The organism is Streptomyces sp. NPDC006643, from assembly GCF_042870175.1.
In the GTDB taxonomy this organism is placed as follows: Bacteria; Actinomycetota; Actinomycetes; order Streptomycetales; family Streptomycetaceae; genus Streptomyces.
In genome coordinates, this window is the sequence record NZ_JBIAHA010000014.1 from 84,465 (window position 1) to 142,135 (window position 57,671).

General features: G+C 70.6%; 48 protein-coding genes, 1 tRNA gene and 1 pseudogene (2 of these 50 cut by a window edge). 31 read left to right on the forward strand and 19 right to left on the reverse strand.

Annotated elements, in window-relative coordinates:
• Positions 1-696, forward strand: partial view of an L-rhamnose isomerase gene (gene rhaI, locus ACFYNU_RS19925; protein WP_356591427.1) — the 3' portion only. It extends 477 nt beyond the left edge of the window; 696 of the gene's 1,173 nt are visible here — the last part of the coding sequence; its start codon lies beyond the left edge, outside the window; its stop codon occupies positions 694-696.
• Between the two features lie 9 nt (positions 697-705).
• Here rhaI and ACFYNU_RS19930 read toward each other — a convergent pair whose 3' ends face one another.
• Together ACFYNU_RS19930 and ACFYNU_RS19935 are read right to left on the reverse strand one after the other, a co-directional pair.
• Positions 706-1,047 carry a trypco2 family protein gene (locus ACFYNU_RS19930; protein ID WP_356591425.1) on the reverse strand — a complete coding sequence of 114 codons (342 nt, stop codon included), beginning with the start codon at positions 1,045-1,047 and terminating at the stop codon, positions 706-708.
• Positions 1,044-4,121: an NACHT domain-containing protein gene (locus tag ACFYNU_RS19935; RefSeq protein WP_388766939.1), complete on the reverse strand. Its 3,078-nt coding sequence runs from the start codon at positions 4,119-4,121 to the stop codon at positions 1,044-1,046. The genes ACFYNU_RS19930 and ACFYNU_RS19935 overlap by 4 nt, the downstream gene beginning before the upstream one ends.
• A 112-nt stretch (positions 4,122-4,233) precedes the next feature.
• Between ACFYNU_RS19935 and ACFYNU_RS19940 the strand changes: the two genes are divergently transcribed.
• Entirely contained in the window at positions 4,234-4,935 is a 702-nt protein-coding gene (locus ACFYNU_RS19940) for a DUF5984 family protein (protein WP_356591424.1), read from the forward strand.
• A gap of 10 nt (positions 4,936-4,945) precedes the next feature.
• Positions 4,946-5,749 (forward strand): cobalt-precorrin-6A reductase, encoded by an 804-nt coding sequence (locus tag ACFYNU_RS19945; RefSeq protein WP_356591423.1) that lies wholly within the window; start codon positions 4,946-4,948, stop codon positions 5,747-5,749.
• On the opposite strand, the gene cobF is transcribed toward ACFYNU_RS19945, so the two are convergent.
• The gene (gene cobF / locus ACFYNU_RS19950; protein WP_356591421.1) at positions 5,706-6,482 is read right to left on the reverse strand and encodes a precorrin-6A synthase (deacetylating); all 777 of its coding nucleotides are present in this window, start codon (positions 6,480-6,482) and stop codon (positions 5,706-5,708) included. The genes ACFYNU_RS19945 and cobF overlap by 44 nt on opposite strands.
• Positions 6,483-6,600: 118 nt before the next feature.
• Between cobF and ACFYNU_RS19955 the strand changes: the two genes are divergently transcribed.
• Genes ACFYNU_RS19955 through ACFYNU_RS19965 form a run of 3 tightly spaced genes read left to right on the forward strand, consistent with a single transcriptional unit; the run spans position 6,601 to position 9,400 of the window.
• The gene (locus ACFYNU_RS19955) at positions 6,601-7,320 is read left to right on the forward strand and encodes a (Fe-S)-binding protein (protein ID WP_356591419.1); all 720 of its coding nucleotides are present in this window, start codon (positions 6,601-6,603) and stop codon (positions 7,318-7,320) included.
• Positions 7,317-8,759 carry a LutB/LldF family L-lactate oxidation iron-sulfur protein gene (locus ACFYNU_RS19960; RefSeq protein ID WP_356591417.1) on the forward strand — a complete coding sequence of 481 codons (1,443 nt, stop codon included), beginning with the start codon at positions 7,317-7,319 and terminating at the stop codon, positions 8,757-8,759. Before ACFYNU_RS19955 ends, ACFYNU_RS19960 begins: the two co-directional genes overlap by 4 nt.
• Entirely contained in the window at positions 8,756-9,400 is a 645-nt protein-coding gene (locus tag ACFYNU_RS19965; protein WP_356591415.1) for a lactate utilization protein C, read from the forward strand. The genes ACFYNU_RS19960 and ACFYNU_RS19965 overlap by 4 nt, the downstream gene beginning before the upstream one ends.
• 26 nt (positions 9,401-9,426) lie before the next feature.
• Here the strand turns inward: ACFYNU_RS19965 and ACFYNU_RS19970 are convergent, their stop codons facing one another.
• The gene (locus ACFYNU_RS19970; RefSeq protein WP_356591413.1) at positions 9,427-10,971 is read right to left on the reverse strand and encodes a carotenoid oxygenase family protein; all 1,545 of its coding nucleotides are present in this window, start codon (positions 10,969-10,971) and stop codon (positions 9,427-9,429) included.
• A gap of 143 nt (positions 10,972-11,114) precedes the next feature.
• Entirely contained in the window at positions 11,115-11,606 is a 492-nt protein-coding gene (locus ACFYNU_RS19975) for a DUF309 domain-containing protein (protein ID WP_356591411.1), read from the reverse strand.
• A gap of 111 nt (positions 11,607-11,717) precedes the next feature.
• Between ACFYNU_RS19975 and ACFYNU_RS19980 the strand changes: the two genes are divergently transcribed.
• Together ACFYNU_RS19980 and ACFYNU_RS19985 are read left to right on the forward strand one after the other, a co-directional pair.
• Positions 11,718-11,791 (forward strand) — tRNA-Pro (locus ACFYNU_RS19980).
• A 589-nt stretch (positions 11,792-12,380) separates the two neighbouring features.
• A complete protein-coding gene (locus ACFYNU_RS19985) occupies positions 12,381-12,836 on the forward strand; it encodes a response regulator transcription factor (RefSeq protein ID WP_356591409.1) in 456 nt (151 codons plus the stop codon).
• 33 nt (positions 12,837-12,869) lie between these two features.
• Here the strand turns inward: ACFYNU_RS19985 and ACFYNU_RS19990 are convergent, their stop codons facing one another.
• The 5 genes from ACFYNU_RS19990 to ACFYNU_RS20010 all read right to left on the reverse strand — a co-directional run bounded on the left by ACFYNU_RS19990 (position 12,870) and on the right by ACFYNU_RS20010 (position 21,252).
• The gene (locus tag ACFYNU_RS19990) at positions 12,870-14,750 is read right to left on the reverse strand and encodes an ATP-binding cassette domain-containing protein (protein ID WP_388766884.1); all 1,881 of its coding nucleotides are present in this window, start codon (positions 14,748-14,750) and stop codon (positions 12,870-12,872) included.
• Entirely contained in the window at positions 14,747-16,696 is a 1,950-nt protein-coding gene (locus ACFYNU_RS19995) for an ABC transporter ATP-binding protein (RefSeq protein ID WP_356591407.1), read from the reverse strand. The genes ACFYNU_RS19990 and ACFYNU_RS19995 overlap by 4 nt, the downstream gene beginning before the upstream one ends.
• Positions 16,697-16,848: 152 nt before the next feature.
• Complete coding sequence (locus tag ACFYNU_RS20000) at positions 16,849-16,977, reverse strand: SapB/AmfS family lanthipeptide (RefSeq protein WP_023536623.1); 129 nt, start codon at positions 16,975-16,977, stop codon at positions 16,849-16,851.
• A 36-nt stretch (positions 16,978-17,013) separates the two neighbouring features.
• Positions 17,014-19,797: a class III lanthionine synthetase LanKC gene (lanKC, locus tag ACFYNU_RS20005; protein ID WP_356591405.1), complete on the reverse strand. Its 2,784-nt coding sequence runs from the start codon at positions 19,795-19,797 to the stop codon at positions 17,014-17,016.
• 165 nt (positions 19,798-19,962) lie between these two features.
• Positions 19,963-21,252: a hypothetical protein gene (locus ACFYNU_RS20010; RefSeq protein WP_356591403.1), complete on the reverse strand. Its 1,290-nt coding sequence runs from the start codon at positions 21,250-21,252 to the stop codon at positions 19,963-19,965.
• Between the two features lie 297 nt (positions 21,253-21,549).
• Here ACFYNU_RS20010 and ACFYNU_RS20015 point away from each other — a divergent pair, with 297 nt between their 5' ends.
• Positions 21,550-21,693 (forward strand): hypothetical protein, encoded by a 144-nt coding sequence (locus ACFYNU_RS20015; protein ID WP_356591401.1) that lies wholly within the window; start codon positions 21,550-21,552, stop codon positions 21,691-21,693.
• Positions 21,690-22,421: a restriction endonuclease gene (locus ACFYNU_RS20020; RefSeq protein ID WP_356591399.1), complete on the forward strand. Its 732-nt coding sequence runs from the start codon at positions 21,690-21,692 to the stop codon at positions 22,419-22,421. The genes ACFYNU_RS20015 and ACFYNU_RS20020 overlap by 4 nt, the downstream gene beginning before the upstream one ends.
• 179 nt (positions 22,422-22,600) lie before the next feature.
• Here ACFYNU_RS20020 and ACFYNU_RS20025 read toward each other — a convergent pair whose 3' ends face one another.
• Positions 22,601-23,038, reverse strand: coding sequence for a peptidase inhibitor family I36 protein (locus tag ACFYNU_RS20025; RefSeq protein WP_356591397.1), 438 nt, complete (start codon positions 23,036-23,038; stop codon positions 22,601-22,603).
• Positions 23,039-23,211: 173 nt separating this feature from the next.
• On the opposite strand from ACFYNU_RS20025, the gene ACFYNU_RS20030 reads away from it, so the two are divergent.
• Positions 23,212-24,105: a helix-turn-helix transcriptional regulator gene (locus tag ACFYNU_RS20030; protein ID WP_356591395.1), complete on the forward strand. Its 894-nt coding sequence runs from the start codon at positions 23,212-23,214 to the stop codon at positions 24,103-24,105.
• A gap of 147 nt (positions 24,106-24,252) precedes the next feature.
• Here the strand turns inward: ACFYNU_RS20030 and ACFYNU_RS20035 are convergent, their stop codons facing one another.
• A complete protein-coding gene (locus tag ACFYNU_RS20035) occupies positions 24,253-24,978 on the reverse strand; it encodes a dienelactone hydrolase family protein (RefSeq protein ID WP_356591393.1) in 726 nt (241 codons plus the stop codon).
• Between the two features lie 117 nt (positions 24,979-25,095).
• Complete coding sequence (locus ACFYNU_RS20040) at positions 25,096-25,683, reverse strand: chorismate pyruvate-lyase family protein (protein ID WP_388766892.1); 588 nt, start codon at positions 25,681-25,683, stop codon at positions 25,096-25,098.
• A 342-nt stretch (positions 25,684-26,025) separates the two neighbouring features.
• Between ACFYNU_RS20040 and ACFYNU_RS20045 the strand changes: the two genes are divergently transcribed.
• The 3 genes from ACFYNU_RS20045 (at position 26,026) to ACFYNU_RS20055 (ending at position 31,681) form a co-directional block, all read left to right on the forward strand.
• Positions 26,026-26,865, forward strand: coding sequence for a methyltransferase domain-containing protein (locus tag ACFYNU_RS20045; protein ID WP_356591391.1), 840 nt, complete (start codon positions 26,026-26,028; stop codon positions 26,863-26,865).
• A 313-nt stretch (positions 26,866-27,178) separates the two neighbouring features.
• Positions 27,179-30,346: a discoidin domain-containing protein gene (locus ACFYNU_RS20050; RefSeq protein WP_356591389.1), complete on the forward strand. Its 3,168-nt coding sequence runs from the start codon at positions 27,179-27,181 to the stop codon at positions 30,344-30,346.
• Positions 30,347-30,469: 123 nt separating this feature from the next.
• Positions 30,470-31,681: a hypothetical protein gene (locus ACFYNU_RS20055; RefSeq protein WP_356591387.1), complete on the forward strand. Its 1,212-nt coding sequence runs from the start codon at positions 30,470-30,472 to the stop codon at positions 31,679-31,681.
• A gap of 10 nt (positions 31,682-31,691) precedes the next feature.
• On the opposite strand, the gene ACFYNU_RS20060 is transcribed toward ACFYNU_RS20055, so the two are convergent.
• Positions 31,692-32,699, reverse strand: a complete 1,008-nt coding sequence (locus tag ACFYNU_RS20060) for a hypothetical protein (protein WP_356591385.1) — start codon at positions 32,697-32,699, stop codon at positions 31,692-31,694.
• Positions 32,700-32,939: 240 nt separating this feature from the next.
• On the reverse strand, positions 32,940-34,166 hold the full coding sequence (locus tag ACFYNU_RS20065; RefSeq protein ID WP_356591383.1) for an MFS transporter: 1,227 nt from the start codon (positions 34,164-34,166) through the stop codon (positions 32,940-32,942).
• A gap of 160 nt (positions 34,167-34,326) precedes the next feature.
• On the opposite strand from ACFYNU_RS20065, the gene ACFYNU_RS20070 reads away from it, so the two are divergent.
• The 14 genes and pseudogenes from ACFYNU_RS20070 to ACFYNU_RS20135 all read left to right on the forward strand — a co-directional run.
• The gene (locus ACFYNU_RS20070) at positions 34,327-35,256 is read left to right on the forward strand and encodes a LysR family transcriptional regulator (protein WP_356591381.1); all 930 of its coding nucleotides are present in this window, start codon (positions 34,327-34,329) and stop codon (positions 35,254-35,256) included.
• Between the two features lie 461 nt (positions 35,257-35,717).
• Complete coding sequence (asnB, locus tag ACFYNU_RS20075) at positions 35,718-37,577, forward strand: asparagine synthase (glutamine-hydrolyzing) (RefSeq protein ID WP_356591379.1); 1,860 nt, start codon at positions 35,718-35,720, stop codon at positions 37,575-37,577.
• A gap of 102 nt (positions 37,578-37,679) precedes the next feature.
• Entirely contained in the window at positions 37,680-39,050 is a 1,371-nt protein-coding gene (locus tag ACFYNU_RS20080; RefSeq protein ID WP_356591377.1) for an aspartate aminotransferase family protein, read from the forward strand.
• Positions 39,051-39,053: 3 nt separating this feature from the next.
• Positions 39,054-40,079: an ABC transporter permease gene (locus tag ACFYNU_RS20085; RefSeq protein ID WP_356591375.1), complete on the forward strand. Its 1,026-nt coding sequence runs from the start codon at positions 39,054-39,056 to the stop codon at positions 40,077-40,079.
• Positions 40,080-40,246: 167 nt separating this feature from the next.
• Positions 40,247-40,972: an ABC transporter permease gene (locus ACFYNU_RS20090; protein ID WP_356591373.1), complete on the forward strand. Its 726-nt coding sequence runs from the start codon at positions 40,247-40,249 to the stop codon at positions 40,970-40,972.
• Entirely contained in the window at positions 40,969-42,780 is a 1,812-nt protein-coding gene (locus ACFYNU_RS20095; RefSeq protein WP_356591371.1) for an ABC transporter ATP-binding protein, read from the forward strand. The genes ACFYNU_RS20090 and ACFYNU_RS20095 overlap by 4 nt, the downstream gene beginning before the upstream one ends.
• Positions 42,777-44,375, forward strand: coding sequence for an ABC transporter substrate-binding protein (locus ACFYNU_RS20100; RefSeq protein WP_356591369.1), 1,599 nt, complete (start codon positions 42,777-42,779; stop codon positions 44,373-44,375). The genes ACFYNU_RS20095 and ACFYNU_RS20100 overlap by 4 nt, the downstream gene beginning before the upstream one ends.
• 59 nt (positions 44,376-44,434) lie before the next feature.
• The gene (locus ACFYNU_RS20105) at positions 44,435-45,769 is read left to right on the forward strand and encodes an LLM class flavin-dependent oxidoreductase (RefSeq protein WP_356591367.1); all 1,335 of its coding nucleotides are present in this window, start codon (positions 44,435-44,437) and stop codon (positions 45,767-45,769) included.
• Positions 45,770-45,825: 56 nt separating this feature from the next.
• On the forward strand, positions 45,826-46,521 hold the full coding sequence (locus ACFYNU_RS20110) for a hypothetical protein (RefSeq protein WP_356591365.1): 696 nt from the start codon (positions 45,826-45,828) through the stop codon (positions 46,519-46,521).
• Positions 46,522-46,526: 5 nt separating this feature from the next.
• Complete coding sequence (locus ACFYNU_RS20115; RefSeq protein ID WP_356591363.1) at positions 46,527-47,744, forward strand: 3-deoxy-7-phosphoheptulonate synthase; 1,218 nt, start codon at positions 46,527-46,529, stop codon at positions 47,742-47,744.
• Positions 47,745-47,776: 32 nt separating this feature from the next.
• Positions 47,777-48,901 carry an AMP-binding protein gene (locus ACFYNU_RS20120; protein WP_356591361.1) on the forward strand — a complete coding sequence of 375 codons (1,125 nt, stop codon included), beginning with the start codon at positions 47,777-47,779 and terminating at the stop codon, positions 48,899-48,901.
• Positions 48,901-50,340, forward strand: a complete 1,440-nt coding sequence (locus ACFYNU_RS20125) for an aldehyde dehydrogenase family protein (RefSeq protein ID WP_356591359.1) — start codon at positions 48,901-48,903, stop codon at positions 50,338-50,340. Before ACFYNU_RS20120 ends, ACFYNU_RS20125 begins: the two co-directional genes overlap by 1 nt.
• Positions 50,341-50,493: 153 nt before the next feature.
• Positions 50,494-51,753 carry an MFS transporter gene (locus ACFYNU_RS20130; protein WP_356591357.1) on the forward strand — a complete coding sequence of 420 codons (1,260 nt, stop codon included), beginning with the start codon at positions 50,494-50,496 and terminating at the stop codon, positions 51,751-51,753.
• A gap of 148 nt (positions 51,754-51,901) precedes the next feature.
• A pseudogene (locus tag ACFYNU_RS20135) lies at positions 51,902-52,267 on the forward strand (dihydrofolate reductase); the annotation flags it as partial.
• On the opposite strand, the gene ACFYNU_RS20140 reads toward ACFYNU_RS20135, so the two are convergent.
• Positions 52,198-52,977: a hypothetical protein gene (locus ACFYNU_RS20140; RefSeq protein WP_356591529.1), complete on the reverse strand. Its 780-nt coding sequence runs from the start codon at positions 52,975-52,977 to the stop codon at positions 52,198-52,200. The pseudogene ACFYNU_RS20135 and the gene ACFYNU_RS20140 overlap by 70 nt on opposite strands.
• A gap of 101 nt (positions 52,978-53,078) precedes the next feature.
• On the reverse strand, positions 53,079-53,570 hold the full coding sequence (locus ACFYNU_RS20145) for a CGNR zinc finger domain-containing protein (protein WP_356591355.1): 492 nt from the start codon (positions 53,568-53,570) through the stop codon (positions 53,079-53,081).
• Between the two features lie 64 nt (positions 53,571-53,634).
• On the opposite strand from ACFYNU_RS20145, the gene ACFYNU_RS20150 reads away from it, so the two are divergent.
• Positions 53,635-54,315 carry a hypothetical protein gene (locus tag ACFYNU_RS20150; protein WP_356591353.1) on the forward strand — a complete coding sequence of 227 codons (681 nt, stop codon included), beginning with the start codon at positions 53,635-53,637 and terminating at the stop codon, positions 54,313-54,315.
• Positions 54,316-54,413: 98 nt separating this feature from the next.
• On the opposite strand, the gene ACFYNU_RS20155 is transcribed toward ACFYNU_RS20150, so the two are convergent.
• Positions 54,414-54,782 (reverse strand): low affinity iron permease family protein, encoded by a 369-nt coding sequence (locus tag ACFYNU_RS20155; RefSeq protein ID WP_356591351.1) that lies wholly within the window; start codon positions 54,780-54,782, stop codon positions 54,414-54,416.
• 156 nt (positions 54,783-54,938) lie between these two features.
• Here ACFYNU_RS20155 and ACFYNU_RS20160 point away from each other — a divergent pair, with 156 nt between their 5' ends.
• A complete protein-coding gene (locus ACFYNU_RS20160) occupies positions 54,939-56,618 on the forward strand; it encodes a protein kinase (protein WP_356591349.1) in 1,680 nt (559 codons plus the stop codon).
• 87 nt (positions 56,619-56,705) lie between these two features.
• Positions 56,706-57,506, forward strand: coding sequence for an SAM-dependent methyltransferase (locus ACFYNU_RS20165; protein ID WP_356591347.1), 801 nt, complete (start codon positions 56,706-56,708; stop codon positions 57,504-57,506).
• 121 nt (positions 57,507-57,627) lie between these two features.
• Here the strand turns inward: ACFYNU_RS20165 and ACFYNU_RS20170 are convergent, their stop codons facing one another.
• A protein-coding gene (locus ACFYNU_RS20170) for an aminoglycoside phosphotransferase family protein (RefSeq protein ID WP_356591345.1) crosses the window boundary here: on the reverse strand, positions 57,628-57,671 show its 3' end. 787 nt of this gene lie beyond the right edge of the window; only the last 44 of its 831 coding nucleotides appear in the window; the start codon falls outside the window, past its right edge — the gene reads right to left on this strand; the stop codon is at positions 57,628-57,630.

Sequence of the window (57,671 nt, forward strand, 5' to 3'; positions counted from 1 at the left end):
CAGGACCGTCTCTCGGAGGCGCTGGACGCCGTGTACGCCCGGCTCGGCGACGACCAGCGGATGCTGGTGGAGTACAAGCTCTTCGAGCCCGCCTTCTACACCACCGACGTACCGGACTGGGGCACGGCCTACGCCCACTGCCTGCGCCTCGGCGACAAGGCGCAGGTCGTGGTCGACACGGGCCACCACGCGCCCGGCACGAACATCGAGTTCATCGTGGCGATCCTGCTGCGGGAGGGAAAGCTCGGCGGCTTCGACTTCAACTCCCGCTTTTACGCGGACGACGACCTGATGGCCGGCGCGGCCGATCCGTTCCAGCTGTTCCGGATCATGTACGAGGTGATCCGGGGCGGCGGGCTCACGTCGGACATCGCCTTCATGCTCGACCAGTGCCACAACATCGAGGAGAAGGTCCCCGCGGTCATCCGCTCGGTGATGAACGTCCAGGAAGCGACGGCGAAGGCGCTGCTCGTCGACGCCGATGCCCTGGCCGCCGCCCAACGGGACGGCGACGTCCTGGCGGCGAACGCGGCACTGATGGACGCCTACAACACCGACGTACGCCCGCTGGTGGCCGAGGTCCGCGCCGAACTGGGCGCGGACGCGGACCCGGTGGCGGCGTACCACGCGTCCGGCTACGGCAAGAAGATCGTGGCGGAGCGGGTGGGCGGAGAGCAGGCGGGCTGGGGCGCGTAGTCGCCCTCTCTACCCGCCGGTGCCGAACGCGGAGATGTCGGCCTCCGGCCCGTCGTCGCCGATCTCCCAATCCCCGCCGGTACGGGCGTCCTTGGGCTTGAGCGTGAAGGCGACCTTGTGGGTGTGGGAGGTCCCGCTGCTCCTCTCGGCGTCGGCGGAGACCACCCAGGCTTTGACACCACCCTTGACGCCGGCGTCGTGCCGCAGCTCGACGGCGAACTCCATCTGGATCTCGCCGACATCGAAGCGGAGTTCCTGGCCGACGCCGGTCGCGGCGGCGGCCATGAGCTGGTCGCGGACGGCCTGGACGGCCTGGGTGAGGTCGATGCGGGGGAGGGGGGCGGGGGTCATAGTGGGGCCTCTTCGCGTGAGGGATAGCGGATGACGGAAAGGGACTTGCCGCCCTTGAGCCGTACGCTTTCGCCGATGAGCGTGACTTCGACCGACGGAATCCATTTGAGTGCGGCGAGGTCCACGGTGACGGATTCGGTGGACGCAAGACGCAGGATCAGTTGACGCAGATTCGGAAAGCGCTCCTGGAGTCGTCTCGCGTGTACGTTCCTGTCGATCTTCAGAGCGACATCGAGCCAGGTGACGGACGGGAGAGCAGGTAAGCCGGCCGGCAGGTCGAGGATGCCGGGATCCCTTGAGGGGCTGCCCATTCTGACCGATTGGGCCTGGGCGGCCGGGGAGTTGAGTCCGGACGGCGATCCCGGTCTCATGGGGTCGCGCAGCGAGAGCTGCCGGAGGCCGAGGTCTGCGATGGCGCTGTAGTCGTTCACCTGAGGGCAATGGGTCAGTTCCAGCGACGTGATCGGCCCGACTCTTTCAGCGAATGCCGAAAGATTCCTCAGCCGGTGATTGTCGAGAATGATGATCCTCTCTGCTCGCACCGTATCGGCGGCATTCGCCATCCCCTCGGGGCTCAGATTCCCGCGGAAAGCGACATGGGGGACGATGCCCAGAAGGTGCACGGAGGCAAGTTGTTCCGCGGACTGCACGGGGACGGCGACATCAACGATGGCAGTGCGGGCAAGGATGCGTTCGACGTAGGTGATCACGTCGAAACTTGTCCAGCCGAGGGCAAGCTGGAGCCGCACCAAGGGGGCCGGATGATCTGTGTACTCCTGTAGCAGCAATAGGGCGTGGTCCCCGCCTATCAGCCGGGCAGTCGTCACGACAGCCACTGCTTCCTCGTCTGTCAGCCCTGCTGGTCCGGGCAGCAGGTTCAACACCAGAGGTCCGGCATCGGCCAACTGCTTGGCCTCGTCCCTGGTTCTGGGCGGGATCAGCGCGCCGGCTCGCTGCTCCACCTCCGACCGGACATCGGGATCGAGACTTGTCGCGTGCTCCAGACTCGCCGCGGCCAGCAGGTGAATCCGCGCCTTGATGTTGTGCGAGGTCTCGGAAACGGCATCCCCCAACGCCACGAGCTTGGTGAGTAATGCCGCCCGTTCACCGTCCCGCGCGTGGCCCACAGCCATCCGGACGATGTCCTCCCACTGCGGCTCATGGGCGTGCGAGGCGATCATGTTGATGTCCTGCGCCTCGATGGCCGCCCGCGCCCCCAGATAGTCCAGAAACGTCCGATGAATGAAGTCCACCGTGCTCGTCGTCGGCGCCCGCAGGACGCCGCTCCGGTGCAGCAGGAAGCGGAAGACCCGTGGGGCGTCCTCGGGTGTCGCCACCTGAGGCATGGCCGGCAGAAGCCGGGAGATCAGCCCGATCACGTCATCCTGCTCCGCCTCCGCGATCTCGTTGCGGACCATCCAGTAAGCGATCTCCTGAAGGATTTTCTGCTGCGCATCCTCGGAGAGCGTCAGCCCCTCCGGCGCCACGATCGCCCGTTCGTGGTCGCGCCGGACCAGGAGCATCGTCAGCGCCGCGCCGTACAGCTTCATCCTGCTGTCCGGCAGGAACCCCCTTCGATCCCGGTGCAGGGCACAGATCATCGCGCACATGAGGGGATTGGTGGCGAGCCGGGCCAAGTCCTGCTTCCTTGGCAGTGTGGTGAGCAACTGCGCCTCGTACGCGTCGAGTTCGGCGCGCTCGGGCAGGCCCGGGGTGATCGAGCGCGCCGCGTTGTGCCAGCGCCGTACGAACGCGGCGACGTCCCGGTGGTTCATCGGCAGCAACTGGAACTCGGCGAAGTCCTTCCGGCTGAGCCACCCGTCGTCCACCGCCGTCGGCCGGGTGGTCACCACCACGGCCGTACGCGGATAGGCGGTGAGCAGCTTCAGCAGCCACTCCTTCGTCCGGGCGCGGTCCGTCTCCGGCATCTCGTCCACACCGTCCACGAGAAGCAGCCCCCGCCCCTCCGTGAGCACCCCGTCCATCCACCCTTCGGGAGGGTTCAGCGGATGCCCCGCCGCGCTGAGGAAATCGGCGGGAGTCGGCAGCGCCGCACCGCGCACCAGGGTGCGCAGCGGCAGGACGACGGGGACGCGTCCGCCGAGGTGGGCGAGTTGGTCGGGAAACGAGTCACGAGCGGCGTTCACCGCCAGCCACTGCACGAGCGTGGTCTTGCCGGAGCCGGCCGCGCCGCGCAACAGCACGCGCCGTCTGTCCCGCAGGACCGAATCGACCCGGCCGCGTTCGGGGGCCGCGCCTTCCCCGTCGTCGCCGTGGACGAGTTCGAGACTGAGATAGGCGGAGTCGAGCGGCCACTCCGCGTGTTCGGACCGGCTGAAGTCGAGGCCGAAGATACGCAGTTCGCCGAACATGTCCGCGATGTAGGCGCGGTACCGGTCCTCGAACTCGGCCGAGTTGTCAGGGGTTTGGCGCAGGGTGGTAAAGCGCATGGGGCTGCCGAGGTTGACGTGGTACACGTTGGTGAAGCCGGTGATGTCGGCCAGTCTGTGCACGGACACCGCGTTGAGCCGGCCGTGCTGCCAGCCCGCCGCGTCCCTGGTCACCACACCGATGAGGTGCCTGCCGGAGAAGACCGGCGCGCCGGACATCCCGGCCCACGGTGACGCGCCGTCCTCGCGTGCGGCCGGGGGTGTGCCTGTCCCCTCCACGACGTACTCGCCGCGCACGCTGCCGGACCCCGGCTTGATCGTGCCGAGGAACTGCTCGATGTCCAGTTTCTGGCCGGCGTAGCGCTGTACGTGGGGAAACCCGAGGGCGTGGCAGTCCAGCAGCGGGGTGAGCCCGTCGACGCGTCCGAATCGGTTGGGCTGGAACGCCTCGGCGGTCCCGGGAGGCACCAGGTCCTCGTCCGCGAGCAGCAGCGCCGCGTCGCCTTCCTCGGCGTCACCGGCCCACAAGGTCCGGCAGCGGATACGTCCGCACCCGCCCGGCACGGCGACCGTCGTCGCTTCGTCGTCACTCAGCAGATGCCGCGCGGTGAGGACAAGGCGCGCGGAGAGCAGATAGCCGCTGCCCTGAGCGACCCCGAAGACGGCGGCGATACGGTCCTTGATGACCTCTGGCCCTCTCGATCAACCCACGGCGCCCCCGAGCCGTCGCCGTTCTCCAAGTCTCATGCTAGGACGGCGTCTCAAGGCGCGCGGCCCCATCTGCGAGACTCACCCCGTGATCGAATTCCGGTTCGGACTGACGCCCGTGAACGACATCCACCCCTGGGGCGGCGACACCCCCTCCCTGTCCTGGTTCAGCCTCACCGACGGCTGGTACGACCTTGAGGCCGACGGCCGCCATCTCTTCCGCTACCCCGACGGCTCCTACGTCGACTACTACGTGGTCCGCCTCTGGGAGGACTTGCTCGACGCCCTCCCCCTAGCCCTGGAGCCCGTGCCACGAGACCTGGTCCCGTTCATCGCCGGTGACCACTCCACCTGGCTCCCCGCCGACTCCCCGGACACCGAGGCGGCGGCCGGCTGGTACGGCCAACACAGTCTCGACATGGGGTACTTGGGGGCCGCGCCCCACATCCGCTGGTGGCGGACCGTCGGTGGATCCGGTGACGACCTCATGACCGTCGCCTGGACCCACGCCGAGGACGTGGACGACGGCCGTGTCACCCTCCCCACCACCGACTTCATCGCCGCCGTGACCACCCTCCACCGCAAACTCTTCGCCGCGATGGAAGAGCGCGTCACCGCCCTGGAAGCCACCGGCCCCCCATCCGGCGTCCACATCGACCTCCCGCACCTGCGCCATGAACAGCAGGACCGGGCGACCTGGCTCAGCCGCGCCCTGGAGCGCACCTGTGACACCGACTGGACTGCCGTACGGGGCGGGGCCCGCCTCCTCGTACCCCTGCCGCCCCCGTAGCCTCGTCCGTATGCCCGACCGTCCCACCGACCCGCGCGTGCTCATCCTCGGCGGCACCACCGAAGCCCGGCGGCTCGCCGACGCGCTCGCCGCCGAAGCCCCGCACCTGCACGTCACCACTTCCCTCGCCGGGCGCGTCGCCCACCCGGGAACTCCCGCCGGACATGTCCGCGTCGGTGGCTTCGGCGGACCCGACGCGCTCGCCGCGTGGCTGGTCGCGCACCGTATCGACGTCCTCGTGGACGCCACGCACCCCTTCGCCGCCACCATCAGCGCCCACGCCGCCCAGGCCGCAGCCGCGTCCGGCACCGACCACTTCGCCCTACGCCGCCCCGGCTGGCCCGCCGACCCGCGGGACCGCAGACACGCCGCCCGCTCGCTCGCGGACGCCGCCGCGCAGCTCCCCGCACTCGGCGGCAGGCGCGTCTTCCTCACCACCGGCCGTCAGGGACTCGCCGCCTTCGCGGGGCCCGAACTGGACGGGCTGCACTTCCTCGTACGCACCGTGGAACCGCCCGAGCCGCCCCTGCCCCGCAGTACGCACCTGCTGCTCGACCGGGGCCCGTACACCCTCGAAGGCGAGACGGCGCTCCTGCTCGAACACCGCGTGGACATCCTCGTCACCAAGGACAGCGGCGGCCAGGCTACCGCCGCGAAACTCACCGCCGCCCGCGAACTCGGCCTGCCCGTGGTCATGGTCGAACGGCCGCCTGCGCCCGAAGGAGTACCCGAGGTCGGCGACGTACGAGCCGCACTCGCCCGCCTCGGGCTCAGTCCCCGGGCGCGTCCCGCCGCAGCAGATACGTGTCCATGATCCAGCCCTTGCGCGCGCGGGCCTCCGCCCGTAGCTCCACGATCCGGTCCGCGACCTCCGAGAGCCGCCCCGAGACCAGGATCTCGTCCGGCGTGCCGACGTACGCGCCCCAGTGGATCACCGGATCCTCCGCCAGATGGTGGCGGAACGACTGGTGCCCGTCCAGCATCACCACCACATCGTCCACGCCCTCCGGCCACGCCTCCGCCAGCCGCCGGCCGGTGGTGATCTGCACCGGGCGCGCCACCCTGTTCAGCCCCGTGCGGTGCTTGGCGAGCAGCGCCGAGACGCTGCTGATGCCGGGGATCACCTCGTGCTCGAAGCCGACGGTCCCGCGCGCCAGGATCTCGTCCAGGATGCCGAGCGTGGAGTCGTACAGCGCGGGATCGCCCCACACCAGGAACGCGCCGATCTGGTCCTCGCCCAGCTCGTCGCTGATCATCCGCTCGTAGATGTCGGCGCGCCGGGTGCGCCAGTCGCCCACGGCGGGGGAGTAGTCGGCGCCACCGGCCGTCCGGTCCCGCTCGGGATCGCGCGCCTCGACCAGCCGGTACTCCCGGCCGTCCGCGATGTGCTCCGCGAGGATGCCGTGCCGCAGCCCGATCAGGTCCGCTTTCGCCTCGCCCTTGTCGAGGAGGAAGAAGACGTCCACCCGGTTCAGCGCCTTGACCGCCTGGAGGGTCAACTGGTCCGGGTCGCCCGCGCCGATGCCGATCACATAGATCTGTCTCACCGGCCCGAGTCTGCCTCATGCCCGCCACGCGAGACCGAAGGCCCTTCCCGCTCCCGTTATACATCGGATGTCTGCGTGGGTCTTACGTTCGCCGGGGGCCCCGACATATGCTCCGGCCATGCGTGTCGCCCTCTTCGTCACCTGCGTCAACGACGCGGTGTATCCGTCCACCGGGATCGCGACCGTGCGGCTCCTCGAACGCCTCGGGGTGGAGGTCGACTTCCCCACGGCGCAGACCTGTTGCGGACAGCCTCAGTACAACACCGGCTACCGCGCGGAGACCGAGCCGCTCGTACGCCGCACGGCCGCCGCCTTCGAGGGGTACGACTACGTGGTGACCCCCTCGGGATCCTGCGCCGCCATGGTCCGCCAGCACTACCCGAAGATCGGCGACGCCTCCGCCGCCGCCCTCGCCACCCGCACCTACGAGCTGACCGAGTTCCTCGTCGACGTCCTCGAAGTGACCGACGTCGGCGCGTACTTCCCGCACACCGTGACCTACCACCCGTCCTGTCACGGTCTGCGCCTCCTCGGCCTCGGCGACCGGCCGCGCCGGCTCCTGGAAGCCGTCGACGGACTGGAGCTGCGCGAGCTGCCCGGCGCCGACGAATGCTGCGGTTTCGGCGGCACCTTCGCCCTGAAGAACTCCGATGTCTCGACCGCCATGGGTCAGGACAAGGTCAACAACGCCGTCTCCACCGGCGCCGAGGTCCTGTGCGGCGCCGACAACTCCTGTCTGATGCACATCGGGGGCGTACTGCGCCGCGAGGAAGCACCGCTGCGCGCCCTGCATCTCGCCGACATCCTGGCGAGCACCCGAGAGGAGCCCCTCGTATGAGCGGGACGTTCGTCGGAATGCCGTCCTTCCCGCGCGCGGCCAAGGAGGCCGTGCACAACAAGACCCTGCGCGGCAATCTGCGCCACGCCACCCACACCATCCGCGACAAACGCGCCAAGGCGGTGGCCGAACTCGCCGACTGGGCCGAGCTGCGCGAGGCCGGGAAGCAGATCAAGGACCACACGCTGCGCCATCTCGACCGATATCTCGTCCAGTTGGAGGAGAAGGTCACGGCCGCCGGCGGCACCGTCCACTGGGCGGCCGACGCCGACGAGGCCAACCGGATCGTCGCCGGCCTGATCAAGGCCACCGGCGAGAGCGAGGTCGTCAAGGTCAAGTCGATGGCCACCCAGGAGATCGGCCTCAACGAGGCCCTGGAGGCCGAGGGCATCGCCGCGTACGAGACCGACCTCGCCGAACTGATCGTCCAGCTCGGCGACGACCGGCCCTCCCACATCCTCGTCCCCGCCATCCACCGCAACCGCGGCGAGATCCGCGACATCTTCCGCGAGAAGATGGCCGACTGGGGCCGCGCCGCGCCCGACGGCCTCACCGACGTCCCGGCGGACCTCGCCGAGGCGGCACGCCTCCACCTCCGCGAGAAGTTCCTGCGCGCGAAAGTCGGCATCTCCGGAGCCAACTTCATGGTCGCCGAGACCGGCACGCTCGTCGTCTTCGAGTCCGAGGGCAACGGCCGGATGTGCCTGACGCTGCCCGAGACACTGATCTCCGTGGTGGGCATCGAGAAGGTGGTGCCGAGCTGGCGGGACCTGGAGGTGTTCCTCCAGACGCTGCCGCGCTCGTCGACGGCCGAGCGGATGAATCCGTACACCTCGACCTGGACGGGCACGGCCGACGGCGACGGGCCACAGACTTTCCATCTCGTCCTGCTCGACAACGGCCGCACCGACACCCTCGCCGACGAGGTCGGCCGCCAGGCGCTGCGCTGCATCCGCTGCTCGGCGTGTCTCAACGTCTGTCCGGTGTACGAGAGGGCCGGCGGGCACGCGTACGGCTCCGTCTACCCGGGGCCGATCGGCGCCATCCTCAGCCCCCAACTCCGCGGCACCCAGAGCGAGATCGACGCCTCGCTGCCGTACGCGTCGTCGCTGTGCGGCGCCTGCTACGAGGTGTGCCCGGTCGCGATCGACATCCCGGAGGTACTGGTCCATCTGCGGGAGCGGGTCGCCGACCAGGGCGGCAAGGGCCACCGACTGGAGAAGGCCGCGATGAAGGCGGCGGGATGGGTGCTCGACCATCCCGGTGTGCTGGGGGCGGGCGAGCGGGCCGCGTCGAAGACCCGGAGGCTGCACCCGTCGAAGCTGCCGGGGGCCGGTGCGTGGACGCGGAGCAGGGAGCTGCCGGAGATGCCGGCGGAACCGTTCCGCGAGTGGTGGAAGAAGAACCGGCAGTCGAAGACGGACGGGACGAAGCCGTGACGAGCACCAGCCCCGCACCGGGCTCCCGCGAGCGCGTCCTCGCCCGGATCCGCGCGGCCGTCGCCGACGCGCCCGACGCGCCCGAGGTCACGCGCGACTACCTCGACACGCACACCCCCGACGCCGGCATGGTCGACCTGCTGGCCGAGAATCTCGCCGACTACCGGGCCCTCGTCCACCGCACCGACTCCGCAGCGCTCCCGGACGTGCTGATGCGCCTGCTCGCCGAGAACGGCTCCCGCACGGTGCTCGTACCGCCGGGTCTGCCGCCGGAGTGGCTCGCCGCCGCCGATCCGACCCGTATCCATGACCGGGAGGCCTCCACCGCGCGGGAGTTGGACGAGGTCGACAGCGTCGTCACCGGCTGCGCCGTGGCCATCGCGGAGACCGGCACCATCGTTCTGGACGGCAGTCCCGACCAGGGCAGGCGCCGTATCTCCCTCGTACCGGACCATCACATCGTCGTGGTGCGGGCACCCGAGCAGGTCGTCGCGTCCGTACCGCAGGCGATGCCGCGGCTCGACCCGACCCGACCGCTGACCTGGATCTCGGGTCCTTCCGCCACCAGTGACATCGAGCTGGACCGGGTCGAGGGTGTGCACGGACCGCGCACGCTGGAGGTCGTCCTGGTCGAGGACTGACCGACCAGGGCCGTCATCCCCGCTTGTCACGCGTCGGGCACCCAACTGCCGTGGAATCCCAGCGGCACCCGCCCCGGCAGGTGGATCCGGGCGACCGGCCGGCCCGTGAAGTCCTGCGCCGAGAGGATGACGAGGTCGGAGGCGCCGCGCTCGGGGTTGTGGACGTAGGCCAGCGTGTAGCCGTCGTCCTCGGCCGAAGTCGAAGCCGAGCCCGAACCCGCAGTCGAACCCGCAGTCGAAGCCGTACGGGCGGGTACGAAGACGGCCTCCGACGTCGCCGCGCCCTTCGGGAAGCGGCGCACCTGGCTCGTACCCCGGAACAGGTCGTGCTTGATCAGCTCGTTGCTGAAGGATCCGTCCGGCGGTACGCCGTCGACGGTGCCGTAGGCCCGCCACATGTCGGCGGCCGACGCGGAGTACGCGTACCGGTTGCGGTGCGCGACCAGGGCCTCGTTGACGCGCGGGAACTCCTGCGGCCGGTCGTCGAGCCGCCGATGGCGCACGCTCCCGTGCGCCAGGTCGATGGTCCAGCGGTCGAGGCTGGGTGTCCCGTCCACCGAAGGACCGCCGTAGTTCCGGCCCTCGACATACATGGGGGCGGGCATGGACGTGAAGTCCATGACGATCCGGTCGCCCTCGTCGTAGGCGTTGAGGGTGTGTGAGTAGTAGAGCGGATCGACCTCGAACCAGCGCACCGGCCCGCCGGTTCGGCGCATGACACCGACCCGCATCGGATGCCGCTTGTTCCACTTGTACGGCACGGTGGCGCCGGCCTCGGCCCCGGCCATGTCGAAGGTGATCGGGACGTCCACGATGACGACATGACGCTCCGTCAGGGCGAAGTCGTGCATCATCGGCGCGTCCGCGACCGGGATCCTCGTCACGCGGACCACCTTGCCGGTGTGGTCGATCACGAGATGCCGCACATGGTCCCAGGTCGGGTAGTACGAGACGGCGTGCAGCTCGTCGGCCCGCGCGTCGTACTTGGTGTGGGCCGTGAACGCGCCTTCGAGCGTGGAGCGGAAGTCGTACGGGCGCACCGTGTTGAGGTCGCCGTCGAGTTCGTACGGCAGCGGCCCGCTCTCCTGGAGGGCGAGGATGCGGCCCTTGTACGGGATCACATGCGTGTTGGCGGGAAAGTCGTCGGGCGGCACCTCGCCGGGATACGTCTCGCCCAACTTCTCAGCCACGGAAGCCGATCGGACCCAGCGATTGCGGTACCACTCGGCGCGACCGTCGCGCAGCCGGACACCGTGCACCATCCCGTCGCCCTGCATCCAGTGGTGCGCCCGCGGATCCTCCAGACCGAGCACGTTCGGACCGACCCGCAGATAACGGCCGTTCAACTCGCGGGGGATCCGGCCCGTCACCGGCAGACCGAAGGCCGTCAGCTCCTCCGTGACCGGCGCGAACGGCCCCTCCAGGAAGGGGTACGAAACCCCTCCGGTCAGCCCGCGCGCTGCGGCCTGGGCGGTGCCGGCCCGGCCGCCCGCGCCGTACACCCCCACCACACTGCCCGCCGCCGCGACGGCCGCGCCCTGCAACACCCTGCGTCGTGTGTGACCACTCATCGCAACTCTCCCTGTCTCGACCGGTTCGACCGGTTCGGCAGGCCCGTCAGGCCCGGCAGGGAAGATCTTGCTGCGGATACCCGCGCAGGTCAGGAGGGTTGGGGCCCGGACGGGGGTGTAGCCGGCCCGTCTGTTCCGGAGTGTCACTCACTCCCGGACCGGGTCAGCCGCGGCGTCTCGGCGACCGCCTCCACCGCCGGGGCGTCGTCCAACCGGTCGGCCAGCTCATGGGCCCAGGAGATCAGCCCAGGGACGTCGATCCCGTACGGCGCCTGGTCCTCGTACCCGGAGATCCGCCCGGCGCCCCGCAGCAACAGCCGCGCCCCACCGGTCGTATTGCCCCGGGCGGCATGCGTGAGCCCCACCGCGAGCTGCGCCATTCCCCGCCACAGCGCCTCTTCCTCATCGGGCCCCGACTTCCACGCGTCCTCGAACACCTCGTGCGCGTGGAAGGGCATCCCCGCGTCGAGCAGCCGCTGGGCCTCCCGCAACGTCTCGCCGGGCGCCCGCACCACCCCTTCGGGCTGCCGCTCGACCCCGTCCGCCCCGTAGGGCAACGGCCGCCCCAGCCCGTCCCTCGGCCGCGCGTTCCGCGCCCGCCCCTCGATGTCCCGATCCCGCCGGCTCTCCGTCATGCCCCGATTGTCTCCCGCCCCTCCCGTCTCAGAGGCGGCCCGTGGCCCGCCCGGGGTGGGGTAATGTTCTCCACTGTGGCCGCCGGGGAGATCTCCCGGACGGCGGAACAGCGGGACGTGGCGCAGCTTGGTAGCGCACTTGACTGGGGGTCAAGGGGTCGCAGGTTCAAATCCTGTCGTCCCGACTCGTGAGAGTCGTTGATCAGGGCCGGTTTCGGAGAAATCCGAAACCGGCCCTGATCGTTTTGGGGACCGGCTGGGGACCAGGGTCCCTCGACCGGTGATTCGGAGCCGAGGCTGCTCCCTGCGGCACGAGACCGGCCCCGGCCGTCAGGCGCGGGGCATATGCGGAGCGGCGGCGCGGATTGGTCGCTCAGAAAATTTCGACTTGATTCAATCGCCGATTGACCGGATAGCTCTTTTTCATTCCACTTGCCGATTCGATGTGACAGTTTCTCCGGGGGGCCGGGCGGCGAGTATTTCGTGAGGGGGCGTACTGGGGAGCGCGGGGGCTCACGGTGATATGAAGAGCGCACCATCTGCGGGTCGATACGGAGTTCCGACCGGCGTATGCGGGGCAGTGGATGTGATGCCGACAGGTGACCGACCACTACAAGGGGGACATGCATGATCAATGTTCAAGTCGTACACAGAGTGGGGCTGTTCCGATCGGCTCTCGTGGCGTTGTTGCGCTGTGAGGAGACACTCGATGTGTCGGCCTCGCCCAGACGGCTGTGCCGCCAGGGGGCACGCGGGCCGTTACCGCATGTATGGGTGGCCGACATCGACTGTCTCGATGACCCGGCGCGCACGGGACGGTCCGTGCCCGGCAACGGGCAGGGCGGTAAGGGAGCGTTATTGGTACTGACCTCGGCGCGAAAGCCGGGAGCGCTGCTCAAGGCATTCGAGGCGGGGGCGCTGGGATATGTCAACAAGGACGGTGACCCCAGCCGGCTGATCGAAGGCATTCACCAGGTCGCCCGTGGCGAGCAATTCGTGGATGATTCGTTGGCCTGTGATTTCCTCAGAGCGACGAAAATCCCCCTTACCCCGAGGGAGTTGAGCGCGCTGACGCTCGCGGCGCAGGGGTTGCCGATAGGCGAGATCGCGCACTCGCTGAGCCTGTCGAGCGGAACGATACGCAACTACCTGGCCTCCGCCATGCGCAAGGTCGGCGCCCGCAACCGCATGGACGCCATCCGCATCTCCCAGGACGCGGGATGGCTGTAGCGGCGCCCTGATCGAGGCTCCGGCCGGGGGCGCTCAGCCGCCGGCCGTCCGAGGTGTCCGCTGCCAGTGGCCGACCAGATCGCGGTAGAGCGGGGAACTCGTCAGCAGTTCGTCGTGGGTGCCGAATCGTGGTGTGGTGCCGTCCAGGACGAGTGTCCGGTCCGCGCGGCGCGCGGACGACAGCCGGTGGGCCACGACGATCAGCGCGCCGGCGGGGATACGAATTCCGTCGGCGACGGCGCGCTCGGCGAAAGCGCGCTCGGCGCGTGCCTCCGTGACCGGGTCCAGATGGCAGGTGGCCTCGTCGAGCACGACGAGCGGCGCGGGGGAGAGATAGGCGCGGCACAGCGCCAGCAACTGACGCTCACCGTGGGACAGCCTGCCGGGGTCGAGTACGGCGTCCGGACCCCCCAGCCGGTGGACGAGGGGCGCCGCGCCCAACACCTCGATTGCGTGGGCCAGTTCGGCGCTCGTCGCATCGGGTCGCAGGTGCCGGAGATTGTCGCGGACACTGCCGGTGAAGACATACGCCTGCTGGGGGATCAGTACGCGGCGTGCCGCCAGTTCATGGGGCGCCTGACCGGTCATCGGTTCCCCGCACAGCAGCACCGTGCCGAGGTCGGGCGTGACGAGTCCGGCGATGACGCCCGCGAGGGTCGACTTGCCGATGCCGCTCGGGCCGACGACGGCCAGGTGTTCGCCGCGCCCGACGGTGAAGTGGAGGTGTTCCAGCACGGGTGGTGAGTCGGGGCCGTAGGCATGGGTGACGGCGCGGACCTCGACCGCCGGCGTGTGGTGGTCGCGAGGACGAGGGCGAGGACGGAGTACGGCTTCGGCACCGGCCCCGCCGGCCCCGCCGGCCGCGTCGGCGCGTCGGGGCGTGGGGAACGGCGGTCCGTGAACGGCCGTGGCGTCCTGGAAGCGGTCGACCACCACCAGCAGCCGTGTCCCCGCCGCTCCGAGCGCCGTCATCATGCTGTGCAGCGCGGGCAGCAGCGCTTGGAGCAGGTAGGTGAGCGCCCCGGCCAGCGCACCTGTCGTCACCCCCTGCCGCAGAAGCCATGGGGTGGTGACGAGCAGCAGAAGGACGGGGAGCTGGCCGGCGATGCCGAGCGCCATCGTACGTACCCCCGCCCAGCGCGCCAGCACCCGCGACGTCTGCTCGGCGCGGTCGAAAAGCCGATCGGTGTCCGCCACGGCGTCCGCCTGTGCGCCGCAGGCCACCAGGTCGCGATGGCCGGCCGAGACGGCGCCCACCCCCTGCGCCACGGCCTCGTCGGCGTCCAGGAAGCGGCGCTGGGCGGAGGCCATCGGGAGCAGCGTGGCGAGGAAGAGCGCGATGCCCAGGACGAGCGGCGGGACGACCACGAGCAGCAGTTCGGGGGCGAGGGCCAGCAGGCCGACGAGCGCGCCGACGGCGTTGAAGACGAACGCCCGCACGGTGAGGACGAGCCCGGCGAAGCTGTCGCGGACGATCTCGGTCTGGTGGGTGAGCCGTGAGACGGCACCGGCGTCCGAGCGGTCGTCGGTGTGGGCCGGGTCGGTGACCGCCCGGCGCAACGCCTGCCGGACCGCGCGCCGTACGAGGGCGTCCCGCAACGGCTCGGTCAGCTGGGCGAGTTGGGCGAAGACGCCCCGTACGGGAGGTCCGGCTCCCAGGATCGCCACGGCACCGACCGCGAGCCAGCCGAGACCGGTGCCGGTGTGTCCGGCGAGGAAACCGCGGTCGAGGGCCTGGGCGAGGCAGTACCCGCCGAGGAAGGTCTGCGCGGACTCCAGCAGCGACCAGCCGCCGAGCCGTAGGAGGACCCGCTTCCTGCTTCCCAGGAAGCGCCGGGCGGCCGGCAGGTTCCGGCCCAGCATGCCCCGGCCGGGTCGTGCCTTGTCGGCCGGGGCCTGCGCGGCGGCACTCATCGGTCGGTCCCCTCGATAGCGGGTGTGGGCGAGTGTCCGCGGTCGCTGACCGCCGTCGGGGGAGACGCGGGTTCCGCGGGGGCGAACAGGGCGCGGTAGGCGTCGGAGCGCCACAGCTCCTCGTGCGGGCCGGTCGCCCGCACCCGGCCGTCCTCCAGCCAGACCACCAGGTCGCACCGGGCCGCCGAGGAGAGGCGGTGGGCGACGATCAACCGGGTGCCGTGGCGGACGTCCCCGGCGAGGGCGGTTGCCACCTGGTGTTCCGTGACGGTGTCCAGACTGGACGTCGCGTCGTCCAGCACCAGCAGCCGGCCGGCACGGGCGAACGCCCTTGCCAGGCCCAGACGTTGCAGCTCACCACCGGAGAGCGGCGCGGCGCCCGGCGGGGTCGCGTAGCCCTGCGGAAGCAGCCGTACGAACGCGTCCGCGCCTGCCGCACGCGCCGCCGCCCGGACCCGCTCGTCGGTCTGTTCCCGTTCCTCGGTCTGTTCCCGTTCTTCGGTCCGCGCCTGCTCCTCGGTCCGCGCCTGCCTGTCGGTCCGCGTCCGTACGTCAGTCTGGGGACGTTCGTCAGTCCGGGGGCGTCCGCCGGGGCCGGTCCGCTCCCGTGCCGTCGGTGTGCGGCCGGCCAGTGCCTCGCCGAGCGTGGCGCCGAACAGGACCGGGCGTTCGAAGGCGTAACCGACCTCTCGGCGCAGTTCGTCGTGCGGTACGGCGCCGAGCGGGACGCCGTCCAGCAGGACGGTCCCCTTGTCCGGCTCGGTGAGCCGCCCCGCGACCGCCGCCAGTGTGGACTTGCCCGCGCCCGAGCGGCCGACCACCGCCATCGACGTGCCGCCGGGGATCGTCAGGTCCACGGCGTCGAGGACGGTTCGGCCGTCGCGCGTCACCGCCACGCCGCGCAGCTCCAGTGTGCCGGGCCCCTCGGGCGGCAGGCTCCGCGTTCCGTACGTCATGGTGGGCAGGGACATCAGCTCGGCCGTCCTGCGGCCCGCCGCGCGGCTGCGGATGAGCGAGCCGAGCAGGCCCGCCGCCGCACCGACCCCGGACGCGAGCGCCGCGTAACGGGCGACGGCCAGCAGATCGCCGACGCTCATGTGCCCGGACGCGAGGCGAACACCGCCGACCGCCAGGACCGCGGTCGTCAGCAGTGGCATGAGCACCCCGCTCCGGGCGACGGCGGCGCCGTGGATCCGCCACATCCGGCTGCCCTGCGCGGCCAGTTCGGGCAGCGGGGCCAGGATCCGGTCACGGTCGCGGACCTCGGTACCGGCGGCGGCGATCGTACGGGCCCCGGCCAGCGCCTCCACCAGGCGCGTCGCGATGTCGGCCTGGACCCGCTGGTAGGTCGCGACGCTGTCGGAGGAACCGCGGGCGAAGGCGCGCAGTACCAGCATCAGAAGCGGCAGCCCCGCCAGGAAGGTGAGCGCGGTCCACGGGTCGATCAGGAAGAGCGCGACGACCGCTCCCACCGGCGCGAGCAGCGAGGCGCCGAGCGTCGCGGCGGAGACGGGCGCGGTGCTCGCCTCGGTGGCGTTCGCGGTGAGCCGTACGGCCACGTCGCCGGGCGGGAAGCGGGACGCGTGGCCGGGCCAGGCGAAGAGCAGATGGCGGGTGCCCCTGGTGCGGAGCCAGGCGGCCGAACGGGCGCTGGTGGTGCCGCCGAGCACGGCCACCAGCGCGTCCAGCAGTACCTCGGCGACGATGACGGCCGCGCAGGCGAGCAGCCAGGGGTCCGCCTCCGGACTCCGGTCGAGCAGGAGGTCGAGGGTGCGGCCGAGGACGGCGGGCAGCGCGAGGGACGCTGCCGCTGACGCGGCGGAGCAGAGGAAGACCGCCGTGGTGCGGCCCGCGCTGTGCCGTGCGGCGCCCAGCAGGAGTCCGGCGGCTGTCAGGACTCCGGTGGCTTTCGCGTCACGGCTGTCGGGAGCGGACGGCGTCTTCAAGAAGAGGGTCCCCCTCGGTCCGGGCGGCGGTGGCCGGTGCGGCGACCGCGCGTCGCGATGACGTACGCCCGAGAGCGCCGGACGGGCTGGAGAGCCCGTCCGGCGCTCGCGGCACCAGGTCATCGGCCGGCCGACGACCTACGGCGGTGTCGTCAGTTACAGGTGGTGATGCTCAGGCTGCTGTCACCGCAGAGCAGCAGGCTCGCCCGGCTGCCGGTGGCGACGTCACCCGTGGCCTCTTCCTTGGGGGTCTCCATCGACTGCAGGTCAAGAAGGTTCATGACAGTGCCTCTCTTTTATGGGGACGGTGTGCTTGGTCACGACTCCTTGAGGAGCCGGTTCATGGGCCGCTTCTTCAGCGGCGGGAGGAACGGCAGCCGTGCGGGCTCGTCCGCGTGCGCGGCCGCGACTGCCAGCAGACAACCGGCGGTGCCGGTCGCGAGGTCCATGGAGAGCCGCATCATCTGCTCGCCGGGGAAGGCGAGTTGGCCCCGGTAGGGCAGTGCGTGCCAGGCGAGTGTGTTCAACTGCCGCGCGATGTCGGCCGGTTCGGTGCCGGGCCCGGTGGCGGACGTACGGCTGAGGTGGAGCACCATGCCGGCGGCGCCGCGGAAGAGTCCGGGCTGCGCGTAGAAGGTGGCCTGGGCCGCCCGTACGATCTCCCCGCGTGCCCGCTCGAACCGTTCGTCGGCGCGGTGGACGAGATAGTCGTCGATGACCATTCCGATGCCGACGCTGCCCGCGCCCAGGTAGGGCATGGTGCGCCAGCCCTCGTTCACCTGGAGTGTGCCGCCCGCGCTCCGTACGCAGCGGTCCAGGTCACTGCCCAGCGCCCGCGCCGCGAGGTCGAGCAGAGCCGTGTCGCCGGTGCGTTCGTACAGGCGGATGAAGAGGAGAGCGACGCCCGCACCGCCGTACAACAGTCCGGCCCGGTACGAGTCGTCGGCGACCGTCCCCGGGGGGACGGCTTCCACGGCGCGGGCGGCCAACTGCGCGCAGGCCAGGGCCGCGTCGTCCAGTCCGCTCTCGCCGGTCGCCTCGCCGAGCGCGCTGAGCGCGAGGCCCAGCCCGGCGGCGCCGCCGTGCAGATCGGCGGGCAGCTCGTCCCAGGGCTGACGGAGCGTCAACTCGGCCAGTTCCAGGGCGCGGTGCGGATGACCGAGGCGGTGCAGAGTCCAACTGAGGCCCGCCAGACCGTCGTAGAAGCCCAGCGGAGTACCGGACTCGGGCTGCTTGGTCCGCTCCAGCAGCCATTCCTCGGCGCGGGGGCACGGGTCGGCGCCGCTCTCGGCGAGCGCGTAGAGCACCCCGGCGGTGCCGTAGCCGAAGGAAAGACCGCCGCCCGCGGTGGCGAACTGGGCGATGTCGCCCGGGAAGTGGCGGTCGTCGCGCTCCGGGGTCGCGGAGGCGAGGATCGCGCGGACCATCGAGTCGCGGCTGTCCGGCCAGTCGGCGGGCTCGGCCGGCAGGTAGGAAGCGGCCGGGTCGCGGGGCTCGGCGGGGATGCTGGGCTCGGCCGGTCTGACGGACCCCGCCCGCGCGCTCGCGCCCGACCTTGCCTCGCCGCCCAGGCCCAGGCCCCGATCCTCGTCCCGGCCGAGATCCCGGCCCGGGACGCGCATGATCTCCGCCACCGCGTCGTCCAGGAAGGCACGGTCGACGGGGAACTCCCGCGCCACCACCTCCGCCAGATGCGCCGCCTTCCCCCGGTCGATCGCGAAGAGGCTGGTCAGCGGTATGAACAGGGCCAGTCGCAGACAGGCGAGGGCGTACCGGTCGACATCGAGACCGCGCCGGTCGGCGGGCGCGACGAACGCCGGGTTGGCGACGGTCTGCCGCCCGTTGTCGGCGGCGGGCGCGGCGGCCTCGAAGTCCAGCAGTACGACGGACGACTCGTCCTCGGACACCATGATGTTGAACAGATGCAGGTCGTTGAAGACGATCCCGCGTGCGTGCACCGCCTCGACGGCCTGTTCCACCAGGCCGTACACACGCAGCGCCCACGCCGTGTACTCGGCGAGCCGCTCGGCTCCGGGATCCGCGTCGATCAGCGGATGTCTGAGGGCGAAGAAGGAGTTGAGGGGCTTGCCCGCCACGAACTCCAGCACCAGGAAGTGGTGGCCGCCGACTTCGAACGTGTCGCGGACCTCCGGCGTGCAGGCGAGCCCGGACAACTGCTCCAGGGCGTACCGCTCCCGGCCGAGCCGGGTCACCGCGTCGGCGCCGTCCGCCGCCAGGCCGGCGTGCGGCCTGGCCTCCTTGAGCACCACCTTCTCGCCGGTCCTGCTGTCGCGGCCGACGTACACGCCACCGCCGTTGGAGAAGTGCAGCGCCTGCTCCACGACGTACGGCGACGCCGCGACGGTCGTGGCGGCCCGCGCCTGGAGATGGGGGAGCAGCACGTCGGGCGGGGTGATCCAGTCGGGAATCCGGAAGATCGGTCCGCGCATGTCGGGTACGAGCTTGCCGTCGGCGTTCTCGACCGCCGGGCGCAGCACGCCGTCGGCGTAGCAGTCGCGACGGGTGAAGCTGCCGTAACGCACATGGACGGGACCGGCGTTCCACCGGAGGTCGCTCAGGATGTACGGGCCGGGCTCACCGGCCAGCAACGCGTCGAGTTCCTCGGCGATCCGGCCGAACTGCTCGTCGTCCGCGGGATAGACGGTGATGAATTTCCCGCTGGCGCCGCGGTCCGCGTATTTGGCGTTCCGGGCGTGCAGCAGATATCTGCTCGGCACGAATTTGAAAGCGATATGACGGGCGACGCAGTAAGCCATGGTCCGTTCGAGAATCGACTCCGCGTTGTCCAGACAGGCGGAGACATGAATCTTCCAGCCCTGGGCGGGCAGTTCATGCTCCACCGGCCGCAGGGCCAGCCAGTCACCGCTGCGATGACGCTGCCAGCCGTCGGGTACGGGGCGGCGGGCGGCTTCGTACCACTGGCCCGTTCCGCGTAAGCCTGCGCTCGTCGCATCGGCGGAGCCGGCCGGGTCCGCCGAATTGACCGACGGGCGCTCGCTGTTGACGGAGGACGACAGGTGGTGGGGCGAGTCGTAGAAATGCCGGTCCGCGTCGCAGAACACGGCGTATCCCTTGTTCACGCACCCTCCCTCGTCGGCGACAGCGCCAACCGTGCCACGCCGCCGAGGGATGCCCATAGTCGCCGATGTCACCGAAAAACCGTGCGTTACGCACGAGTAACAGGGGTATTTCGCGGGCTTTGCCCGGTCCGGTGGTCAGCGGGTGCGGGGTTCGGGCGGGGAGGGTCAGCTGTTGTGCCCTGCCCGGCGACGGCGTACGACGAGGACCGTGCCCGCGCCCGCGACGACCGCTGCGGCAGCCGCGCACGCGATCGGGAGTGTGGAGGAGGAGCCGGTCGTAGCGAGGTTGCCGCCGGTCGTGGCCGTACCGGCACCGCCGGCCGACGACGACCCGCCCGTAGAGCCCGCCGAGCCCGCCGTGCCGGTGGATCCGCCGTTCGACCCGCCGGTCGAGCCGGAGCCTCCGTCCGAGCCGCCGCTCGCGCCTCCGGTCGTACTTCCGGTGGTACCGCCGCTCGTGCCGCCCGTCGCGCCCGACTCTCCGCCGGTGACTTCCAGCGTGATGGGGGCCGCGTCATTGGTCTTGTCGGGGTCGAACGGCAGCTTCCTGTTGCTCAACGCCACCGAGCCCTTGGCGCCCGCCACGTTCTTGTCGATCTTCACCTTGAAGGTGAAGGTCGCCGTCTCCAGGTGCTCCTGCGGGCGGGTCGTGAGGCCGCAGTTGTACGTCTTGCCCTTGGCCTTGCAGTAGAAGTCGGGCTTCACGACCGACGTTCCGGCGGGGAGCGTGACCAGGACCGAAGTCCACGGAGTCCCTGGCTTCGACCAGACCCACCCGGGGCCGGTGTTGGTGAAGGTCACCTTCATCGTCACCGTGTCGCCGGGCTTCCCCCGCAACGCCGCGCCCGTCACCTCGTAGTCGGCCGAGTTCACCGATGTGACAGGCACCCTGAACCGGTCCGCGGACCCCGTACCCCCGGTCGGTGACTCGATCAGATCGATCTCCGGTGCGGTGCCCGGAACCGGCGTGCTGTTCTCGTCCGGTTGCGGCTCGTAATCCGTGACGGTCACCCACATCTCGTCGTCGAAGGCGTGCTTCTCGGCCTTGACGGCGAACGGCTTCCGGGGCGTGTACGCGACGCCCGGCTGCACCGCCTCGTCGAACGCGCAGATCGCGATCCACCGCTCGGGCATCTCGTCGTACGCACCGACGTACTGCTTCTGGCAGTTGGAGGGAACCTCCGGGAAGGCGAGACCTCGAGTGGCGGTGTACTTGATCCACAGCTTGTCGACGGTGGTGCTGCCGTTGTTCACGACGGTGACCGGCAGATCGACCGGGCTGCCCGGTTTCACTCCGGTGATCGGCTTGATGTCTCCGAGGGCGAGGGAGGGCGGCGGCTCGTCGCCCATGGCGGCGGGAGCGGTGCCCAGCGCGATCAGCCCGGCGGCGCCGAGGGTGGCGGCGGTGGAACGGGAGGTGCGGGAGGTGCGGCGTCGGTACGGCGGGGTCGGCATGGACGGAATCCTCTGTCGGGACAGTGATGAACGGAAGGCGTCTTGCAGGAGAACAGCCGCCTGTAACCGCTAGACACCTGCCGGCCCCGAACAGTTGCACGTGTCGTGCCGCGCCGTGCCGTGCTGGATCTGGTCGGCGCGGCTGTGGTTGATCCAGCCGCCAGGTGCTCACTTTGCGTCAACCTCGGGTAACTCGCAGGTGAGGGCGGGGGGTTCGGTCTACAAAGTGAAGCCGGGGGTGCCCGCCGAGCGGACGGGCTGCCGGACTGTGTCCGACGGGGCAGGGGAGGCAAACGGATGCCGACGTTCAACGTGATTCTGCGGCAGCGGGTACGGCTGTGGGTTCGGCCGGGCCCGCCGCTCGCCCCCACACCGTTCGGCCGGGAGATCACCGGCATCCTGGAGGAACTCGCGAGCAGCATCACGCGGGCGAGCCGATGAGTCCCCGCGCGCGCAGGGTCCGGGCAGCGTCGACCAGGCGTCCGCCGGCGCGGCGTCGCCCCCGCAGGCCGGGCGGACGGCGGCAACGCGGGGACGACCGGCTGATCGGTCTCCTCGTGGTCGCGGCCCTGGTCATCGGCCTCGTGGTGACGGCCGTCAACTGGCTGCTCGTTCACTGGTGGGTCCTGATCGTCATCGGCGGGCTGCTGGCCCTGGCCGGCGTCGGCCGGCTCTACCAGAAGCAGCAGGCGGCTCGCTGGGAGGCGGTACGCGTTCGGGGCCTGCGCTACGGGCTCGCCCAGTTGGATGGCCTGCACCACTCCCAGTTCGAGGACGCGGTAAGGGAACTGATGCGCCGTGACGGTTGCCCGGACGCGGTCCGTGTCGGGGGCCGCGGAGACCTGGGGGCCGACGTGAAGGCCACCGACCCGTACGGGCGGCGTTGGGTGATCCAGTGCAAACACCGGCGCGACGGTCTCGCCGGATCGGCCGTGGGCACGCCGGACCTCCAGGTCCTCAACGGCACCGCCCGCCAGATCCACGGCGCCGACGTCGCGGTGATCGTGACGAACGGAAGAGTCACCGCTCCGGCCGTCACCTTCGCCGGACAGCAGCGCCTGCACGTCGTCGACCGCCACACCCTCGCGGCATGGGCGTCCGGCTCACGTCCCCTGTGGGAACTGCTCCGGGCCGTCCCGCCGCCCCGCAGACCCACCACCCGCTCCTGAACGGCCCCGTACCGAACCGCCCCGCACCGACGCCCCCGCACCGAACGGCCCCGCATCGAACCGCCTTGTTCCGCCGGGCGTTTCGAGGCTCGCGCAACCGATGCACGCCGAACGCCCACCCCTCCGAGGGGCGGGCGTTCGGCGTGCATCGGTCCACGTTCCGTCGACCCGAATCCGACTCAGCGTCCGACGCCCGCACAGGGGCCGTCCACCCATTGGTGGGACTTCAGCTTGTAGGTGCCCGCCAGGTCGCCCCGCTTGCCTTGGAGGGTGCAGCCCTTGCGGTCCTTCTCCACCATGTTGTTCCACTGGTAGTACGCGACCCCGGTGAAGTTGGGGCTGGTGCCGTTGTTCCACACGGATTTCACGTTGGTCGTCTGGGACCAGGAGCAGACGAGGGGGGCCTGGGTCCAGTCACGGTCGGCCACCGGGAAGGTGCACTTGCTGCCGGTGCCGTCGAAGCCGGTGTAGAAGCAGACGTTCCCCTCGGCGCAGGCACCCCATGCGGTGGGAGCGGCTGCGGCCGGCGCGGAGGGTACGAAGGCGCCGAGTGCCGCGGTACTGACGGCGACTGTTCCCAGGACGGTGGCCCGCACGATCTTCTTGATCGCATACATGAGTTGTCCCCTTTGGTCGGTGCGGTGGGTTCAGTCGAACTCTCGCCTGACTGCCGGTGCTCCAGGCAGGGCCCCGACAGAACCCTTGACGCGCCGCGAAGAGAGCGATAGCGCCACAACGTGGCCGACGGGGACCCTGTGCGGCACATCCCGCCTCACCCACACTCAAGGCCATGGACCGACGTACCGAACTGACCGCGTTCCTGCGCTCACGCCGGGGCCGGATCAGCCCCCAGCAAGCGGGACTTCACCCCCACGGCGCGGGTCGGCGGCGCGTTCCCGGGCTCAGGCGCGAGGAGGTCGCCCAACTCGCCGGTGTCAGCCACGACTACTACCTCCGCTTCGAGCAGGGCCGTAAGGACGGCGTCTCCGACTCCGTGCTGGACGCCGTCGCCCGCACGCTGCGCCTGACAGAGGTGGAACGCCGGTACCTCTATCTGCTGGCCCGCCCCGACACGCGCCGCGCGGCCGGCACATCCAGCCCCGGTCCCGGCGGCGCCGGCAGCCCGGTGGTGCTACGGCCCGGTCTGCAACTGCTCCTCAACTCCCTCACCGGCACGCCCGCCTACGTCATCGGACGGCGCGGCGACATCCTCGCCAGCAACCCGATCGCCGAGGAGATCTTCTTCCACCCCCTGCCGGCCCACCGGCGCAACATGCCCCGCCTCGTCTTCCAGCACCCCCACGGCCCCGCCGCCTACCGGGACTGGGCCACCAAGGCCCATGACGTCGTCGCTTTCCTCCGTCTCGACGCCGCACGCCACCCCCACGACCCGCAGCTCGCCACACTGATCAGGGAACTCTCCGCGCACCCCGAGTTCCACCGGCTCTGGCAGAAGGTCCATCCGGTCAGCGACAAGGACATCGGTGCCTACCGGCTGCACCATCCCTCGGCCGGTGAGTTCACTCTCGCCTTCCAGGCACTACGCCTGCCCGAGGACCCCGACCAGACCCTGATCGCCTACACCGTCGACCCGGCATCCCCCGCCCAGGCGGCTCTGGCCGCGATCGCACGCCACACCCCGGCTGTCCGGACCCACCGGCCGACCGCGTCATCCGCGCCGTGATCGACCTCGGGCGCGACGCACCCCGCGTGTGACCGCCTGACCCGTGACATCGACTTCCTCGGCCGGCCCGCCTTACGGCCGCCGCCGGCACGAGCGCCGCGTCACCGAAATGGCCGCGGTGTCGAGCGATGTGCCGCGGGCGCGCGCTCAGTCCGTTACGGGCAGGCACTCGGTGAGCAGGTCGATGATGTCGCGCCAGGCGCGCTGCGCGTGCTGGGGGTGGTGGCCGACGCCGGGGACCGTGGGGTGGTCGACGGGCGGGTGGTGGAAGGCATGCAAGGCGCCGCCGTAGACCACGAGGCGCCAGTCGACGCCCGCGGTCTGCATCTCGGCGGTGAACGCGTCCCGTTGCGCCGGCGGCATGATCGGGTCCTCCGACCCGACCCCGGCCCACACCGGGCAGCGGATGCGCGCCGTCTCGCCCGGTCGGCCCGTGGTCAGTGCGTTGACTGTGCCGATCGCGCGCAGGTCGACGCCGTCGCGCCCGAGTTCCAGCCCGATGGCGCCGCCGGTGCCGTAGCCGACGGTGGCGATCCGGTCGGGGTCGGTCCGCGGTTCGGCGCGCAACACGTCGAGCGCCGCGTGGCCGATGCCCCGCATCCGGTCGGGGTCGGCGAGCAGCGGCAGGCAACGGGCCAGCATCTCCTCGGGGTTGCCCAGATAGCGCCCGCCGTGAAGGTCGAAGGCCAGCGCCACGTATCCCAGTTCGGCGAGCGCGTCGGCCCGGCGGCGCTCGACGTCACTGAGCCCCGGGCCCTCGGGTCCGAGCAGCACCGAGGGCCGACGACCGACGCCGGCCGGGAGCGCGAGGTGCCCGATCATCGTCAGGCCGTCGGCCTCGTACTCGACCGTGCGCGTTGTAATCGTCGTCATGGGACTGGACCGTAGTGATCGTCAAGGCCCGGTCGGACGGTTTTTCTCCGCAGGCAGAACAGCCCGGGAGCAACGCAGCGCCGGCGCGAACCCCGAGCGCGGAGCCGGGCGGTGACGTCACACTTCCGGGTCCTCGGGCAGTTCCCTCACACGTACGGACACGTCGACGACGGCGGGATTGAACAACTCACGGATGTACAGAAGCGGCCGGCCGTCACTGTCGAGGGTGTAGGTCTTGACCGCGCACGGGGTGCCGTCCGGCCACATGGCGCGGCCGACGTGCACGATGCGCCTGCGCAGGACCACTTCCGCCTCGGCGAGCGTGAATCCGATCGGTTGAGAAGGGTCGGTGACCGCCTTGTCGACGCGCGGGTCCACTCCTGAACGGGCCACGACCGTGTTCTCCGACACCGTTTGTCCCGTGACCGTCAGCAGGCGGGACCGCCGCAGAAGGCAGTGGTCGCCGATGTCCGGGCGCAGGGCTTCGTCGATCCCGGGCGGGAGGGCCGCCGGCCTGACGGTTCGTACGCCCTCTGCCCGCGCCCGCAGCGGGCCGTGCACGAGTGCCTGGAGAAGCGGGGTGGTCATGCCATCGCCGCTCAGCAGTATGCGTGTTGCCGCGGAGGAGAAGACCATCGCGGCAGGATTCGGGCCGCGCGGCGCCGACTTGGTTCCAGGCTGGAGGGTGGGGGAAGACACGAACATCCTCGGTCCGATCGACAGCGGAAATCGGCAGTGCTTGGCAGGGCGTCGGTAGTGCGTCGGTAGTGCGAAAGCGGGTGGCAACGATCCCGCGCGCCGGCCGGGCCGGTCCGATCGTCACCGACCACGGGCTTGCCCCGGCGGGGCGCCGGTGCGGTCGGAGTCGCCGGGAGTATCGAAGACCCCGTCCGCGCCCACTCGGAAGTGCCCTGCGTGGAAGGGTGCGCGGGCCCCTTCCCGCAGTCGCGCTTGCCAGAGTGTCCGCCACCAGGATACTGCTATCCGTGACGAGATGATCACCATGAGTTGCGCGGCCATGGCCGCGCGAGGCGAATCGAGGACCATGTGAGCAACGCACCGGCCGTCGTACGCGACGCGGATTCTCCGGCGGCTGCCGACTATCTGCTCGGGTCCTCCTGTGCCGAGCGGGAGCGTCTACTCGCCCAGTGCGAACTCCTGCGATCGGCCGCCGCCACGTTTCTGGACGCGATTCCCCTGCCGCCGGACGCGGACGCACTGGACCTCGGCTGCGGCCCCCTGGGCATCCTCGACCTTCTCAGCGAACGAGTCGGCCCCACCGGATCGGTCACCGGCCTCGACACCGACAAGCGAATGGTCGACTGGGCCCGCGAGTCCGTCTCCCAGCTCACCCTGGCCAACGTGGAGGTCCGCCACGAAGCCCTGCCGCCCGCCGCCGACGCGCGTGGTCGGTACGACCTGGCCCACTGCCGGCTGCTGCTGATCAACTCGACCGGCCCCCGCGAGATTCTGGGCTCCATGGCCGCCGTTGTCAGGCCCGGCGGATGGGTCGCGGTGCAGGAGTTCGACTGGGCGACCTGGCAGTGCGACCCGCCCCACCCCGCGTGGAGCCGCCTCAAGGACCTGCTCGCCGGGGTCTTCGGAGGCGACGTCCACATCGGCGCCCGGCTGCCCGGCCTCCTGCGCGAAGCCGGCCTCACGGACGTCCGGGCCACCGCCCACACCTACTACTGGCATCCGGGCGACCGCTACCAGACGCTGCTCCTCTCCTTCGCCCACCTCTTCCGCGACCGCCTCCTGCGCCACACCCCGCTCACCGGCGACGAGTTCGACTCCCTCACCAGCACACTCCGCGACCACCTCGACAAGCCCCACACCACAGTCCGCGAAAGCCTCCTCGTGCAGGCAAGGGCACGCAAAGCCTGACTCCGGGCCGGTCATCACCACCAACGTTCCGCGCTCGGGTTCGACCGGGCGTCGGCGCTCCAGCGCCCCACCGCCCCTGTCCGAAGCGGGCCCACCTCCACGAAAGGTGCCTGATCAACCCGGCCCCGGGGGACCGCACTGCGCGTACGTCCCGCCGTGGAGCCACGCGCCGACGGCGGGCCCGGTGTCCGCCCGGTGTCCGCTCCTCCGCCATGGATGCGCGCCCAGGGTCTTGACGGTTCCGACTTCGCGAACCAAGAATGAACGCGCTTTGACAACGTTGTCTTAGGTCGATCCCAGGAGGCGCATCCGCGTGAATCACCACCCGGCAGAGCTGAGCAGACGCCGATTCGCCCAACTGGCGGGCCTGACCGTGGCGTTGACGACCGCGTCGTCCCTCGGCGTCTCGTCGGCCGTCGCCGACGGTCGGCCGACCGCGCACCGCCCGGCCGCACCCGACGGCGTCGCCGATGTCTACTACCGGGCGCTGCTCACCCACACCCGCTGGTCCGAGACCCAGTGGGACGCGGCCAAGGGGTACTACACCGCCAAGGACTTCGGCTTCGCCGTCGTCCTCGGCAACGCGCTGCTGCTCACCCGTGGGACGTACGACGCCGAGCTGGCCGGCGTCGAGGAGAAGACCCTGCTCTCCCGCACCCTCGACACCATCAAGCACTTCGCGGCCTCGAACCGCCTTGCCGGTGGCACCGAATGGGGCCGCACGCTCTTCTTCGACACCACCTTCCAGCTCTACTTCGTCCTCGCGGCGCGCCTTCTCTGGGACCGGTTGGACAGTGCGACGCGCGACAACGTGGACACGATCGTGCGGGCGCAGGCCGACCACACCACCGGTCTGGGTACGGGCAACGACCCCGCGTCGGGCGGCTGGACGCCGAACGGTCTCACCGGCGGTTTCGTGGGCGACACGAAGCTGGAGGAGATGGGTGTCTACGCGCAGTCGCTGGCCCCCGGTCTCGCGTGGGCGCCCGACAACGCCAAGTACCAGCAGTGGAAGGACGCCTTCGGCCGCTGGAGCCGTAACGAGGCCGGACTGCCGGCCGCCGACCGCGCCAACCCGGCCCTGGTCGACGGCGTCCCCGTCAGCGAAAACACCGCGCAGAATCTGTACGACACCTTCATCGTCGAGAACCACGGCTCGTTCGGCCCGCACTACCAGTCCGAGCTGTGGCGTACGTCCGGGCGCAACGCCGCGCACTTCGTCACCGCGGGCCGGCCGATGCCCGAGGTCCTGACCTCCCAGCCGAACGCCGGACCTCTCTGGGAGACCCTCCTCCTGGTGATGAGCGACTCGGGTGAGCCGCTGATGCCGATGGTCAACGACCGCGAGCACCTCTACGGACGCGACGTCATCCCCATCGCGTTTCTCGCCCAGGTGCTGGGAGACCGGGCAGCCGCCCGCGCCGAGACCGCGCTGGCCGAACGCCTGGCGGCCTACCAGGCGTACCCGCCGGTCAACCGTCTGACCAAGTTCTCCGGGGAACCGAAGTACGAGCCGGAGGCCCGCGCCGAGATAGCCGTCAGCTATCTGCTGCACGAGTGGCGGGCCGCGCAGGGCAAGGCCGTTCGCCCTCTCTCGGAGCGGGAGCTGTTCGAACGGGCCAGCGGCGTCAAGGACTTCGGCACCGCGCCCGGTCTTGTCGCGCACCAGTCCCCGGCGGCGTGGGCCGCGGCCGTCAGCAAGCCCGGCTTCGTCAAGTTCGCCTGGCAGCCCGCCCATGACGACTGGCTGTTCGCCGTCAGCGGTGCCACGCCGATGTTCCTTCCCGCGACCTCGGCCAAGCCCGTCTCCCGTTCCGTCGCCACGTACACCGAACTCCGTGACGGCTTCGACGGCAGCGCCACGCTCTTCACGCTGCCCACGGGATTCGCCGGGTTCACCACCCTCCCCTCCGGTGACGTCGTCTACGCGACGAGCGGCGTCGCCGCCGGCGAGGGCCGTCTCGAAGTGCACAACTTCACCATGCCGGGCGTGCCGGGCCTCGACGGCGGCCGTACGTACACCGCCGCCGAGGGGGCGGTCACCGTCGCCGCCAAGGACAGCGGCTCCACGCCCCCGGCGCCTGGTGGGCGCACCGACGACACCACCTTCGCCAAGGTGTCCTACCGCTATCTGCGGATGCAGGGGATCACCCCGGACCCGCGCTACGGCTACTCCCTGTACGCGATCGAGGTCCGCGACGGCGCGGAGGGAGCGGACCTCGCCCGGGGTGCGACGGCGACCGCCTCGTCCTCCGACACGGGTAAGGGCGCCGCCCTGGCCGTCGACGGCGACCTCGCGACGCGCTGGGCGGTCTCCGTCGCCGAGCGCGTCCGCGCGGACAGCAGAATCACCGTCGACCTCGGACAGGCACGGGAGTTCGACCGTGTCACCCTGCGCTGGGAGTCCGCCGCCGGACGCGGGTACGCGCTCCAGGGCTCGGCCGACGGCGAGACCTGGACGGATCTGGCGCGCTACCCGGAGGCCGACCTCACCAGCACCGGCGGTTGGGTCTCGGTCGACGGGCGCGCGGGTCTCGTCGTACGCGGGGCCAAGAACGCGCTGGCCGTCTACGGCGACAGCCTCATCCTCTCCGACGGGCCCGCCGAGGCCGTCGTCGTGGAGGGTTACGCCGACGGCGCCCCGTCCGAGGTGAAGGCGGCGGCGGGGCGCGAGGCACCTCGTTCGGGACATCCGGACGTACGTGCCAGCACCGCGGGAGGCCACCTCAGCCTCTTCAACCTGTCGGCCGCCGCCGTCACCACCACGGTGTCCCTGCCGCAGGACACACGCTCGGTGCGGCTGTACGCCGGTACGCAGACGGTCACGGCCGACGGCACCGACTACCGTGTCGAACTCCCCGCCGCGCACGCGGAGTTGGCGCCCGGTCGGTTCGTCCTGCGGCCGGACGGAGGCGGGCGTGTGCCCGCCGGAGTGCGCGCCGAGGTGCTGGACGCGGCGACGCTCCGGCTGACCGGGCCCAACTGCCGTCTGGTGGTCACCCCTTCGGGCGGCCGGGCGATACGTGTCAGCGTGCGCCGTGGGCGTACCGAGCAGGTGACCGTACGCGGGGCCAACGCCTACCCGCTCGCCGACGTGGCGCTCGGCCGGACGACCTTCCCGACGGCGCCGCTCCCCGCCGGCATGTCCGACCCGGCGACCGCGGTCGACGGCGACCCGCACACCTCCTGGAGCCCGGGGGCCGACGGCCGTATGGTCGTCGATCTCGGGGCGCCGACGGCGATCGGCGAGATCCGGATCTCCTGGACGGGCGGACGTACGCCGTCGGCGGAGGCCGAGTTCAGCGCGGACGGCCTGTCGTACGACCCCGCCGGTACGTTCCGCACCAAGGGCCGGGTCGCGACGCTCAGCGCGAAGGGCACGGCCCGCTACGTCGCCCTGCGGATTCGGGGCCGGGGCCGTAACGACGCACGTGTGGTGGCACTTTCCGTGCTCCCCGCCAAGGAGGTGTCCCACAGGTAAGCGCCCTTAGCGCGCCCGGCGCGCCGACGACGGTCACGGCCACGGAACCTCGCCGTGGCCGTCGTTCGGCACCATGACCCAGGCGGTCGTCGGCGGCCGAAAGCCAGGCCCTACTCTTGCCGGATGCGTATCGGGGGCATCGGGGAAAGCGGTAGTGACGGCGGCGAGGGCGGCGACGCGGAGAGTTCCGCCGGGCGGCCGGGGCTCCGTGGGCGGTTGCGCCGGGCGGGGAAGTATCAACTCCTCGCGCTGGGAACGGCGTTCGTGGTGCTGGTGGCCGCCGTCGCCGTCGTGGTGGCCGTCACCGGTGACGAGGACGGCGAGAAGTGCCACGAGGTGCCGGCGTCGGTGCGGGCACTCGCCGACGATCCCGCCGCGGCCACGAAGGCACTGGATCCCGGGGACGACCTCGACGCGATCTCGTCCGCGACGCGCCTGCTGGCGCACGACGAGGTGTGCGGTGACGGGGCCCGCGCGCTCGGCCGTGTCGTCGACGCGGGCACCCGCGCCGCGGGACCCGGCAAGCCGCACACCGCGGCGCAGGCCCGTAGCGCCTACGCGGTGGCCGCGGTCCTGAGCGGCCAGGAGATTCCGGCGGGACTGGCGCCGGGTGTGGCGCGGATGCTGGCCGAGTATGTGGTGGACGTCGGACGGGACGACGGCTTCGGCGGGAATGACGCGACCAGTCCGGTGGCCCTGCCCAACGAGGCCCTGCCCGACAAGAACGGCTTCACGGAACTCGGCCGCTTCCTCGCGCCCGGCGAGGTTCACACCAGATTCGAGTACGACGACTTCGACGCGGACACGGACATGAGGTCCCTGGTGGCCGAACTCACTGAGGACCCGGAGGCGTTCGCCGTTCTCTACGACGCCGAACGCGCCAATCTGGCCGCCTATCTGGAGCGGTTGACCGATGAGGGCGGCGACCCCGACTTCCGACCTTCCTCGGCCGACCGCGAGGCGGGTCCGACGATCTGGCCGGACAACGATCTCCAGGATCTGGCGGGCCAGGTGGGCACCCTGATGAAGCACCGCGCCAACCACACCAGGGACGGCACGATCTCCGACCTCGACGCCTTCGACCGGTCCGTGCGCCGGCACACCCGGGGCACCTTCCGCCCGGCTGAGCGGCAGCTGAAGACCCGCCTCCCGGTGGGCGACATAGCGGACCGGCCGGCGGCCGGCCCCGTGCGGGGCGATCTGATGGACGGTCGAGAGCAGATGTTCACCGTGCTGGACCGGTGGGCGGAGCAGCGCGACGTACCGGACCGACGGGCAGCCGCCATGCGGCAGTTGATGGACGACTTCTACGTACGGGGGCTGTGGCTCAGGTAGTTCAGCCGCGTCAGGAGTGGAACCGCAGCTCCGAGCAGCCGTGCCGGCGGACCTCGTCCCGCGCGAACTCCTTGAACATCCGCTCCTTGGCCGCCGTGTCGACCCCGGGGATGACCTTGCGGGAGCCGGCGTACGCGTAGTTGGCGGCCTCGCCGTCGCAGCGGGCGCTCGCGGTTCCCGGCCGGGGGACGCCGTCGTTCTCGTCCGCCGTGAGCCGGTTGCTCCAGTCGCCGTACCAGGACACGAAGGCGAGCACCGAGCCGTCCTCGGACGAACCGTCCTCACCCTTGGACATCAGCTCGCAACGCCCGGTCGGGGCAGCGGTGTTCGCGCCCACCCTGATCCGCCAGCCGCTGTCCTCCGGCAGACCGGCGCGGGACACCCAGGCGCAGTCCGTGCCCGCCGCCTCGGTCAGCGGGACCGCCGGCGGATCATCCGTGGCGGCGTCTCGTGGCAGGTCCTTCTTCGGGGGCTCGATCGTCTTGGCGCCACAACCCACCTTGTCGGAGGCCGAGTTGGTGAACGCCACGGCGGTTCGGTACGCGGCCCCCAGCGTCTTGGCGGGTATGTCCTGCCCCAGGGACGTCTGCACCAACAACTTGCGCGGCCGGCCCTGGCCGTCCTTGCCGAGATCCGGGCAGGGTACGAGGAACCGGATGGAGCCGTACTGGTCGATGAAGCCCGGCAGACTCCCGGGCAGCGGTGTCTGGCCGTCGAACCCGTCCTTGGGGAACATCGCCATGAACGCCCTGTCCTGGTCGTCGCGCCGGGTGTACGCGGACATCGCGACGGTCCGGTCCCGGTAGACCTCGTCGCCCTCGAAGGTGAGCACGCAGGAGTACGAGCCCAGCGCCTCCGTACGCTTCGACTCCGCCGACTCCAGACGGGCGTCCGCCGGCGTGAGCCCCTTCACCGCGTCGCGCGGCAGTGACCCGTCGCACGCCTGCCGGACCAACAGCCACTCCTGCGCGGACGGCGCGGCCAGATAACCGCCCAGCCCGAGCACGGCCGCAGCCACCACGGATACCTTCACCCAGCGCCGCATCGTTCCCCCGTCGCACCGGCCACCCGAAGGTGCCCTGCCCCTTTCGTACGTACCGCCGCACCTTACTCGTCGGTGCCCGGGGCCCACCGGCCGGGGAACGCCGCCGGTCCGGCGAGACGCCGGGTCGGCGCCGCTGACGCCGACCCGTCCGGAAGTGGCTGACAGGCCGGTGTCCGGCCGATCGCGCTGCCTCGGTGCGAGAGGCGTACGCCGTCAACTCGACGTACAGGCAGGTGCGGTGGCGGTGGTGTCCCTCAGCTGGTCCGGCTCGGCGGCGGCGTCCTTGGGACGACGGGGTGAGGGAGCCGGGCCGGAGCCGAGCAGCCCGGTGGCGAGGGCCGCGACCGCGAGCGCGGCGGCGCTCCAGAGCAGTGAGGTGATGCCGGCCGATTCCACGACGGTGCCGCCCAGGAAGGCGCCCAGTGCGATGGCGGCGGTGAACACACCCACGTACAGCCCGGTCACATGCTCGACACGGTGCGGTGCGGACTGGGTCATCCAGATCTGGCCGGCCACCGAGAGCCCGCCGTACGCGAGACCCCACAGGGCGACGCTGATGCCGGTGACGCCGGCGACGGTGCCGAAGAGCGCGAGCAGCGCGATCGCCGCGGCGATGCCGGCCGCCAGGCCCACCACCGTGACGCGGGCGCGCCGCGCTGCCAGGGCTCCGGCGGCGAAATTGCCCGCCAGCCCGAACACGCCGTAGACCAGCAGGACGAACGCGACGGCCCCCGGCGTGAGTTCGGTGCGCTCTTCGAGGACGGGCCGTACATACGTATAGGCGGCGAAGTGCGCGGTGACGAGGAGCACGATCAGTACCAGACCGGCCGTCACCGCGGGGATGCGCAGCAGCGGCTCGCGGACCGCCCGGTCGTCCGCGGCCGTCGGTGTGACCGGGCGGGGGAGTCGGGGCAGTGCCAGCACCAGCCCGGCGGCGAGGACCACCGCGGCGGCGGAGAGGGAGGCGAACGCGGCACGCCACCCGAAGGCGTTGCTGACCAGCGTGCCCAGCGGAACGCCGACGACCGAGGCCGCCGCGACCCCGCTGACGGCGGCGGACACCGCCAGGGCGGCGTTACGGGGAGCCACCAGGCGGGTCGCGACGGCAGCCGCCAGGCCCCACACCGCTCCCATCCCGATTCCCAGGATGATCCGGGAGACGACCAGCAGGCCGAATCCCTGTGCCACGGCGCTCAGCGCGTTGCCCGCCGCCAGCACCACCATCGCCACGGCCAGGACCACGCGCCGGTCGACCGCTCCCAGCAGCCGTGGCACGGTGGGGGCGGTGACCGCGGTCACCACCCCGGTGATGGCCAGGCTGTATCCCGCTGTACCGGGGGTGATCCGCAGGCCGTCGGCCATCGGGGTGAGCACCCCGACCGGCAGCATCTCGGAGGTCACGACCACGAACGTGCTCAGCGACAGTACGACGACCGACATCCATTGCCACGGTGTGGTGCGAGCGGGATCAGAACCGGTGGGGTGAGCCGGTGTGTGCGAGACCATGGCACCAACCAATCAGCGCCCCGGAACGGGAACAAGAGCCATTTTCTCAACGGTTGATAAGCTGGAGTAATCGATCAGGTGCCGAGGGGGCGCGATGAATCAGGTCCATGTCCAGGAGATCGAGTGTCTGCTGGTGCTGGCCGAGGAGTTGCACTTCGGCCGGACGGCCTCGCGTCTTGGCTGTTCCCAGAGCCGGGTCAGCCAGCTCGTCGCGGCCCTCGAACGCCGGGTCGGGGTACGGCTCGTGGAGCGCACCAGCCGAAGCGTGGGCCTGAGCCGGTTCGGCGCGCAGTTCGTCGACGAGGTGCGCCCGGCGTACGAGACGCTGAGCACGGTGATCACCCAGGCCAGGGAGCGCGCCGGCAGCGGCACGCTGTCCCAGGTGCGGATCGGCTTCCACGGCAGCGTGTACGAGGAGCTGACCGAGGCCTTTCGCCAGCTTCGCGCGCACCACGACGTCACGTTGGCGCTGTGCGAGATTCCGCTGGGCTCACCCTTCTCGGCCGTTCTCGCGGGCCAGGTCGACGCCGTCGTGGTCGAACTTCCCGTCAACGAGGCCGCGTTGACCACGGGATTCCGCTTTCCGCCGCAGGACCGGCTGCTCGCCGTCGCGTCGTCGCATCCGCTGGCCGCAGCAGGCGTCAACCAGGTGGATGTCGAGGAGCTGGCGGGGCTGGACATCGTCCACCCTGTCGGGGACGCCCCGGACTACTGGATGGCAGCGGGCGTGCCCCGCTCGACACCCGGTGGCGCGCCCATCCGTTCGACCGCGGGGATCACGACCGTGCAGGAGGGCCTGGCGCTCGTGGCCTCCGGCGATCACGGCATGCTGGTCTGCCGCCCGTTGGCCGAACGGGCCCTGCGCAGCGATGTTCGCTACCTGCCGATCGACGGTCTTGACGAGCCGTCACAACTGGCCCTGATCTGGCGTACCGACCGCACGACGCGGCAGCTCACCATGCTCGCGGACCTGCTCGCCAAGGCGTTCTCCCGGGAGGCGATCGCCGCGCGGCTGCCCGCGTGAGGCCGCCTCCGCCGAGCGGTGTTCGACCACAACGGCCGGGTCTCCCGGGGCACTTCGGCACCCCCGTGGCGGGCGCAACCGCCCGCGTCTCAAATGGTGAGACGTTGGGGATCAGTCCTTGCGCGGGCTCGTCGCGTGTTGCAATCCTTCAGCGCATGACCACTCTAATTCGCCCTACTGACGCGCCGTCAGATGTGTGCTGCGATGTGGTTATTCATCTCTGTTGTAGGACCTGATTACCTCTCGCGCGGTACGGTTCTCGACTGCTGTCCCTGAGGGCACCCATATTCGGAGATCCCCTGTGGAGAGATCCGTCTTCACGTGCCCATTCTTCCTCCGCTGAGGCAATGTCGCCGACGGCGTGAGTCGCGATAATCCAACCCTGTTCACAGCATTGACCTGCCACGACAACCTCTCGATCTCGTTCGGTATCAGAAGATCAAGAACGGAGTTGATTTGCCATGTGCGGAATAGCCGGGTGGATTGCTTTATCCGGACTCCCTCCCGACGCACGGGCCATCGCCGAGAAGATGAACGACGAGCACGCCCAGCGAGGCCCCGACGGGTCCGGAGTATGGCTTTCCCGTTACGCCGTGATCGCCCATCGAAGGCTGTCGGTGATCGATATCGAGAATGGCGATCAGCCGATGCTCACCCCCGCTCCGGCGGGCTCCGAGCCCCGGCTCGCACTCACCTACAACGGCGAGTTGTACAACTACCAGGAGCTTCGCCGCGAGCTGTCCTCCCGGGGCCACAGCTTTCGAACATCGAGTGATACCGAGGTAGTTCTCGCCGCCTGGGACGAGTGGGGCGCGCGTGCCGTCGAGAGATTCAACGGGATATTCTCCTTCGCGGTCTGGGACAACCGGGAAGAGACCCTGTGGCTCGTACGCGACCATCTCGGCGTGAAGCCGCTGCACTACCACCACGACGGTGACAGCCTGATCTTCGGCTCCGAGGCGAAATCGATTCTCGCCCATCCGGACGTGGTCACGGCGGTCGACGAGGACGGTCTGCGGCAGCTTGTGCTGCCGTTGCTGAAATTCCCGGGCACCAACCCGTACCGGGGGATCTCGGAGGTGCTGCCCGGTCAGATACTCGAGTTCTCCAGACGCGGTGTCAGGACCGTCCGCTACTGGGACATCAGGGACTTCGTCGGCCGTCCGACCGAGGCGGACAGCCTGGAGGACGCGGTCGAGCGGCTGCGCTCGCTGCTGGACGACACGGTCGCGCGGCAGACGATCGCGGACGTCCCGCTGTGCACCTTTCTCTCCGGCGGCCTGGACTCCTCGGTCGTCACCGCGATCGCCAACCGCCTGCCCGGACGCGGCGGGGTGAGTTCGTTCTCCGTGGACTTCACGGACGCGGCGGGCTCGGCCGACTCGCGGTCCGCGCTCGACCGCCGGTACGCGCGGGAGGCGGCGGACCACATCGGTTCGCTGCACTCCAACATCGTGCTGGACAGCACACTGCTCGCCGGCGGCGATGTCCGCGATGCCACCGTACGGGCGCGGGACCTGCCCAACGGGTTCGGCGACCTCGACATGAGTCTTCTCCTGCTCTGCCGTGAGGTACGCAGGCACGCCACCGTCGCGCTGTCCGGTGAGGCGGCCGACGAGATCCTGGGCGGCTATCTGTGGTTCCACGATCCGCGCGCGGTATGGGCGCAGACGTTCCCGTGGATGGCGGACAGCCCGGCCCACGGCTATCTCCACCAGCGTGTGCTGGACACGATCGACCCCGATCTCGCCAGGGCGCTGCGACTTGACGAGTATCTGCGTGACGAGTACGCCACCGCGCTCGGCGGGCTCTCGTTCGACCCCGCGCTGAGCAAGGAGGAGCGGCGGCACCGGGAGATCATCTATCTCGCCACCTCCTACTTCCTGCCGATGCTGCTGGACCGCAACGACCGGCTGAGCATGGCCAGCGGCCTTGAGGTGCGTGTTCCGTTCTGCGATCACCGGATCGTCGAGCACCTGGTGACGCTGTCGCAGCACATCCACAACGCGGGCGGCCGGGAGAAGGGCGTGCTGCGCGACGCGGCGCGTGATCTGCTCCCGGTGGGTGTGCTGGAGCGCAAGAAGTCGCCCTATCCGACCACGCCCGATCCGGACTACTCACGCAGGCTCGAAGAGCAGGTCGTCGAGGTCCTCGCCGATCCGCCCGACGGCCTCGGGGACATCTTCGCCGCGCGTGTGCTGGCGCCGGGCCAGGTCACCGACTCGGCGCGGTCACACGGCCTGGTGAGCAACTTCGAAGGCGAAGTCGTTCTGAACTTCGCCTCCTGGCTGCGGCAGTACTCCCCAAAGCTGGCGATCTGAGCCGGCCGGTCCGCGGCTGCCGACGCCGCACCCACCCACTCCGTCGGTAAATCCGGCTTCTCCTTGTCCGTAGAACCATTTAGCGATGCCCGGGAGCGTTTCTTGTCCACCTCTCATGTCCAACAGCAGACCCGTGACCATCTCTGGCTGCACTTCACGAATCACGCGAAACTCGCCGCCGGCGGCGAGGTCCCCGTCATTACCCGCGCGGAGGGCGCGTACCTCTGGGACGACAAGGGACGCCGTTTCCTGGACGGCCTTTCCGGACTGTTCGCCGTCAATGCCGGCCACGGTCGGCCCGAACTCGCGGAAGCAGCCGCGAGACAGATCCGCGAACTCGACTACTTCCCGATCTGGAACGCCGTTCACCCGCGCGCCGCGGAACTGGCCGAGGCGCTGGCGGAACGGGCGCCGGGTGATCTGAACCGTGTCTTCCTCACGAACAGCGGAAGCGAGAGCGTCGAGACGGCGTGGAAACTCGTCAAGCAGTACTACAAGGCCATCGGGCAGCCCGGCCGGCACAAAGTGATCAGCCGCACCATCGCCTACCACGGAACCACCCACGGCGCCCTTTCCATCACCGCTCTCCCCGGACTGCGGGCACCTTTCGAACCACTCGTTCCGAGCGGCCACAAGGTGCCGACCACCGATATCTACCGCGCTCCTGAGTATCTGCGGGACGACGAGATCGCCTTCGGCCGCTGGGCGGCGGACCGGATCGCGGAGGCGATCGAGTTCGAAGGACCGGAGACCGTCGCCGCGATCTTCCTTGAGCCCGTGCAGAATTCAGGTGCGGCGATCCCGCCGCCCCGGGGCTATTTCGAGCGCGTCCGCGAGATAGCCGACCGCTACGGAGTCGTTCTCGTCGCCGACGAGGTCATCACCGCCTTCGGCCGTATCGGTGACTTCTTCGCGAGCAACCGATTCGGGATCGCGCCCGATGTCATCACCGGTGCGAAAGGGATCACGTCCGGATACATTCCGGCCGGCGCGACCATCGTCAGCGACCGCCTGTTCGAGCCTTTCACGAAGAAGGAGAACACCTTCGTGCACGGCCTGACCTTCGGCGGGCATCCGGTCGCCGCCGCGGTAGGGCTGGAGAACATCGCGATCTTCGAACGCGAGAAGCTCAACGAGCAGGTCCGCGCCAACGAGGACCTGTTCCGCTCGACGCTGGACAAGCTGCGCGACCTGCCGATCGTCGGCGACGTACGCGGCGCCGGGTACTTCTGGGGTGTCGTGCTGGTGAAGGACAAGCACACCCGGGAGCCCTTCGCCCCGCAGGAACGACGCCGCCTCCTCGACGAACTGCTGGCGCCGGCGCTGCACGAGGCCGGGCTGCACGCCCGCCTCGACGAGCGCGGCGACCCCGCGATCCTCCTGGCGCCCCCGGCCGTCATCGGCCCGCCCGAGTTCGACTTCATCGAGCAGGCGCTGCGCGCGGTTCTCACCCAGGCGTGGGAGAGGTTCTGAGGCGTGACAGGGACCTCGCAACCAGTACTGCCTCCGGTCGCCCTGCCGAAACGGCCGACGGCACACCGCTCGACGGCCGCGTACGTACTGCGCCGCTGCGGCTACTTCGTCGTCGTGGTGTTCTCGGTGTACACACTGTCGTTCTTCCTGCTCTACGCGCTCCCCAGCGACCCGGTCGCGCTCATGCTCGAACGCCGGTCGGCAGGTGCGGGAGGCGGCACACCGGAACAGGTCCAGGCACTGCGCGAGCAGTACGGGCTCGACCGGCCCCTGCTGATCCGCTACGTCGAGACGCTGGGACAGTTCCTGCGCGGCGCCCCGGGTACGTCCTTCCAGTCGGGCAGGCCGGTACCGCAGACCATCGCGGCGGTGGCCCCGAACACGCTCGGCCTCGCCGCCGCGGCGCTCGCCATCGCCGTACCGTTCTCGCTCACGCTGGCGCTGGTGACCTCGTGGCGCCGCGACAGCGCCGTTCACCGGATTCTCGTGAACGTGCCCGCCGTGGTCGCCGCGATCCCCGCCTTCTGGCTCGGTCTGCTGCTGCTTCAACTCTTCTCGTTCACCCTGGGCTGGGTGCCTTCGGCGGGCGGAACCGGTCTGTCCGCGCTGGTGCTGCCCGCTGTCGCGCTCGCCCTGCCGGTTTCGGCGTCGCTGACGGCGGTCCTCGTACGGAGCCTGGACCAGGCCGGGCAGGCGGAGTTCGTCGAGCTTCTGCGCGCACGGGGGCTGTCCCGGGGCCGGGTGTATGTCGTCCATGTGGCGCGCAACGCGCTGCTTCCCTTCGTGACGCTGACCGGACTGACCGTCGGCGGGGTGCTGGTCGGCACCGTCATCACGGAGACGGTGTTCGCGAGAGCCGGGCTCGGACGGCTGCTCGCCTCGTCGGTTGAGACGCAGGACGCGCCGGTGATCCTCACGATCGCGGTGCTCGCCGCCCTGGTCTTCGCCGCGACCAACCTCGCCGTCGACCTTCTGTATCCGGTGCTCGACCCGCGGACGCGCCGACAGAGCAAGGGAGCACACGCGTGACCGTGACAGCCGTCCCTCACCAAGGCCCGCGCAAAGGACCTGCCGACGGTCCTCACGGCGGTCCTCCCGAAGGACCTCGCACAGGATCGCGAACGCGCGCACACGTTCCGTGGATCGCGCTGACCGTCCTCGCAATCGTCACCGTCGCCGCGCTGCTGCCCGGGGTCGTGGCACCTCGGGACCCACTCGCACAGGATGTCGCCCAGCGCCTGCGCCCGCCGTCGACCCAGCATCTCTTCGGCACGGACGAACTCGGCCGCGATCTGTTCAGCCGGGTCATCCACGGCGCCCAGGCGAGCCTGTCGATCGCGCTGCTCGCGCTGGTCTTCGCCCTCGGCCTCAGTGTCCTCATCGGCCTGACGGCCGGCTACTTCGGGGGCGCCGCCGATCGCGTACTGATGGCCGCCGTCGACGTACTGCTCGCCCTGCCCTCGCTGCTGCTCTCGCTGCTCATCGTCTCCGGACTGGGCACCGGACCGGTCAACCTCGCCGTCGCCGTGGGCATCGCCTCGGTCCCGGCCCTGGCCCGTGTCACACGCGCCGAAGTGCTGCGCGTGAGCGCGGCGACCTTCGTCGAGGCGGCGCGCGGCTTCGGGCTGCCCCGCCGCCGCATCCTGGCGCGGCACGTCCTGCCCCACGCGCGCGGCCCCGTCACCGCGCTGGGCGCGCTGGAACTGGCGACGATCGTCCTCTCGGTCTCCGCCCTCAGCTTTCTGGGATACGGCACGCAACCGCCCGACCCGGAGTGGGGAAGCCTCATCGCGGGAGGCCGGGACCACTTCGCGACGGCGTGGTGGCTGACCACACTTCCCGGAGCGGTCCTCGCGGTCGTCGTACTCGCGCTGCACCGCGTGGGTCGCATGCGCGGCGCGTCGGAAGCGGGGCCCGTATGACCTCCGCCGTCGAAGCGGCCAAGACCGCCGACACGCTGCTGCGGCTCGAAGGCCTCCGGGTCGTCTACCCGGACCACCGGGGCCAGGCCGGCACGGTCGCGGTCGACGGTGTGTCCCTCACGGTGCCCCGGGGCCGGACCGTCGCCGTCGTCGGCGAGTCGGGCTCCGGAAAGTCCACGACCTTGCACGCGCTGCTGGGACTGACACCCCGTGCGGCACATGTCAGCCTTCAGCGGCTTGAGTTCGGCGACGGCCCCGATGGTCTCCGCCGTATCGACGATCCCCGTGCGCTGCGCGGCCGGTCGGTCGGACTCGTCCCCCAGGACCCGGTCCGCGCGCTGGATCCGCTGATGCGGATCGGGGCCCAGTTCGCCGAGTTGCACCGGCACTTCCTGGGCCTCACCGACAAGGCGGCGAGCCGCGCCGCCACGGTCGCCGCGCTCGAAGCCGTCGGTCTCGACCGGCCCGAACTGCGGCTGCGCCAGTACCCGCACGAACTCTCCGGAGGCCAGCGGCAGCGCGTCCTCATCGCCCTCGCGCTCGTCGGGGAGCCACGCCTGCTGCTGGCCGACGAACCGACGTCCAACCTGGACACCACCGTCCAGCGGCTCGTCCTCGACCTCTTCGACGAGGTGCGGACGGCGCGCGGCCTGTCGCTGCTGCTGGTCACGCACGACATCGCCGTGGCGGGGGAGCGCGCGGACCATCTGCTCGTGATGCGCGCCGGACGCGTCGTGGAGTCCGGGCCGACCCAGGACGTCCTCGGCGACCCGAAGCATTCGTACACCCAGCAGCTTCTGACCTCCCTGCCCAGCGCGCTGCCCGCCCGCCCGGCGCCGCCCGTGCCCGCGTCTGCGCCCGCGTCCGTGCCTGCGTCCGTACCCGCGCCCGCGTCCGTGCCCGCGTCCGCTCCGGAGGTCGTACTCGAAGCGCGTGACCTGGCCAAGTCGTTCGACAACGGCAAGGGCCACGAACGTGTCGACGCCGTACGGGAAGTGAGTCTCACCCTCCACCGGGGACGGACCCTCGCGGTCGTCGGCGAGTCGGGTGCGGGGAAGTCCACACTGCTGCGCCTGCTCACCGGGCTGGAGCGGGCGGACGGCGGAACCGTGCTGCTGGACGGCGTGGAGCAGCGCCACGGCCGGCGGGCCCGCGCGGCCTTCGCCCGCCGGGTGCAGCTCGTCTACCAGAATCCGGCGCGCAGTCTGAACCCGTCGCTCTCCGTCGGGCGCGCCATCGCGGAACCGCTGGAGGCGCACCGTATCGGCAGCGCCGGTTGGCGCGCCCAGCGTGCCAGGGACCTTCTCGAACAGGTCGAACTACCCGCCGCCTTCGCGGAACGCCGCCCGGCACAGCTCTCCGGCGGGCAGGCGCAGCGCGTGGCGATCGCCCGAGCCCTCGCTCTCGACCCGGACGTCGTGGTGCTCGACGAGCCGGTCTCCGCCCTCGATCAGGCGGTGCGGTTCGCCCTGCTCAAACTCCTCGGTGAACTCCAGGAACGCCTCGGCCTCGCCTATCTGCTCGTCTCGCACGACCTCGGTGTGGTGCGCGCCGTCGCCGACGAGGTGATCGTCATGCACCGCGGCCGGGTCGTGGACCGCGGGGCCACCGAGGCCGTGTTCTCGACCCCCGCCAGCCCTTACACCCGGGCGCTGCTGGACGCGGTGCCCGCCCTTCCGCCAACTTCCCGCCTCTCCTCCGAGCCCTCCGACGCCTCTCACGCCTCCCGCACCTCTCACGCCTCCGGTGCCTCCCCGGCGCTCTCCTTCTCTCCGCGTTCCTCTCAAGACAGGACCTCATCCACATGATCCGCGCGACCCTGACGCGCTCGTTCGCCGCCTGCGGAGCCGCCGCGCTCCTGCTGACCGGCTGCACGGGCGGAGCCGACTCCTCCGGCGACACCGCGCATCTGCGCGTCGCCTACGGCTGGTACCCGACCTGCTTCGACTACGCGCAGTCCAACCCGTACGCGATCTTCGGCAGACAGGTGCTGGACACGCTGCTGAGCCACAATCCCAGCACCGGCGAGCTGGAACCGTATCTGGCCGAGTCCTGGCGGAGTCTGGACGGCGGACGCGCCTACGAGTTCACGATCCGCGACAACGTGACCTTCAGCAACGGCGAGAAACTGACCCCGCAGGTCGTCGCGGACAACTTCGAGACGCTGTGGGAGCTGGCCGAGCAGGGAGTCTCCCCGACACCCGGTGCCTATCTCCGTGGGTACGACCACGCCGAGGCCCTCGGCGGTCAGAAGGTACGGGTCGAGTTCAAGGAGCCCAACGCGGGGTTCCTCCAGGCCAACACCGAGGGCCAGTTCGGGATCATCGCTCCCGAGTCCCTCGCGAAGAGTCCGAAGGAGCGCTGCGCGGAGGGCACGATTGGCTCGGGGCCGTACGTCCTGCGGGAGGCGGTCCAGGACGAGCGCGTCGAGTACGTCAGACGTGAGGGCTACGACTGGGCCCCGGCCGTGTTCGGGCGTACGGGCGCGTCCGCGCTCGACCGGGTCACGGTCCAGATCGTGCCCGAGGAGAGTCTGCGTGCCGCCGGCGTCCTGGCGGGGGAGTACGACCTCGCGTACTCGATGACCGAGACCGGGCTCGCCCAGGCCAAGAACCAGGACGGTGTCAAAGCCGTCCTCGCCCCCAACCGCGGTGTGGTGAACAACTTCGTCACCAACACCTCCGACCCCGTCCTCGCTGACCCCTCCGTACGGCAGGCGATCCAACTCGGCATCGACCGGGACGAGTTGGTGGACACGTTCTACGGCGAGGGGGTCGAGCCCGCCACCGACGTCGTCTCCCGCGGCCATCCCTTCTACACGGATCACAGCGCGTTGCTCGGCTACGACCCCGCCCGCAGCCGCTCGATCCTCGACGACGCCGGCTGGGTGAAGGGCGCCGACGGTGTCCGGGCCAAGGACGGCCGGCGGTTGGAGCTGACGCTGACCTACGCGAGCACCGACATCGGATCGGCGGCCTCCGGCTGGGAGTACGTGAAGAGCGGCCTCGCCGACATCGGCGTCGCGCTTGAGCTGAAGCAGGTGTCGGAGGCGGAGCAGGCGGACCTGCGCGAGTCCGGCGACTGGCAACTCGCGGTCTACCAGGGGGCGAGCCGTGGCGACGCCGACGGGATCGCCGCGTTCTACTCCACGCGGCTCTCGACCTGGGACGGGCAGACACCCCGGCCGGAGGTCGACGGCCCGCTCGCCGAGCAGGCGGCCACGGTCGATCCGAGGAAGCGACGCGCCCTGGTGGACAAGGCCGTGACGGCGATCATCGAGCAGGCGTACGGGATACCGCTCTTCGACTCCGCGCAAGTACTGCTGGTGCGTACGTCGGTGCGGGACCTCACCTTCCCGATCAACTCCTGGGAGCCGATTCTCTACCGCGTCCAGAAGAGCTGACGGACCCGCGCACGCGCCGGCCGCCACGAGCGGCCCGCGCGGACCATCGAGAGGAAACGATGACCACCTCGTCACCCACCGGCACCGTGTCGGCCACCGCCGGACGGCGGCGGGGCCGCGCACCGACCCTCCTGCTCAACGCCCAGTATCTGCCGTCGAGTCGGGACTGGCGGACAGCCGAAGGCAGAGCCGATTCCCCTTTCCGGCTGGACACTTTCGTACGGGAGGCGCGGCAGGCTGAAGCCGCCGGCTTCGACGCGCTGTTCCAGGCGGACTTCTCGGGTGTGAACCGGGCCGGTCTGCGTTCGGGGCCGCCGCTGACGGCATTCGAGCCGTTCCAGGCCGCCGCCGTCATCGCGAGCGCCACGACACGGATCGCGGTCATGCCGACCGTGTCCACGCTCCACACCCACCCGTCCGCGTTCGCACGCGCTCTCGCCAGTCTGGACCGGATATCGACGGGCCGGGCCTGGGTCAATGTCGTCTCCTCCTTCCGGCCGGGTACGGCGATCGGCGTACGGCGCCAGGTCCCGCACGCGCACCGCCACGCGCAGACCGAAGAGTTCGTCCAGGTCGCCAGGGCCCTGTGGGCGAGTTGGCCGCCCGAGGCGAACACCCCTGACCTGACGACGGACCGCTTCGTGCGCGAGGACCTGATCACCGACGTCGACCATCACGGCGAGTTCTACGACCAGTCGGGGCCCATCGACATGGCGCCGTACTCGTCCGCGTTCCCGTTCACACTCCAGGCCACGTCGTCACTGGCCGGGCTGCGCCTGGCGGCCCGTACCGCCGACGGGGTCTTCGCCGGCACACCGACCCTGGGCGCGGCGAAGGAACTGCGCCGCATCCTCGGCGAGGAAGTACGGCGGGCCGGCCGGGCGGCGGACAGTGTGGCCCTGCTGCCGGGCTGCTACATACGTATCACCGAGACCCGCGAGGAGGCCGAGCGGCTGTCGCACGAGCGGCACCGGAGTGTTCGCGCGCCCGGTGGACAACACGTACTCGCACAACTCCGGGCGCGCTTCCCGGAATTGCGCCTGGACGGGGTGAGTCCGGCCGACCGGCTGCCTTCCGATGTGATCGCGAAGGACCCGGACGAGGTGTTCGCCGCCTTCGGGTCGCGCTATCTGCCTGTGTGGGATCTCGCCCAGGACCCCGGGAAGACGGTGGCCCAGTTCGCGGCCGAGGCGGTCGCGCTCAGCGAGCACGCGACCTTCACGGGCACGCCCGAGCAGATCGGGGACGAGTTGCGCCGCTGGTACGACGAGGGCGGCGTCGACGGGTTCCAGACGATCCTCGGAAACGACTTCGACGCACTCTGCGCGCGGGTCGTCCCCCGATTCCGCGGCGCCGACGCGCGCGCCCGCAAGGAGTCACGGGAGAGCCCCTGAGAACCACGCCCTCCGATCAGAAGAGCCATGAGACCACCGAAAGGCATGAACCACCCATGACCGAACGCGAACAGACCTCGATACCCCTCGCACGCGCCCATGCGGACACCACCTCCGACACCACACGCCGCAGCGCCTTATGGAAACGCCGCCTCTTCGAGGCGGAGGCCGGCCTGACGCGTTTCCTGGTCGAGGCGAGGGCGGGCGTGCACATGCAGGAACTCCTTCAGGTCAAGCACGCCATCTTCGAGTCGCTGCCGACGACCGACGCCGAACCGGAGTGGAAAGCGGCGTTCTTCCGGGGGCAGGCCCTGATGGAACAGTTCGTGGTGGCCCACTTCGGCCACCACGACCTCGCGACATGGGCCACGACGAACAGCACGATCTACGCGGCCGTCGACCCCGCTCCGAAACACGATGCCTGCGTACCGCTGGAGCGCCTTGACGCCCAGGCCGATCTCTACGGCTCCGACACCGAATGGGTCGAACACGGCGCCGGCCGCTCGGTCCTGCGGATACGGCACTGCTCCATCTGGGACTACCGGGAGATCGCCCGCAGCCGCGGGGTCACGATCACCCTCCGGTCCCCTTGCGAATACTGCGTGCCCGCGACCACCGGAATGATCACCAACAAGGGGCTCGGCGCCACACACGAACTCACCAAGGATCAGGACGGCAACGGCTGCGTCTGGACCGCCTCGCGGAACCCCGCCCGCCCCGCCGAGGGCCCCCGAGCCGCTTCCGAAGGATGATCCCCATGACTGGACAGACCGGACTCGATCCGACCCCGCCCGCGGAGACGGACTGGGACCACTTCCGTGGCCTCCCCGCCCGGCAACAGCCCAACTGGCCCGACCTGGCGGCACTCCGCGCCGCCGTCCGCTCGCTCCCGCGGCGGGACCTCGTGAGCCGTGCGGATGTCGACGACCTCACCTGCGAACTCGCCAACCTGGACGCGGGCGGCGGACTGATCCTGCAACTCGGGCACTGCGTCGAGGACATCGAATCCGATGTGGACGCCGACACCCGCAACATGATCGCTTTCCTGACACATTTCCGGTCCCATCTGCGCAGCCGTACGGGCCGGCACGTCGTGGGCGTCGGGCGTCTCGCCGGGCAGTACGCCAAACCCCGCTCACAGGACCATGAAGTCGTGGGCGGATTGACACTGCCCAGCTTCCGCGGCCCCATCGTCAACTCCCCGCTTCCGAACGCGCAGGCGCGCCGGCCGTCACCGGCACGCATCGCGCTGGCGCACACCGCCGCGCAGGCGTCCTACGCGGCGATTGCCGACTACCACCGCGCGACCGCGAACCTCGATCCGATCTGGACGAGTCACGAGATGCTGTTGCTGGAGTACGAACTCGCCTTCCTGCGCCGAGGCGACTCCGGCCTCTCCGACTCCGATCTCAATTCCGGCAACCACCTCGCGACCGCCCACTGGCCCTGGGTCGGAGCGCGTACCCGCAACCGCGACGGGGCGCACATCGCCGTCGCGGCCACCTTGAACAACCCGGTCAGTGTGAAGATCGGACCTGATGTCTCACCGGACGAGGCGGCGGAACTCGCGGTCACACTCAATCCCCACGACAAGCCCGGCAAGCTCACCTTCATCGCCCGGATGGGCCACCGGGAGATTGAGCGGCTGCGGCCCCTGGTACGGAGCGTGCACCGGCGGATCGAGCATGTGCACTGGGTCAGCGATCCGATGCACGGCAACACGGTCACGAGCGCCCGCGGCTTCAAGACCCGCCATGTCGAGCACATCATCGCGGAGCTGACGTGGTTTCAGAAGATCGTCATCGACAGCGGCCGGCGGCCCGCGGGTCTACACCTCGAAGCGACACCCGAGGACGTGTACGAGTGCACGGAGAACGGGGACGAGCCGCGCGACCCCGCCCGCTACCGCACGCTGATGGATCCCCGCCTGAACCCCCAGCAGACGGCGCGGGTTCTCAGCCACTGGTTCGTGTGAATCGACGCGAGTCCCCGGAACAGGAGAACCTCATGACACGTTCGCTCCTCGAACTCGAACTCGAACTCGACGCGGAACTTGACCCCGAACTCGAACCCGAATCCAAGAACGCCGCGACGGTCGACCCCGACGAGTATCTGCGGGCCGCCCTGCGCTGGCACTTCTCGGAAGAGACCGGTTCCCCGCTGTGGCTGTCCCTCGCCGGGCAGCTCGGCTTCGACCCCGTAACGGACATCCGTTCCTTCGCCGACCTCGGCAGATTCCCGGACATCGCCGCGCACCTGCGGGACAGGCCGGTCGAAGACCTCCTGCCGAGAGGCCTGGCGCACGAACCGGTCCCGTCGGTGTTCGAGACCGGTGGCACCACCGGGTCCCCGAAGCGACTCCTCTACACCGAACGCTGGGTCCGGCGGACCCTCGGATGGAAGACGGCCGAGCTGCGGAAGGCGGGATTCCCCGCCGGTGAGCCCTGGCTGGTGGCGATGCCCTCCGGCCCGCACGCGTTCGGGCACACCACCCGCCTCCAGGCGAAGGCACTGGGGTCCGTCCTGCACACCGTGGACCTCGACCCGCGCTGGGTGAAGAAGCTGGTGTCCTCGGGCGGCAGCCCCGACACCTACCTCACTCATCTCATCGACCAGCTCGGCCACATCATCCGTACGCAGAACATCGGCGCCCTCACGACCACTCCACCGATCTTCTCCGAACTCCTCCTGCACGACGAGCTGACGGACCGGTTGCGCCGCACGCTCAAGTACCTCGCCTTCGCCGGCGCGCACCTCGACGAGGACACGTACGACCTCATCGCGGACGCCCTGCCCGGCACCGTCATCCAGAACATCTACGGCAGCACGATGGTGCTGACCACGGCGAAGCCACGCGTCGGCACCGAGGGGGCGTCCGCCGTCTACGACGGCTACCCGCCCTTCGTCGTCTTCGCGGTCCTCGACCCCGAGACCCGGTGGCCCGTGGCGTACGGCGAGCGGGGGCAGGTGCGCATGACGCACATCAGCAGCGGGGTGTTCGTCCCGAACAACCTGGAGAGGGACTCGGCGATCCGTCTGCCCGCCGCCGACGGAGGCGTGGGCGACGCCATCGGCTCGCCCCGGCCGCTCGCCGCCTTCGACGGGGAGCCCGTGATCGAGGGGGTGTACTGATGACGGCCGTGGCCGACTCCGCCGCTCCGAGCGCCGAGACGAACATCATCGAGCTACCTCTTCTGACACACCGCGGGGCGCACAGCACGCGTGCGCGCGAGACCGTGTACGGCGTGGACGGCCGTCCGCTCGCCTCCCTCTCACTCGCCCCGGACCTCCTCGTCTCGCAGACCCTTCTCGCCCAGCGACGCGCCGCCTCACTGCCCGCGCACGAACGCGCCGAACGCCTGGCGGAGGCGTCACGGCGGTTCCTGGACGACCGGCTGGGCGGGCTGTCCTTCGCGGAGCACTGCCGTCACGTCAACCGAGTGTCCGGGCACAACGTGCCGCTGACGGAGCGGATGAGCCGCGCCGTCGCCGTGGCGATCGCCGAAGCGCCCTCGCGCGCCGACCGGGCGAGACCGAACGGCTCGCTCCGCTCCTGGCGGGAGGTCACCGAAGGCGCCGGGAGCGGCATCTGGGTACGGCGTGGCGAGACACTCGCCGCCGTCCTGTCGGGCAACGCGCCCACGATCCAGAGCGGCTGGCTCCAGGCCCTCGCCCTCGGGTACCGGGTCGCGGTGCGCCCCTCGCGCCGTGAACCGTTCACCGCCCACCGGACCGTCCTCGCGCTCAGGGCGGCCGGGTTCCCCGCCACCAGCGCCGTCTGCCTCCCGTCCACGCACGCCGGGGTGCCGACGCTGCTGCGCCGCGCCGAACTCGCTCTTGCGTACGGGGGCGACGACATCGCGTCCAGATACGGTACGTCGCCGAACGTGAAGGTCGCGGGCCCCGGCCGCTCCAAGACCCTGGTCACCCGCGACCATGTGTCGTCCGGGACGGTGGACGTCGTCGCCCACTCCGTCGCGGCCCTGTCCGGCGCGGCGTGTGTGAACACGACCGCGGTGCTGGTCGAGGGCGACCACCTGCGGTTCGCCCGGGACCTCGCCGGCACGCTCACGGCACAGGCCGACGGCCTGCGGACCACGGAAGGGCACCTCGGGCCGCGCGTACGCCAGGAGACGGCGGACGCGCTGATCGGGTACCTGGAGCGGAACGCGTCCCGCGCGCACGCCGAGATACCTCTCAAGGAGGTGGTGACACCGCATCCGGACGGCGGTGTGGTGCTGGGCCCTGCGGTGTTCACCGTCACGGACCCCTACGACAGCCTCCTCGCCGCCGAACTGCCCTTCCCCTGCGTCTGGGTCGCGCCCTGGAGCCGAGCGGATGGCGTTGGTCCGCTGCGCGACTCGCTGATCGTCAACGCGATCACCGGGGACACGGATCTCGTCGCCGCGCTCCTGAGCGAACCGGGCGTGGGCAACGTGTACGTGAACACGCCGACCACGCACAGCGACGGAAACCTTCCGCACGAGGACTACATCGGCGATTTCCTCATGCGGAACAAGGCGGTGGCGCGTGACCTGGCCCCGCGGGATGCGGAGCGTGCCGGGCGGTAGCCGGTCCGGGGGCACGGGGTGGTGATCGCGTGGTCGCCGTCGGGGTGCCGAAAGACCGTGGCCGCATGCCGCCGCTCGATCAATTGTGTTGACCGGCAACGGTCTTGGAGTGGGAGCATCGCCTCGGCCGGTGTCAACGGGGGACGGTGAGCGATGGCTGGCGCGGACGTGACGCGTGATGACCCGCGGGTGAAGGAGACCTCGTTCGGTCCGCCGTTGTGGACAGCGGATTTCCGGCTGTTCTTCGGCGCCCGCACCATGTCCTTGCTGGGCGATGCCATGCTCCCCGTCGCGATCACCGCCGCGGTGCTCCGGGCGGGGTACGGGGCGAGTGGGGTGGGCTACGCCCTCGCCGCGCTCGTGGCGCCGTTCGCCGCGCTGATCATCTTCGGCGGGGTGATGTCCGACCGCTTCGGCGCCCGGCGGCTGATGGTCCTCTCGGACGTCGCGCGGCTGTGCTCGCAGGGAGCGCTCGCGCTGCTGTTCCTGCTGGGTACGCCGCAGTTGTGGCAGATTCTGGCGCTGCTGGCCCTGATCGGAGCGGGCGGCGCGCTCTTCCAGCCCGGAGTCGCCAGCATCACCCCGCTCATAGCCCAGGACGTGCAGAAGGCCAACGCCACCCTCCGTGTCTCGGAGTCCATCACCGTCGTCATCGGACCGTCTCTGGCGGGCCTCCTGCTGGTGGTCTCCTCACCGGCGGCAGTGGTCGCCCTCGACGCTTTGACCTACGCGGGGAGTGGTGTCTGCCTGCTCCTGCTCCGCTCGGTCCCGATGGGCCCAGCCGAACGGCAGGCCAAGACGTCGTTCCGGGCCGATCTCGTCGAGGGATGGCGGGAGTTCCGGTCCAGGACCTGGCTGTGGAGCGTCATCGTGGTCTTCATGCTCTGGCAGCTTGCCGGGGCCGGCCCGGCCATGACGCTCGGCAACAGCTCGCTCGTCACTGACCACGGCGCATCGGTGTTCGGCATGGTCATGTCGTCCCTCGGAGCGGGCAGCGTACTGGGCGGGCTCCTCGCGATCAGGCTCCGCCCGCGGTATCCACTTCGCGCCGGTGCCCTCTCCATGATCCTCTGGGCGCCCATGCCGTTGAGTGTCGCGCTCGGCCTTCCCGCACCGCTGATTGCCGGGTGTTACGGGGTGAGCGGCGTGGGCATGGCGTTCTGGATCGTCATGTTCCACACGAGCGTGCAGACCCACATCCCGCAGGACGTCCTCGGCCGGGTGCACGCGTACGACGCGGCCGGGTCACTGGTGATGAAGCCGGTCGGGCAGGCGGCGGCGGGACCGCTCGCGCTCGTCGTGGGGGCCGTGCCGCTGCTGTACGTGTCCACGTCCATGGCCCTCGTCGCCTGCGCCCTGCTGCTGGCGATCCCGGCCGTGCGCGGTCTGAGGAGCGTGGAGCGCGGTCGATGAGGCCGGGCTCTCCTGGCGTACGGACACTTCCGCCTCCCCGTCCACCGAGTTCGCCGGTGGCCTCAAGTCTTCCCTGTGGCACACCCGCCCGGTCGGCGGGCCAGGAAGCACCGGATCCCGGTGCCATGGAGGAGAGTGGGAGGCCAGGATGGACAGTCCGATCCGGCTGTACATGTCGATGTCGCTCGACGGCTTTGTCGCGGGCCCGGACGATCGGCCCGGGCAGGAGCTGGGACGCGCCGGCGGACGGCTCTTCAACTGGCTCGACGACCGGAAGTCCGAAGGCCCGAGCGGCCAGGTCTACGGCGAGGCGCTGGCGACCCTCCGGGCCGGGCAGATCGACGAGATGGAGATCCATCTGATTCCGGTCCTCCTCGGGGAGGGCCGGCGGCTGTGGTCCTTGATCTCTGGTCCGGGCCGTCGTTCAACGCGCGGGCGCCGCCGTCACCGGAGCAGGGCGCCGCGCAGAGTGACCCCGTGCCGGGTGCGCAGCCGCCGGAGCTCCCACATCGCGACAGCGGTCACGGCCAGCGGCGGGCCGAGGGTGAGTACCGTTCGCGCCGCGAACGGCGCGCTCTCGTACGCGCCCCTGGCCAGGTCGAACAGGGCCAGCTCCCACACCAGCAGGATCGTCAGCACGGGCGGGACCGTCTCGTGGATGTCGGCCGTCCGGAAGACGTGCACGAGCGACTGGGCGAGCCCGTACAGCACGAAGGGACACAGCGAGAGAAGAAACCAGAAGGCCATGACGACGGTCAGAACCCCGGTCAGGTCCGCCGTCAGGTGATCGTTCGGGTCATAGCCGTTCGCCGTGAGGAGCCGGGGCACGGTGAAGATGATCAGCAGCACGAACAGCGCCGCCACGGGCCCGCCGACGCGGCGCAGCAGCATCCGACGGTTGGGCGGGCGGGCCGCCGCGACGAATCCGGCGACGACCAGCGGAAGGCTCGCCACCAGGAGGATGAACGTCGACTTCGCCTGGTTCATGCGGTCGTCGAGCACGGCGTCCGCGCCGTTCGCCACGTCGTAGAACTCCAGCGTCCAGATCGCGACGGCCAGGCCGACCACCGTCCGAATGATCTGGATCTTCCTGATCACCGGATCCTGGACCCGGTCGGCCCGCGACGGCTTGAAAACGCGGCGCCCCACGCCGAACGGATTGAACAGGCCGAAGAACGTCATCCGCGCCGCGGGCACCCCGCCGGCGCCTCCACTACCGCTCATCGTTTCTGCCCCCCGGCGGTGATGGTCTGTAAGTCCCCTCGGGGGGACGTCAGGAGTGCGAACCCGGTTCCCGGATCTCGTCGGCGTCGAGCCGGGGGCGGCTACGACTTCTTGGCCGCCCGCGCCCGGTGGGCCGCGACCGTCGTGCGGCTCGCGCACGCGTTGGAGCAGAATCGGCGTGTCCGGTTACGCGACTGGTCCGCGAAGTAGTTCCCGCACCCGGCCGCGGCGCACCGCCCCAGTGTCACCGCCGGATCCCCGGCCGCGACCAACGCGAGTTTGGCGGCGATCAGTTGGCCGACCCAGCGCTTGGCCGGGGTGCCGTTACGGCTGAAGTGCACGTGCCAGCCGTCGTGGCCGTCGTGGTCCGACAGGTGCATCTCCGGCGGGTAGTCGCGCAGCAGGCGGTGCGTGGCCTCGGGGGCGGCGCCGTCGACCGACTGCGCCAGGGCCGACCGTACGAGGTCCGGCAGGTCGCCGTAGTCGCCGCCGGGCGGCGGTGTGATCTCGTGCTCCGTGAAGAACGCGGCGACCAGTTCGCCGCGTTGGTCGAGGGTCCCGGTGTTGGCCAGCTCGACGGCCAGCTGTGTCACGTTCCCAATGTAGTCACCGTATTGCACTTGACCGCCTACATCGTCGGTTTCTAACGTAGGTGCCATGCTATCTGATGCCACCTACATAGCTCGTCGGCTGCACATGCTCGGGGAATGGGACGCCGCGCTCGCCGTCCTCGGCCCGGACGCCGACCCCGAGCTGCGCGCCGAGATCGCCGTCGACCGCTGGTTCTTCCGGATCGAGGGGCACGAGGCGGCCGAGAAGGCCGTCGCCGCGCTCGACCCCGCGTCGCCGACCGCGCATCTGCTCACGGCGCGACTGGCCTACAGCCGCCTGCTGTTCCGGCGCGACCCCCGCCCCGACGACCGCGCCGCGGCCGAGGGCGGCTACCGCGCGGCTGCTGAGGGCGGCGACGAGAAGACACGCGCCTGGGCCGAGTACCACTGGGCCGTCCTGCTGGACAACATCGACGAGGACGCGGCCGGCGCCCTGCCGCGCTACGAGACCGCGTTGGAGATTGCGACGAAGACCGGCGACGGCTACTTCGAGTCCTACATCATCCGGCACCTCGCACCGCACAAGGAGCCCGCCGAACGGATCGCGATGCTGCGCCGCTCACTCCACCTGCGCGCCGCGCTCGGCGCCCGGCCCCAGACGGTCGCCGCGCAGGCGATCCTCGCCGACCACCTCCCCGAGGACGATCCGGAGCGCGCCGAACTCATCCGGACCTTCCGTCCGGGCGCCGAGGAACTGCGCATCGGCTGGCTCCTGTCCGAGGACTGATCAGCCGAGCGCCCGGCCCGCGGACGGGGCGTCCCGGCCATCTGGCCCCTGGGCGGGGTCGCGTTCGGGTGCGGCCCCGCCCAGGGGCCGGATGGCCGTCAGGTGTTCTTCTCGATCTTTATGGCCTCCTTGAGGCTGTGCACCGCCGTGCCCGGCTTGCCCTCCTGCGTCTCCAGGAGCGCCGCCGCTATGGCGTCCAGCTTCAGTTGGATGGCGTGCTCGGCGCGGCGCTCGGAATTCTTCAGCAGGGCGAGCAGCAGCAGCGTCACCGCGGTCATCGACTCACCGGCGAGCAGCAGCCAGGTCACTTCGAGCTTGGCGAAGTGCGCGCCGATGACGATGCCGACGAGGACCATGCAGACCCCGAAGAACGCCGGTGAGCTGGTGAAATTAGAGGCGTACTCGGCAAGCCGGGCGAACCGCCCGGGCCTGTCGCCGCCACGGTCCGCGGGATGTTGAAGGGTCATGCGGCTGACCGTACACACGTTCTTTCCGCCCTCGGGTCGGGGTCCGACCGGCCGCGGTCGGGAACCCTCTTCACCGCTCGGTCACGTCCCTCGCGCACCGCCGCCATGAATCGGTCCAACTACGGCTTGCCGAACGGGAGTTCGTATGATGCCGCCATGGCAAGTCACGGGGATCTCATAGCGGGGCGCTACCGCGTCATTACACCGCTCGGGCGCGGTGGTATGGGCACGGTCTGGCGTGCGAACGACGAGCTGCTCGGGCGGGCCGTCGCGATGAAGGAACTGCACGTCGACCAAGGGCTCTCGCCCGCCGAAGCCGAGAGCCGCCGGGAACGCACCCTGCGCGAGGCGCGCTCGGTCGCGCAGGTGAAGCACCCCGGTGTCCTCGTACTGCACGACGTCGTGCGGCACGACGCGCAGCCCTGGCTCGTGATGGAGCTGATCGACGGCAGCTCGCTCGCCGACCGGATCGCCGTGGACGGCCCGGTGCCACCCGCCGAGGCCGCCCGGATCGGGCTCGCCCTGCTGTCCGCGCTGCGCGCCGCCCACGCGGCCGGAGTGCTGCACCGTGACCTCAAGCCCGCGAACGTACTCCTCGAAGCCGGTACGGGCCGTGTGGTGCTGTCGGACTTCGGGATCGCGCAGGTCGACGGGCAGACGACGCTGACGGAGGCGGGCGCGTTCGTCGGCTCGCCCGAGTACACCGCGCCCGAGAGGATGTCCGGGAAGCGCACGGGTCCCGAGTCCGACCTGTGGTCGCTCGGGGTGCTGCTCTGCGCCGCCGTCGAGGGCGAGTCGCCGTTCCGCCGTGACTCCGTGGTCGGTGTGCTGCACGCCGTGGTGATGGACGAGGTCAAGGTGCCGGACTCCGTCGGTCCGCTGCTTCCCGTCGTGACCGGACTCCTTGAGCGTGATCCCGCACGGCGCCTCGGCGCGGACGCGGTGGAGGACGCGCTGCGCGGGCTTCTGGCACAGGAACGAATACCCGGCGTACCCCTCGTGCTGCCTGGCGCGTCCCGTTCCACTTCCACGGTGTCCCGCACATCGGCGCCCACCAGGCCCGGGTCCCCGTCCCCGGCCGGCGACCCCGTCGTGCTCGCCGCCCGTCCCGGACGGGCCGCGCGCCCCCGGGTCCGAGGAGCGCTCCTGGTCGGCGCCCTGGTCGTCGTCCTCGCGGCGGGCGGTACCGGTGCGTGGGTCGTGACGAGGGACGACTCCAACGCGTCGGAGAGCGCGGGTCCCGCGGACGAGGTACGGGAGGGGCAGGAGTCCGAGGACGCGGCACCGAAGCCCTCCAAAAGCCCCGACAAGTCGAAGGATCGCGGCAACAAGGCGTCCGACGATCCCGAACCGCTCACCGACGCCCCGTCCGGGTCCGCCGATGACCCGGCCCCGGCCGGCTACCGGACGGTCTCCGACCCGACGGGCTTCACGATGGTGACGCCCGCCGGCTTCGTCCGCACCGACGAATCGCCCCGGGTCTTCTACAACTCGGCGGACGACGCCTTCCGTATCGGTGTCCATCCCCAGCCGCTCGATCCGAACGGCCCCGCCGCGGTGATGCGGCAGGCGCACGCGGCCGGCCCGTCGGACTACCCCGGCTACCGGGACGGCTCGGTCCGCGAGACCACGCACAACGGATTCCCCGCCGCTGTCTGGGAGTTCACCTGGGACGGCGGCGCCCAGGACGGCGGGCCGCGCCGTACCTACGACCTGAGCTGGAACGAGGACGGCAAGATGTACGACCTGTGGGTCTCCGCGCCCGCCGGCCAGGCGGCGGTGGGCGAGCGTCACTTCGTCGAGGCGCGGAAATCCTTCGCGCGAACGGGCTCCTGACGCGGGGACTCGCGCGTAGTCGCGGGCGAACACATGGGCGGTAACCTGGCCGCCAAGCTGGCCGGTACAACGGTGTGGAGCGCGACGATGCGGAACCCGAAGGATCGGATCGACACCAGCACGGCGCACGCGGCGCGGGTGTACGACTACATTCTGGGCGGCGAGGACCACTACCCCGTCGACGTCGAGGCGGGTGACGCGATGTGCCGTCACTGGCCCGCGCTGCCCGTGCACATGCGGGAGAACCGCCGTTTCATGCACCGCGCGGGCCGGTATCTGGCGCGGGAGCGCGGCATCCGGCAGTTCCTCGACATCGGCGCCGGGCTGCCCACGTCACCCAACCTGCACGAGGTCGTCCAGGAGGTCGCGCCCGAGTCGCACGTGGTCTACGTCGACAACGACCCCATCGTCCTCACCCACGCCCGTGCCCTGCTGGACAGCGCCCCCGAGGGGGCGACGGCCTATGTCGACGCCGACATGCGGGACCCGGACTCCATCACGGGAAGCCCCCAGTTCCGGGAGCTGTTGGACCTGGACGTGCCGGTCGGACTGATGATCATCGGCATCATGCACTTCATCAGGCCGCCGGCCGACCGCGACCTCGTACACCGCCTGCTGGAGCCGCTGCCGTCGGGGAGCTTTCTGGCGATGACGATCGGCACCGGCGACTTCGCACCGGAGGAGGTCGGCCGGGTGGCGGAGGAGTACGAGCGGCAGAACATGCCGATGGTGCTGCGTGACCATGCCACCGCCGTCTCCTTCTTCGATGGCCTGGAACTGGTCGAGCCCGGCGTCACCCAGGCCCACAAGTGGTGGCCGGAGGCCGAGCAGCGGGGTGTCCTCGACAGCGACATCGCGATGTACGGCGCGGTGGCGCGCAAGCCCTGAAGCCCCTGCCGCTGCCCCTGCCGCTCACCGGCGGCCCGGCTGAGGCCGGCCGGACGGTCGGGCAACGTCACGGCACTGCGGACCCGCTCTCCCAGCTTGAGGACTCCGTCACGGAGTCGACTCACCGGGCGTACGCGGCGAGCAGCCCGCGCAGACGGACGGCCT

Bases quoted from the DNA above. Each gene is read 5' to 3' on its own strand.
- ACFYNU_RS19945 (WP_356591423.1), top strand. From the start codon at position 4,946: ATGCCCGACCGTCCCACCGACCCGCGCGTGCTCATCCTCGGCGGCACC.
- ACFYNU_RS19930 (WP_356591425.1), bottom strand. From the start codon at position 1,047: ATGACCCCCGCCCCCCTCCCCCGCATCGACCTCACCCAGGCCGTCCAG.
- ACFYNU_RS20115 (WP_356591363.1), top strand. From the start codon at position 46,527: ATGACTGGACAGACCGGACTCGATCCGACCCCGCCCGCGGAGACGGAC.
- ACFYNU_RS20110 (WP_356591365.1), top strand. From the start codon at position 45,826: ATGACCGAACGCGAACAGACCTCGATACCCCTCGCACGCGCCCATGCG.
- ACFYNU_RS20160 (WP_356591349.1), top strand. From the start codon at position 54,939: ATGGCAAGTCACGGGGATCTCATAGCGGGGCGCTACCGCGTCATTACA.
- ACFYNU_RS19970 (WP_356591413.1), bottom strand. From the start codon at position 10,971: ATGAGTGGTCACACACGACGCAGGGTGTTGCAGGGCGCGGCCGTCGCG.
- ACFYNU_RS20165 (WP_356591347.1), top strand. From the start codon at position 56,706: ATGCGGAACCCGAAGGATCGGATCGACACCAGCACGGCGCACGCGGCG.
- ACFYNU_RS20000 (WP_023536623.1), bottom strand. From the start codon at position 16,977: ATGAACCTTCTTGACCTGCAGTCGATGGAGACCCCCAAGGAAGAGGCC.
- ACFYNU_RS20130 (WP_356591357.1), top strand. From the start codon at position 50,494: ATGGCTGGCGCGGACGTGACGCGTGATGACCCGCGGGTGAAGGAGACC.
- ACFYNU_RS20070 (WP_356591381.1), top strand. From the start codon at position 34,327: ATGAATCAGGTCCATGTCCAGGAGATCGAGTGTCTGCTGGTGCTGGCC.
- asnB (WP_356591379.1), top strand. From the start codon at position 35,718: ATGTGCGGAATAGCCGGGTGGATTGCTTTATCCGGACTCCCTCCCGAC.
- ACFYNU_RS19975 (WP_356591411.1), bottom strand. From the start codon at position 11,606: ATGACGGAGAGCCGGCGGGATCGGGACATCGAGGGGCGGGCGCGGAAC.
- ACFYNU_RS20020 (WP_356591399.1), top strand. From the start codon at position 21,690: ATGAGTCCCCGCGCGCGCAGGGTCCGGGCAGCGTCGACCAGGCGTCCG.
- ACFYNU_RS20065 (WP_356591383.1), bottom strand. From the start codon at position 34,166: ATGTCGGTCGTCGTACTGTCGCTGAGCACGTTCGTGGTCGTGACCTCC.
- ACFYNU_RS20055 (WP_356591387.1), top strand. From the start codon at position 30,470: ATGCGTATCGGGGGCATCGGGGAAAGCGGTAGTGACGGCGGCGAGGGC.
- ACFYNU_RS20035 (WP_356591393.1), bottom strand. From the start codon at position 24,978: ATGACGACGATTACAACGCGCACGGTCGAGTACGAGGCCGACGGCCTG.
- ACFYNU_RS20150 (WP_356591353.1), top strand. From the start codon at position 53,635: ATGCTATCTGATGCCACCTACATAGCTCGTCGGCTGCACATGCTCGGG.
- ACFYNU_RS20025 (WP_356591397.1), bottom strand. From the start codon at position 23,038: ATGTATGCGATCAAGAAGATCGTGCGGGCCACCGTCCTGGGAACAGTC.
- ACFYNU_RS20100 (WP_356591369.1), top strand. From the start codon at position 42,777: ATGATCCGCGCGACCCTGACGCGCTCGTTCGCCGCCTGCGGAGCCGCC.
- ACFYNU_RS20125 (WP_356591359.1), top strand. From the start codon at position 48,901: ATGACGGCCGTGGCCGACTCCGCCGCTCCGAGCGCCGAGACGAACATC.
- ACFYNU_RS20015 (WP_356591401.1), top strand. From the start codon at position 21,550: ATGCCGACGTTCAACGTGATTCTGCGGCAGCGGGTACGGCTGTGGGTT.
- ACFYNU_RS20120 (WP_356591361.1), top strand. From the start codon at position 47,777: ATGACACGTTCGCTCCTCGAACTCGAACTCGAACTCGACGCGGAACTT.
- ACFYNU_RS20030 (WP_356591395.1), top strand. From the start codon at position 23,212: ATGGACCGACGTACCGAACTGACCGCGTTCCTGCGCTCACGCCGGGGC.
- ACFYNU_RS19990 (WP_388766884.1), bottom strand. From the start codon at position 14,750: ATGAGTGCCGCCGCGCAGGCCCCGGCCGACAAGGCACGACCCGGCCGG.
- ACFYNU_RS20140 (WP_356591529.1), bottom strand. From the start codon at position 52,977: ATGAGCGGTAGTGGAGGCGCCGGCGGGGTGCCCGCGGCGCGGATGACG.
- ACFYNU_RS20040 (WP_388766892.1), bottom strand. From the start codon at position 25,683: ATGTTCGTGTCTTCCCCCACCCTCCAGCCTGGAACCAAGTCGGCGCCG.
- ACFYNU_RS20105 (WP_356591367.1), top strand. From the start codon at position 44,435: ATGACCACCTCGTCACCCACCGGCACCGTGTCGGCCACCGCCGGACGG.
- ACFYNU_RS20010 (WP_356591403.1), bottom strand. From the start codon at position 21,252: ATGCCGACCCCGCCGTACCGACGCCGCACCTCCCGCACCTCCCGTTCC.
- ACFYNU_RS20155 (WP_356591351.1), bottom strand. From the start codon at position 54,782: ATGACCCTTCAACATCCCGCGGACCGTGGCGGCGACAGGCCCGGGCGG.
- ACFYNU_RS20095 (WP_356591371.1), top strand. From the start codon at position 40,969: ATGACCTCCGCCGTCGAAGCGGCCAAGACCGCCGACACGCTGCTGCGG.
- ACFYNU_RS19955 (WP_356591419.1), top strand. From the start codon at position 6,601: ATGCGTGTCGCCCTCTTCGTCACCTGCGTCAACGACGCGGTGTATCCG.
- ACFYNU_RS19960 (WP_356591417.1), top strand. From the start codon at position 7,317: ATGAGCGGGACGTTCGTCGGAATGCCGTCCTTCCCGCGCGCGGCCAAG.